The sequence below is a fragment of the Pelomonas sp. KK5 genome, from assembly GCF_001984095.1.
GTDB lineage: Bacteria > Pseudomonadota > Gammaproteobacteria > Burkholderiales > Burkholderiaceae_C > KK5.
The window spans coordinates 1-43752 of sequence record NZ_LYVQ01000024.1; the positions used below are offsets into that span (position 1 = coordinate 1).

The window sequence follows — 43752 nt, forward strand, 5'->3', positions numbered from 1 at the left end:
GCCCAGAGCGCCTTCGGGGACGGCGCGCTGATGCTGGAACGCCTGGTCGAACGCGGGCGGCACATCGAGATTCAGGTCTTCGCCGATGCCCACGGCAACGCGATCCATCTCGGCGAGCGCGACTGCTCGACCCAGCGGCGCCGCCAGAAGCTGATCGAGGAAGCGCCGGTGCTCGACGCGGCGCGCCGCACCTCGATGGGCGCCGATGCGGTGGCGGCGGCGCGGGCGGTGGGCTACCGCGGTGCGGGCACCGTGGAGTTCATCGTCGACCAGGCCAGCGGCGAGCACTTCTTCCTGGAGATGAACACGCGGCTGCAGGTCGAGCATCCGGTGACCGAGCTGCTTACCGGGCAGGACCTGGTCGAGTGGCAGCTGCGCATCGCCGCGGGCGAGCCGCTGCCGCTGAGGCAGGAACAGATCGCCTTCACCGGCCATGCGATCGAGGCGCGGCTGTGCACCGAGGATGCCTACGATGGCTTCAGGCCGCAGGCCGGCCGCGTGCAGCAGTGGCGGCCAGGGCGCGCCGGCTGCCGCGTCGACCATGGCCTGACCGAGGGTGACGAGATCGGCAGTTGGTACGACTCGATGGTGGCCAAGATCATCGTGCTCGGGCGGGACCGCGAGGACGCGATCCGGCGCCTCATGGCCGCGCTGGAAGCCGCGCCGCTGCTGGGCGTGATGCATAACGGCGGCTACCTGCGCGAGCTGCTGGCCCATCCCGAGTTTCGGCAAGGACGGCTGCACACCGCGCGGCTCGACGAACTGGCGCTGCCCCGACCGCTTCCGGCCGACGAGGACTGGCTGGTCGCCGCCGCGATGCGGGTGCTGGGCGAGGGCGAATCGGCGGGCCCGCGGCCCGTCGGCCTGGCGCGTTATGGCCTGACGCTGCGCCACGGCGGCGAGCAGCGCCGCTGGCTGGCCGGCGCGCAAGGGCGGCGCGTGATGCTGGACGATCACGTCGTGGAATTCCTCGATGGCGAGGGAGACGCTCGCGTCAGCGTCGACGGCGTGCAGCAGCAGCTCATCGCGCTGCGCATCGGCCGCAGCGTGCATCTGGCCCGTCGCGGCCATCCCTTCGTCTTCGAGGAGCCGTCGCCGCTGCCGGCCGCCGTCACGCAGGCTGACCCGGGCGTCGCCCGCGCCCCGGTTTCCGGCCTGGTGGCCCAGGTGCTGGTGCAGCCGGGCGACGCGGTGGCCGAGGGCCAGCCGCTGCTGAGCGTGGAGGCGATGAAGATGGAGATGTGGCTCAGCGCCGGCGCGGCCGGCCGCGTCAGGGCCGTGCATGCGCAGGCGCGCCAGGCGGTGGCGGCCGGCGCCGTGCTGGTGGAACTGGAGATTCTTCGATGATGAGCGACAACAAGGCCATCCTCACCTGCGCGCTGACCGGCGTGCTGACCGACCCGCAGCAGCACCCGGTGCCGGTCACGCCCGCGCAGATGGCGGCCGAGGCGCGCGACGCCTTCAATGCCGGCGCGTCCATCATGCATGTGCACCTGCGCCGCCAGGAGGCCGGGCGCGGCCACCTGCCCAGCTGGGATCCCGAGGTGGCGGCCGAGGTGGTCGACGCGATCCGCGCCGCCTGCCCCGGCGTCATCATCAACCTCACTACCGGCGTCGTCGGCCCGGACATCGAGGGGCCGCTGGCCTGCATCCGTCGGGTGCGGCCCGAGATCGCCGCCTGCAACGCCGGCAGCCTGAACTACCTGAAGATCCGCGAGGACGGCCGCTGGGCCTGGCCGCCGATGGTCTTCGACAACCCGGTGGCCAAGGTGCAGGGCTTCCTGGACGTGATGCGCGAATGCGGCACGCATCCGGAGTTCGAATGCTTCGACGTGGGCATCGTGCGCTCGGTCGGCATGTACCTGAAGGCCGGCCTGTTCGACGGCATTGCGGAATACAACCTGGTGATGGGCGTCGCCTCCGGCATGCCCTGCGACGGCGAGCTGCTGAAGCTGCTGCCGCGCTACATGGCGCCGGGCGCCGTCTGGCAGGCCACGCTGATCGGCCGCGCGGAGATCTGGCCGGTGCACCAGCTGACGGCCGAGCTCGGCGGCATGCTGCGCACCGGGCTGGAGGACACCTTCTACCTGCCGGGCGGCGAGCGTGCGAGCGGCAACGGCGCGCTGATCGAGGCGCTGGCGCGCTGCGCCGCCAACGCCGGCCGCGCTGTCGCGAGCCCGGCCGAGGCGCGTGAGCTGCTGGGCCTTACTTCGATCCCGCGGCCTTGACCTGCGGCGTGCCCGCCTTGGCCTCTTCTTCCTTGATCACTTCCAGCGTCTTCCAGTCGTCGCAGACGAAGTAGGCGTCTGCGAACACCAGGTCGTGCAGCGAGCCGTCGCCGTGGCTCATGTGGCCGCCCTGGCAGACCAGGGTGCTGCGCTGCTGCTTGGCCTCGGCGATGGCCGCACCGGCGGCCATGCTGTCGTGCATCAGGAAGCCCATCGCGTACAGCGCGACGGCGCCCAGCAGGCCGCCGCTCATCCAGCCGACGGCCTTGAAGAAGTAGACGAGGTCGGATTCCGGCGGCGGCGCGCGGCGCAGCGCCGGCCCGGACGGCAGGCGGGGCGGTTCCTCGATGCGCGGCGCAGATCCCGCGGCATTGCGCAAGGCCGAGCGGTTGATGCCGCCGGTGGGTCGGTTGGGGGTTTGCGTGGCCATGTCCTGAGAGGAGGGCGACCCCTCGGGACGGGCGCTTAAATCGGCGCGGCGCGTCTGTTCGCTATGCGAACGGCTTCGCCATCAGCCGGCCTCGTTGTCGTCGCCGTCATCGTCGCCGTTGTCGGCCTGGCTCTCCGCCGCAGGGCGAACCTTGCCCCGCCGCGCCGCCTTCTGCGCCGCCTTGCGTTCGATCCGCTCCGCCTCGGCCTGCTTGCCGGCGGCGACCCAGCCGAGGAACTCCTCGGGCGTCTCCAGCGTCATGCGCCCCAGCACGCCCTGGCGGAATTCGTAGACCAGCACCTCGGCCGCCTTCTGCATGTTCACGCGTCCGCCGCTCTGCACCGCGCCGCGCCTGCGGCCGATGGCGGCGAGCAGTTCGCCGTCGCTGGTGCCCTTGGTGTCGGCGATCAGCGCCTCGCCGAGCTTGTAGCGGGCCTCCAGTTGCGCCGGATAGCTGCCGCGCAGGTAACCCAGCAGTTCGACGGCGACTTCCTCCTCGTCGAAGGCATTGCGGCCGATCGCGCCGCTGGACGCCAGGTTGTAGCCGCTCTGCTCCACGCTGATGCGCGGCCACAGCATGCCGGGCGTGTCGTAGAGGTAGACGTCGTTGTCCAGCACGATCTTCTGCTCGATCTTGGTGATGCCGGGCTCGTCGCCGGTCTTGGCGGCGCGCCGGCCCGAGATCGTGTTGATCAGCGTGGACTTGCCGACGTTCGGGATGCCGCAGATCAGCACCCGCACCGGCTTGGCCATGCCGCCGCGCAGCGGCACCAGCTCGCGGCAGGCCTGCACCAGCGCCTTGGCCGGCGCCGTCACGCTCGCATCCAGGCCGATGGCGCGCGTGTCCGGCTGCGCGTTGTAGTGGGCCAGCCAGGCGGCGGTGCGCGCGGGGTCCGCCAGGTCCTGCTTGTTCAGCAGCTTCAGCTTGGCCTTGCCCTCGGTCAGCTGGGCCAGCAGCGGATTGGCGCTGGAGCCGGGCAGGCGGGCGTCCAGCAGCTCGATGACGACGTCCAGGCCCTGCTTCATGCGATCGTTGATCGCATTGCGGGTCGAGTTCATGTGGCCGGGAAACCAGTGGATCGCCATCGGGAAGGTGCAGGTGCAGGAGAGGGAAAGACGTGGATTGTCGCCGTTGCCGGTGCTTACAGGCTGTTGCGGCTTGCCGCGGGGGCTGGCTTCATCATTGCCCTCGGCGCCGCGCATGACGCGGGCCCACGAGAACATGGAGTCGTTGGCAATGAGATTCGAAGGCAGTCTGGCAGCGTGGAACCCCGAGCGCGGCTTTGGTGCGATAGCGCCGCGGCAGAGCGGCCTGGAGGTGTTCGTCCACATCTCGGCGTTCCCGCGCGACGGTGAACCGCCCCAGCTCGGCGAGCCGCTGAGCTTCGAAATTGCAAGCGGACGTGACGGCCGCAAGGAGGCCGCGCAGGTGCTGCGCTCGAAGCGTACGGCCGGTCCGGCGCCCGCCGGCTTCATGGCTCCGTCGCGCCAGCGGCAGCGGATGGCCGGTGCCCAGCGCCGCCGCCGCCTGGGCCTCGGCGGCCTGCTGCTGGCGCTGGTGGTCGGGGCCTTCGGGCTGGTGCACCTGTCGCAATCGAAGGCGAGCCTGCCCAACCTGCACGCCGACGCACGCTGAGCCACCAGCAATGAAAAAGCCCACCGGTCGGTGGGCTTTGTCTTGTCCGGAACGGTGCCGGATGGATCAGTCTTCGTTGCTGAACACCAGCTTGACTTCGTGCGTCTGCTTTTCGCCGCTGGCCTCGAAGCGCCAGTCCATCAGCGCCGACTTGACGGCGCGGTCGAAGACCTTGCGCGGCGTGGCTTCGACGATGTCCACCGCGCTGACCTTGCCGTCGGCTTCGATCGACAGCTTGGCCTTGACGGTGCCGCTGGTGACGGAGGCCTGCACGGCTTCGCGCGGGAACTCGGGCGGGACCTTCTTGATGACCTTGGGGTCGGCGTGGGCGGCGCCCATGGCGAGGGCGAAGGCGGCGAGGGCGGTGAGGGACTTGATGTTCATGTTGGATGCCTCGTATTGATGCGTTGAGGTAACGGGTTATTCGGTTGGATTGATCAGGCGGGCGCTCAGGCCGGAATCGCGCGGAAGAAGCCCACCGCATCGAGCAGGCGCGAGGAACTGGTCTTCAGCGCATCGGTGGCGACGCTGAGGTCGTCCACCAGCGTGGTGTTGGCCTGGGTGGCGCGGTCCAGCTCGCTCATCGCGTTGTTGACGACGCCGACGCCGCTGGCCTGTTCCTGGGCCGAATGCGAGATTTCCTCGATCAGCTGGCCCATGTTGTTCACTTCGTCCACGACCGAGCGGATCGTGATGCCGGCGTTGTCCACCAGCTTGGTGCCGTTGTCGACCTTGGTGGAGGACTCGACGATCAGCGCCTTGATCTCCTTGGCGGCGGTGGCGCTGCGCTGGGCCAGCGAGCGCACCTCGGCGGCGACCACAGCGAAGCCGCGGCCGTGCTCGCCGGCGCGGGCGGCTTCCACCGCGGCGTTCAGGGCGAGGATGTTGGTCTGGAAGGCGATGCCGTCGATCACGCCGATGATGTCGCCGATCTTCTTGGAGCTGGCGCTGATCTCTTCCATCGTCGAGACCACGCGCGACACCACGTCGCCGCCGGCCGAGGCCGACTGGCGCGCCTTGGTGGCGATGCCGGCGGCGCGGCGGGTCAGGTCGCTGGCCTCGTTGAGGTTGGAGGCGATCTGCTCCACCGAGGCGGCGGTGTTCTGCAGGCTGGCGGCCGAGCGGGCGGTGCGGTCGCTGAGGTTCACGTTGCTGCCGGCGATGGCGCTGGAGCTGTGGGCCACCTCGTTGGCGGCGGTGCTGACGCTGGTCACCACGCCGGACAGGGCTGTCTGCATGTCCTGCATCGCGCGCAGCATCTGGCTCAGTTCGTCGCTGCCTTCCACGCGGATCGCCTGGGTCAGGTCGCCGGCACTGATGGCCTCGGCCGCGGCCTTGGCCTGGCGGGCCGGCACGACGATCGAGCGGGCGATGACGACGCCGCCGCCCACGCCGATGACCGCAGCCACGGCGATCAGCACGAAGGTCACCAGCACCGAGTTGCGGGCGATCTGGCCGCCGTTGACGGCCAGGTCATGGGCGTTGGCGAACTGCAGGTCCACGAGGCCCTTGAGGCCGTCCTGGTAGGCCTGCTGGGCCGGGCGCACGTCGGTGATCAGGCTCTCGCGGGCTTCGTCGGGGCTGCCGTCGGCCTGCACCTTCTGGAACTTGGCGACGGATTCGAAGAACTTGGCCTGGCGCTCGCGCACGTCGCGGATCAGGCCCTTCTCCTTGTCGCCGTCGAGCTTGGCGTCGAGGCTGGCGAGCTGCTTCTCGCTGTCGGCCAGCGCGCCGGCGATGGCGGCCTTCTGCTTCTTGATGCCGCCGGCGGTGTCCAGCAGCAGCAGGTCGCGCGAGGCGCGGGCGATGACGTTGACGCTGCCGTCCAGGTCGTTGGCGGCGGCGATCTTGACCAGGCTCGAGTTGGCGGTGCGGTCCAGGTCGCCGGCCAGGCGGCTGGCGTTGGAGGCGCCGTAGCTGCCGATGGCGATCAGCAGCAGGATCAGCAGGCCATAGCTGACCGCCAGGCGGTAGCTGATGCGCAACTGTGTCAGCAAATTCATGGGGTGGTTCCCTCGCGACTTGATGTTGTGGTGCGGCGGATCGATCGGTGTGTCGATCCGGCATGCAGACAGTGTCGCGGGGCTTGGCCCGATACCGCTCGAATCAGGCGTTAGGGCTCGTGAACAAGTTCGCAGCGGCCTCTCGGGATTACCCTTGGTGTTGCCGGGGGTGCGGGGTCAGGCCTTGCTACGCGTGCCAAATATTGCCGAACCGATGCGGACCATGGTCGAACCTTCGGCGATCGCGGCTTCGAGATCGGCGCTCATGCCGATGGACAGGGTGTCGAGTTGCGTGAGGCCGTTGCTGATCAGTCGCGCCTGCAGAGCGGCCAAAGCCCGATGCGGAATGCGCTGCGCCTCGAAGTCGCCTTCGGGCTCGGGCACGGCCATCAGCCCGCGCAGGGCGAGGCGCGGGAGCGCAGCCACTTCACGGGCCAGCGTCTCGACATCGGCCGGCGCCACGCCACTCTTGCTCGCCTCGCCGCTGATGTTGACCTGCAGGCAGACGTTCAACGGCGGCATCCCCGCGGGCCGCTGCTCCGACAGCCGCTGCGCGATCTTCAGCCGGTCCACGCTGTGCACCCAGTCGAAGGCCTCGGCCACCGGCTTGGTCTTGTTGCTCTGCAAGGGGCCGATCAGGTGCCATTCGACACCGCTGCGGATGTCCGTTAGGTCCTCAATCTTGTCTAAGGCTTCCTGGACGTAGTTCTCACCGAAGCGGCGCGCACCGGCGGCGTGCGCCTCGCGCACCGCCATGGAGGGAAATGTCTTCGAAACCACGAGCAGCGTGACGCTTTGCGCGCTGCGTCCGGCCTTGGCGCAGGCGGCTTCGATGCGGGCTTCGGTGCGGTGTAAGTTTTCGGGGATCGTCGCCATAATGGCTTGCATGGACATCACTCAACTGCTGGCATTCTCAGTCAAGAACAAGGCCTCGGACTTGCACCTCTCGGCCGGCCTGCCGCCGATGATCCGGGTCCATGGCGATGTGCGCCGCATCAACGTCGAGGCGCTGGACCACCGCGCCGTCCACGACATGGTGTACGACATCATGAACGACTCCCAGCGCAAGGTGTACGAGGAGACGCTGGAGGTCGACTTCTCCTTCGAGATCCAGGGCCTGGCGCGCTTCCGCGTCAATGCCTTCAACCAGAACCGCGGCGCGGGCGCGGTGTTCCGCACCATTCCGTCCAAGATCCTCTCGCTGGAGCAGCTGAGCGCGCCCAAGGTCTTTGCCGAGCTGGCGCTGAAGCCGCGCGGCATGGTGCTGGTGACCGGCCCGACCGGCTCCGGCAAGTCGACCACGCTGGCCGCGATGATCAACCACCTCAACGAGAGCGAGTACGGCCACATCCTCACGATCGAGGATCCGATCGAGTTCGTGCACGAGTCCAAGAAGAGCCTGATCAACCAGCGCGAGGTCGGCCCGCACACGATGAGCTTCTCCAACGCGCTGCGCTCGGCGCTGCGCGAGGACCCGGACTGCGTGCTGGTCGGTGAAATGCGCGATCTGGAAACCATCCGCCTGGCGCTGACCGCGGCCGAGACGGGTCACCTGGTCTTCGGCACGCTGCACACGTCTTCCGCCGCCAAGACGGTGGACCGCATCGTCGACGTGTTCCCCGCGGCCGAGAAGGAGATGGTCCGCGCGATGGTGTCCGAGTCGCTGGTGGCGGTGATCTCGCAGAGCCTGTGCAAGCTCAAGGACGGCTCGGGCCGTGTGGCGGCGCACGAGATCATGCTGGGCACCTCGGCCATCCGCAACCTGATCCGCGAGAACAAGGTGGCGCAGATGTATTCCGCCATCCAGACCGGCAACCAGATGGGCATGCAGACGCTGGACCAGAACCTGACGGACCTGGTGCGGCGCAATGTCATTTCGCCTGCCGAGGCACGGTCGAAAGCAAAGTTCCCCGAGAACTTCCCGGGCTGATCGCCGCATACCTAACGAGGACTCTCCATGGAACGCGACCAGGCCTCCAAGTTCATCAACGACCTCTTGCGCCTGATGGTCTCGCGCAAGGGCTCCGACCTGTTCCTCACCGCCGACTTCCCGCCCGCGGTGAAGGTGGACGGCAAGGTCACCAAGGTCTCGCCGCAGCCGCTCACCGGCCAGCACACGCTGCAGCTGGCCCGCTCGATCATGAACGACAAGCAGGCGGCCGAGTTCGAGCGCACGAAGGAATGCAACTTCGCGATCTCGCCGCAGGGCATCGGCCGCTTCCGGGCCAACGCCTTCCTTCAGCAGGGCCAGGTGGGCCTGGTGCTGCGGACCATTCCCGCCACGCTGCCGACGATCGCCTCGCTGGACCTGCCGCCGGTACTGCGCGAGGTGGTGCAGAACAAGCGTGGCCTCGTGATCGTCGTTGGCGCCACCGGCTCGGGCAAGAGCACCTCGCTGGCCGCGATGATCGACGAGCGCAACGAGACGACCTACGGCCACATCATCACGATCGAGGACCCGATCGAGTTCGTCCACCCGCACAAGAACTGCATCGTCACTCAGCGTGAGGTCGGCATCGACACCGACACCTGGGAGTCGGCGCTGAAGAACTCGCTGCGCCAGGCGCCCGACGTGATCCTGATGGGCGAGCTGCGCGACCGCGAGACGATGGAGCACGCGGTGGCCTTCGCCGAGACCGGCCACCTGTGCATGGCCACGCTGCACGCCAACAGCGCCAACCAGGCGCTGGACCGCATCATCAACTTCTTCCCCGAGGAACGCCGCAGCCAGCTGCTGATGGACCTCTCGCTGAACCTGCGGGCGCTGGTCTCGCAGCGCCTGCTGCCGCGCCGCGAGGGCAAGGGCCGCATCGCCGCGGTCGAGATCCTGCTGAACACGCCGCTGGTGTCCGACCTGATCTTCAAGGGCGAGGTCAGCGAGATCAAGGAGCTGATGAAGCGCTCGCGCGAGGTCGGCATGCAGACCTTCGACCAGGCACTGTTCGATCTCTACGAGATCGGCAAGGTGACCTACGAGGACGCGCTGCGCAATGCCGACTCGGTCAACGACCTGCGGCTGCAGATCAAGCTGAACAGCGAGCGGGCGCGCTCGGGCGACCTGTCATCCGGCACGGAGCACCTGAGCATCATGTAAGGTGGCGGGATGAGCACCCGCACCTACGATTCCTCCGTTCCTGCCGCCAAGGTCGCCTTCCTCGGCCTGGGCGTCATGGGCCATCCGATGGCCGGCCACCTGGCCCGCGCCGGCCACTCGGTCACCGTCTACAACCGCACGACCGCCAAGGCCGAGGCCTGGGTGGCGGAGTACGGCAACGCCTTTGCGACCACGCCCGAGGCCGCGGCCAAGGACGCCGACATCGTCTTCGCCTGCGTCGGCAATGACGACGACCTGCGCTCGGTCACGCTGGGCGAGCAGGGCGCCTTCCACGGCATGAAGCCCGGCGCCGTCTTCGTCGACCACACGACCGCCTCCGCCGGCATCGCCCGCGAGCTGCACCGCGCTGCCATCGGCCGCGGCCTGCACTTCGTCGACGCGCCGGTCTCCGGCGGCCAGGCCGGCGCGGTCAACGGCGCGCTGACGGTGATGTGCGGCGGCGATGAGGCGCCATTCGAGGCGATCAAGCCGGTGGCGCTCGCCATGGCCAAGGCAGTGACCCGCGTCGGCACGGCCGGTGCCGGCCAGCTCGCCAAGATGGTCAACCAGATCTGCATCGCCGGCCTGGTGCAGGGCCTGTCCGAGGCGATCGCCTTCGGCCAGACCGCGGGCCTGGACATGAAGCAGGTGCTGGACGTCATCGGCAAGGGCGCGGCGCAGAGCTGGCAGATGGACAACCGCGGCAAGACCATGGTGGACGACCAGTTCGACTTCGGCTTCGCCGTCGACTGGATGCGCAAGGACCTGGGCCTGGTGCTCGACGAGGCCCGCCGCAACGGCGCCCGCGTGCCGGTGACGGCGCTGGTGGACCAGTTCTATGCCGACGTGCAGGACATGGGCGGCCGGCGCTGGGACACGTCCAGCTTGATCAAGCGCCTGCGCTGAGTCCGGGCGTCACAGCTCCCTCAGCGCGGCCGTCACCGGCTGCGTCGCCGCCCGCACCGCCGGGAACAGCCCGCCGATGAAGCCGATGGCCAGGGCCCACTTGAGCCCTTCCCACAGCAGCTGCGGCGACACCCGCAGCTCGAAGCTCAGCTTGCCCACCGAGTTGGCGGCCATCGTCGAGGCCGAGAAGCCGTTGAAGATGGCCCAGGCCAGCGCGCCGCCGATCAGGCCGCCGATGGCCGCGAGCAGCATCGTCTCCAGCATCACCGCGACCACCACCGGCAGGCCGCGGAAGCCGATCGCGCGCAGCGTGGCGATCTCGCGGGCGCGCGTGGCGACGGCGGCGAACATCGTGTTCAGCGCGCCGAACACCGCGCCCACGGCCATGATCGAGCCGACCACGATGCCGATGATGCGCAGCAGCTTGGTCATCTGCTCGGACTGCTTGGCGAAGAAGTCCAGCGTGGTGCTGACGTCCACCTTCAGCTGCGGATTGGCCTCCAGCGCGGCCTTGAAGTCCTTGTAGGCGTCCTTGCTGGTCAGCCGCACGAAGACCGAGTTGCGGCCGCTGCCGCGCTTGTAGCTGTCGTTGACGACGTTGGCATCGGCCCAGAGCTCGGACTCCATCGCGTCGCCCGAGGCGAACACGCCGACGATGGTCCAGTTCTCGCTGCCCAGGCGCAGCGTGCGGCCCACCTGCATGCCGGCGAACTGGCGCAGCGTGCCCTTGCCGATGATCAGCTCGCGCAGGCCCGGCGTGAACTTGCGGCCCTCGATGATCTTCAGCTTGTCGCGCACGTCGAAGGCCGCATCGCCGACGCCGCGCACCTGCGCGCTGCCGTCCTCGTCCGGCGCCTCCAGGATGGGCAGGTTGGCGGCGACGACGGTCTCGGCCGAAGCCATCGGCTCGCCCTTGGCATTGCGCGCGATGCCCGGGGCCTGGGCGATCTGCACGACCTCCTCGCGCGACAGCACCGAGGCCACCTCGGCCGCCGAGGCGCCGCGCAGCACGATGGCGGTGTCCTCGCTGCCGGACTGGCGCAGCGTCTGCGCATAGCCCTCGGCCATCGCCAGCAGGGCCACCAGCACACCCACCACGCCCGCGATGCCGACGACGATCACCGCCGAGGCGCCGAGCCGCTGCGTCAGCGTGGCGATGCCCACCGCGGCCACCGAGCGCGCCTGCGTGCCCGGGCCGGGCAGCAGCAGCCACAGGGCCAGCAGCAGGGCCAGGGCCAGCGCGCCGAACCAGGGCAGCCAGACCCAGCCCACCAGCACCGCCACGGTCAGCAGCAGCAGGCCCAGACGAGAGAAGAAGGTCTTCATCATGATCGTCAGGCCCTCCCGGCCAGTGCGTCGGTGATGTTGAGCCGCATCGCATGCCGCGCCGGAATGGCGCCGACGATCAGCCCGAACAGCAGCATCAGCGCCCCGCCCAGCGCCCAGCTCTTGGCGCCGGCGGCGGTGAGGTTCAGCATGCCGCCGCTGCCGGCACTGATGATGGGGCCGATGATGCTGGACAGCAGCATGCCGATGGCGCCGCCGATCACCAGCAGCAGCACCGATTCGGCCAGCACCATCGCCATCACGCTGGTGCCGGAGAAGCCCAGCGTCTTCAGCACCGCGATCTCGCCGGTGCGCTCGCGCACCGCCTGCATCATCGTGTTGCCGGCCAGCAGCAGCAGCGTGAAGAACACGGCGCCCATGATCGACGTGGTGATCAGCCCGATGTCGGCGAACTGCTTCATCCACGAGGCGGTCGCCGCCTGCTCGGTCATCGTGCGGGTCTCGTGGTCGGAGTTGGCGGAGATGGCATCGATCGCCTTCAGCACGCGATCCGCCTGGTTGACGTCCTTGACGCTGGTGACGTACCAGCCGGCCTGGCCCTGGTTGTATGGCGTGGTGTCGTCGAAGTATTTCCAGTTGAGCAGGAACATCTGGTCGTACCAGCCGTCGGTCTTCATATTGCCGACGTGGACCAGGCCCACCAGCTGGAACTGCCAGTTCTTGCTGCCGCTGCGGTCCGGGAAGATGGTCGACTGCAGCGGGATCTTGTCGCCCACCTTCCAGCCGAAGCGCTTGGCCAGGCCCTCGCCGACCAGCGCGCCCATCGGCGTCTTGGCAAAGGCCTCTCGGGCCTCGGCGCTGACCTGCATCTCCGGATAGAGGTCCAGGTAGTTCGGCGCCACGGCGAAGCTGAAGACCTGGTTGTGCGGGTCCTGGTAGGCGCCGCCGAACCAGTTCGCGTAGGTGACCGCCTTGACGCCGTCCACCTGCGAGATGCGCTGGGCCAGCGACATCGGCAGCAGCTGGATGAAGGACAGCTTGGAGCCGGTCTGCAGGCGCGAGGCGCCGTTGGCGCTCTGGCCGGCCTCGTCGAAGGAGTGGCGCACGGCATCGAGCAGGCCGAACAGCAGGAAGGCCGTGACGACCGAGACCAGCGTCAGGAAGGTGCGGGTCTTGCGCCGGAACAGCGCGGCCCACACGAGGTGGAGGTATTTCATCGGTGGCCTCCCTTCCTCATCAAGCCGTGGCGGCTTCGACCAGCGTGCCCTTGTCCAGATGCAGCGTGTGCCGCGCGCGCTCGGCGGCCTTGGGGTCGTGGGTGACCATCACGATGGTCTTGCCGTGGTCGCGGTTGAGCACGCCCAGCAGGGCCAGCACCTCCTCGGCCGATTCGCGGTCCAGGTCGCCGGTGGGCTCGTCGCAGACCAGCAGCGTCGGGTCGGAGACGATGGCCCGCGCGATCGAGACCCGCTGCTGCTGGCCGCCGGAGAGCTCGGCGGGTCGGTGCGTGGCGCGGTCCGCCAGGCCCACCAGCTGCAGCGCGATGGCGGCGCGCTTCTTGCGCTCGCCAGCGGAGAGCTTGGTCAGCAGCAGCGGCAGTTCCACATTGCGCTGTGCCGACAGCGCCGGCATCAGGTTGTAGAACTGGAACACGAAGCCCACCTGCGCCGCGCGCCAGCGGGCCAGCGGGCCGGCGCCGAGCTGGTCGATGCGCTGGCCGGACACGGTGAGCGAGCCGCCGCTGGGCGCATCGAGCCCGCCGATCAGGTTCAGCAGCGTGGTCTTGCCGGAGCCCGACGGGCCCATCAGCGCGAGGAAATCACCCTGCTCGACGTCGAGGTCGATGTGGTGGAGGACCTCCACCTTCTGCTTGCCCCGCTGGTAGACCTTGGACAGGTCTCGGATCTCGATCAGCTTGCTTCCCATCGATCCACCTCCGCTGAGTGTCAGGTCTTGCCGCTTACTTCGTGTCCTTGTCCGCTTCCTTGGCCGCGGCGCCGTCCTGCAGCGCCGCATCGGGGGCCAGCACGACGCGCTCGCCCGCCTGCAGTCCGTCGAGGATGGGCGTTATCCCGCCGGCCTCGGCGCCGGCCTTCACATGGCGCCGGTGCACCCGGCCGCCGTCGAAGACGAACACCACCTTCTCGCCGTCGCGTTGTACCACCGCCGGGCCCGGCACGGTCACGCCGGCCGGCGGCGCGGCGCCGGTCTTGGCAAGGGCTGGCGCCTCACGCAGGAAGGTCACGCGCGCGCCCATGTCCGGCACCATGCGCGCGTCCTTGGCGCCGGTGAAGCCGATGCGCACCTTGATCGTCGCCTTGCCGCGGTCGGCGGTCGGGATGATGGCGATCACGCGGGCGGGGATCTTCCAGTCCGGGTAGGCGTCCAGCACGGCCTCGCAGGGCATGTCGGGCTTCACCTGGCCGATCGAGGCCTCGTTGACGTCGACCTCGATCTCCAGCGAGTCCATGTCCACGATGGTGCCGACGCCGGTGCGGGTGAAGCCGCCGCCGGCCGACAGCGGCGAGACGATCTCGCCCACCTGGGCGGCCTTGGCCGTGACCACGCCGGCAAAGGGCGCGCGCACGATGGTGTAGTCGAAGTTCACCTGCGCCTGGTTCAGCTGGGCCCGTGCGGCATCGGCCGAGCGTTGCCGCGTCAGCAGCCCTGCCTGGTTGACGGCCACCGCGTTGTCGGCCTGCTCGGCCGCCTGCTGCGAGACCATGCCCTGGGCGCGCAGCTCGGCCTGGCGGCGCGAATCGGCCTGCGACTGGGTCAGCGTGGCGCGGGCCTGCTCGACCTGTGCGTCGGCGGCGCGGGCGTTGGCGCGGGCCAGTTCCAGCGCGGCGCGCTGCGAGGCGTCTTCGAGGCGGGCGAGGACCTGATCCTTCTTCACGGTGTCGCCGGCGTCGATGTAGACGGCGGTCAGCGTGCCGGTGATCTGGGTGGAGACGGTGGCCTGGCGCCGTGCGACGAGGTAGCCGGTGGCCTGGAGCACGGCAGCGCCGGCGCTGCTGCCGTTCGCGGCGGTGGACTGCGCGGCCGCCAGCTTCACCGGCACCAGCCGGCTGTTCGCCCACCACCAGGCGCCGCCGCCGGCCAGCAGGGCCACCGCGACCACGCCGCCGACGACCGGCCACAGCCAGGACGGGAGACCGCTGCCGGCGTCACGCTCGGCATGGTCGATACGGAGTTCCTTCAGCAGGTTCGGATCGATGGCGGGCCTCCCTGGTGTGCCCGTCAGGGCGTCTTGGCCGCTGGCCGGGGCACGGTATTGGCCAGGTCTTCCTCGCTGATCACGTCGAAGCAGCGAACCACGCGCTTGACGCCCTGGATGCCGGCGACCAGGTCGCTGGCGCGCTTGGCTTCGCGCTCGGTGACGCGGCCCATCAGGAACACGTCCCCGCGCTCGACGACGACGTAGAAGGCGTTGGAGATCAGGTCCTTGGCGTCGACCAGGGTGGCCTTGATCTTGGTCTGGATCAGCGTGTCGTTGGCGCGGCTGGACAGCGAGCTCTGGAAGGTCACCGCGGTTTCGTCCAGCACCTTGGCCACGTTCTCGACGCCGCCGGCGATGCGCACGGCGGTGGCCTTGTCTTCCTCGGCGCGGACCTCGCCGGTCAGCAGCACGATGCGGTTGTAGCTGTTGACGCTGATGTGGACCCGGTCGCCCAGCTGCTCCTTGATGCGTTGGCCGGCCTTGAACTCGATGCCCTCGTCCTCAACCTGGGTGCCGGAGGTGCGGCGGTCGGTGGCGACCATCGTGCCGCCGATGGCGGCGCCGCCCAGCAGCAGCGGCGCGCAGCCGGTGTTCAGCAGCGTCGTGCCGGCGATGGCGGCCAGCAGCAGGAGGTGGCGGGGCTTGAAGAAGAAGTACGGCTTGGTGTTCATCTTGCGATCCATGGGGTCAGGTCTTGTCGGTCGTCGTGGCGCTCATTCGCCGGTGCCCAGCAACTGCATGTCGACGGCGTCGCACAGGCAGTGGGCCAGCAGACGCTGCGCCTCGGACACGCGGGGCTGGCGGCTGTGGGGCACGCGGATCTGCACGTCGGTGTCGCGCAGCAGGCCGCGCAGTTCCTCGTCCTGGCTGCCGCTGAGCGCGATCACGCTCATGTCCTGGCCGTGCGCGGCGGCGAGCACCTCGGCCCACGGCGCGCGCTGGGTGTCGAACACCAGCAGCAGGTCGCCGGGATGGCCCAGGGTCTGCACCTGGCGGGCCAGCGAGGCGTCCTCGCTGCCGCTGGCATGGGCCCGCGCATCGAGCGACCAGGCGGCCAGGCCGGGGCGGTCCTGCTCGAAGCGGCCCACCAGCAGCGCCGCCATATAGCTGGCATCCAGCGCCGACAGGCCCTGGCCGACGCACAGCACGCGGCCGCCGCCGGTGATGCCGTCCACCAGCATCTGCGCCGCCACGGCGACCGGGCGGGAGAGCTGCTCGGCGACCTGGTAGAGCAGGTCGGCGCTCTCGAAGAATTGGGTTTGGATCCGTTGTTCCAGCATGTCGGGCGGGATCATATGTCAGCATCAAATGCCGCCTGTAGCCATTCGATACCGTCGCCATCGAGGGCCACGACGTCGAAGCGGCAGGGCGGCGGGCTGGCCAGGCGCAGCAGGTAGTGCTGCGCCGCGTAGATCAGGCGGCGCTGCTTGGTCGAGGTGACGCTGGCGGCCGCCCCGCCGTGCGCGCGGCCGGCGCGGGCGCGCACTTCCACGAAGGCCAGCGTGCCGTCGCGCGGGTCGCGCATGATCAGGTCCACCTCGCCGGCCCGCGCACCGGGGCCGCGGGCCACCCGATAATTGCGCTCCACCAGGACGAGGCCATGCCGCTGCAGGTGCTGCAGCGCGCGGTCCTCGGCAGCCTGGCCGGTCTGCATTCGACGCGAGCCCCACTTGAACATCACCGATGCCTCTTTGCTGATGCAGGCCGCCGCGGCCGCGGCCGGCGCCCAGCAGTATCCCGCAGCGACGCTGTACGTCGTCGCCACCCCGATCGGCAACCTCGCCGACCTCAGCCTGCGCGCGATCCACGTGCTGGGCCTGGTCGACGCCGTCGCCTGCGAGGACACGCGGGTCAGCGCCGGCCTGCTGCGCCACCTGGGCCTGCACCGGCCGCTGATCACGCTGCACCAGCACAACGAGCGCGAGGCCAGCGCCGCGCTGGTCGAGCGGCTGAAGCAGGGCGAGCGCATGGCCTATGTGTCCGATGCCGGCACGCCGGCGATCTCGGATCCCGGTGCGGTGCTGGTGGCCGCGGTGGCGGCGGCGGGGCTGCGCGTCTTCCCGGTGCCCGGGGCGAGCAGCACGGTCACGGCGCTGAGCGTGGCCGGCGATGCCGCGGCCGACGGTTTCGCCTTCGCCGGCTTCCTGCCGACCAAGGCGCAGGAGCGGCGCAATGCACTGCAGGCGCTGTGTGGCAGTTCGATCAGCCAGGTGCTGTTCGAGGCGCCGCATCGGATCAAGGCCTTGCTGGACCTGCTGGCGGAACTCTGTCCGGAGCAGACGGTGACCGTGTGCCGCGAGTTGACCAAGCAGTTCGAGACCGTTCATACGGCGCCTGCGGCGACGCTGCCGGGCTGGCTGGCCGCCGACGCGCAACGCGAGCGCGGCGAGTTCGTGCTGGTGCTGCATGCGGTGGCGGCCACGGCCGGTGCCCGTGAGGACGAACTGCCGGCCGAGGCGCTGCGCATGCTCAAGATCCTGCTGGCGGAGCTGCCGCTGAAGCAGGCCGTGTCGCTGACGACCGAGTTGAGCGGAGCGCCGCGCAAGCGTCTGTACGACACCGCGCTGGCGCTGAAGAACGAAGCTGAGTCAGACGATTGATCGATCAGCCGGCCGTACGGTCGTTGGTCTTGGCCTTCTCGATCGAGTGGCTGGCCTTGTTCTGCATCTTGGCCAGGCGGGCGCGTTCGGCGGGGCTCACGTAGCCATCGGCCTTGGCGTGCACCTCGGCGCGGTGGATCTTGGCCTGCTGCTTCTCCAGATGGCGCGTTTCCTTGTGCGTCAGCTCGCCGCTGGCGACGCCCTGGTCGATGCGGGCCTGCTGGTTCGCTTCGCGCTGGTCGACGCGCGGCGTGGCGGTCTGGGCCTGGCTGAGAGCGGCGAAGCCGGCCAGGGACAGCAGGGCGATCAGTTGGGTGGTGCGCTTCATGGTCAGGGTTCCTTTTCGCTGGTCGCCCGATGGGGTCACCGGGCTTGAGTTGAGAACGACTCCTCTCGGCAAATGGTGGACCCCGGCTGTGTAATGTTGTGTGTAGCAGCCGCCGCGGGATCGAGCTGGCCCAGCTCGATCAGGTTCGTGCGCAGCGCCGGCACCAGCGGCGTCAGCGGCACGGTGCCGATCAGGGCGCGCAGGCTCGTGTCGTCCAGCCGGTGCGGCCGTTGCCACAGGTAGTTCATCTCCAGGTAGGCGCGCAGGTCGGCCCGGAAGGGCGCGGCCAGGCGCATCGCCCACCAGGGGATCGAGGCCGCCTTCAGCGCATGGCCGCAGGCCTCCTCCAGCGCCTCATGCAAGACCTGACCCTCGATCCAGTAGCCGCCGAAGTGGAAGCGGTGGTGGCCGCCCAGTTCGGCGCGCCTGTCCGCGACGGCGACGAAGGTCCGGGCCAGGTCGGGCAGGTAGGCCCAGGCGTGGATGCTGTCGAGCCGCCCCGGGTGCGTGACGGTCCGGTGGGAGCGCAGCTTCGCGACGATGGCCTGGTCGAACCAGTTGCCGGTGCCCGGTCCGCCGAAGAAATCGCCGGCACGCAGCACGACGGAATCGAGCCTCGGCGCTGCCGCGGCCATGCGCCGCTCGATCTCGATGCGGATGCGGGCCTTGCTCGTGCTGCCGACCTCCGGCGTGTCCGGCTTCAGCAGATAGGGCAGCTCGCGGCCGAAGTTGTAGACGTTGCCGGGCAGCATGAGCAGGGCGCCGAGGCGCTCCGCCGTCTGCTGGGCGGCTTCCGCCAGCGGCAGGGCCAGGCGCTCCCATTCGGTGTACTGCGGGTTCAGGGCGTGGATGACGACGCCGGCGCCCTGGCCGGCGACGACCAGCGTGTCGACGTCGCGTGCATCGCACTGCAGCACCTGCACGCCGGCGGGTGCGGCGAAGGGCTTGCGCGCCTGGGCGATCACCTGCCAGCCAGCGGCGGCGAAGGCCTGGGTCAGGCACAGGCCGATGCGGCCGGCGGCGCCGAGGATCAGGACGGTCTTGCTGTTGTTCATCGAAGGTCTCCAGCAGGGTTGCGATGGAGCGCAGTCTGCTGAAACTCGCAGTTATGCAGAAGCCGCTGTGCTGCATACTGGCCATGCACAAATGGATGGCCAACGATGAACCCCGATGCGCTGGACTGGTCGCTGCTGCAAGCCTTTCTCGTGCTGGCCGAGACCGGCTCGCTGAGCCGCGCCGCGCCGCTGCTGGGCAGCACCCAGCCGACGCTGAGCCGGCAGCTCGCGGCGCTGGAGGCGCAGTTGGGCCATGCGCTGTTCGAACGCAGCCCGCGGGGCCTGCGCCTCACCGCCGCCGGCGAGGCCCTGCTGCCGGCCGCCCGCCAGATGCGCGAGGGCGCGCAGGCCCTCAGCGTGGCGCTGGCCGGCCGCCAGCAGCAGAGCCTGGCCGGCACGGTGCGCATCACGGCCAGCGAGATCGTCGCCACCTACCTGCTGCCGCCGCTGCTGCTGGAGCTGCGGCGGCGCCACCCGGAGATCCAGATCGAGCTGGTCGCCAGCAATGCGGTGGAGAACCTGCTGGACCGCAGCGCCGACATCGCGCTGCGCATGGTGCGGCCGGCCGAGCCCACGCTGGTGGCGCGCAAGCTGGCGGACTGGCCGCTGGGCCTGTTTGCCCATCAGGACTACGTTCAGCGGCATGGCATGCCGACGCTGGCCACCTTCGCCGAATACGACTGGATCGGCTACGACCGCTCCGACCAGATGCTGCGCGGCTTCCACGAGGCGGGCTTCGAGCACATCACGCGCGAGTTCTTCGCGATCCGCTGCGACGACCAGGTCGCCTGCTGGGAGGCGATGCGCGCGGGCCTGGGCATCGGCGTGGGGCTGCAGCGGCTGGGCGCGCGCGACCCGGCGCTGGTGCAGCTGCTGCCGGAACTGCCGCTGCCGCGCTTGCCGCTGTGGCTGACGGCGCACCGCGAGCTGCGCGACACGCCGCGGCTGCGCGTGGTCTTCGACGCCATTGCGGGCGCATGGTCGTCGGGTGCGACCTAGAATCGTCCGCATGATTGCACGCGAACCCACCATCGCCCGCCTGGCCACCGCACGCGCCCAATTGCTGGAGCCCTACGGCCTCAGCGAGGCGACGCTCGGCAAGGCCCTGCGCCTGATCACCGAGCATCGCGTCGACGACGCCGACCTCTACTTCCAGACCACCCGCGCCGAGGGCTGGAGCCTGGAAGAGGGCATTGTCAAGAGCGGCAGCTTCTCGATCGACCAGGGCGTCGGCGTGCGCGCGGTGGCGGGCGAGAAGACGGCTTTTGCCTACTCGGACGACATCTCCGAGGCGGCGCTGCTCGATGCCGCGCGCACGGTGCGCACGATCGCCGCGGCCGGCCAGAGCCGGCGCGTCAAGGTGCCGTCGGAATCGATCATCCCGGGCAGCCGCGCGCTGTACGGCGGCGAGGATCCGATCGCCAGCCTCGACAGCACGGCCAAGGTCCAGCTGCTGGAGCGCGCCGAGAAGATGGCCCGCGCCAAGGACCCGCGCATCGCCCAGGTGATGGCCGGCCTGGCGGCCGAGCACGAGGTGGTGCTGATCGCGCGCGCCGACGGCACCCTCGCGGCCGACGTGCGCCCGCTGGTGCGCCTGTCGATCACCGTGATCGCCGAGAGCAACGGCCGGCGCGAGGTGGGTAGCGGCGGCGGCGGTGGCCGCTTCGGCCTGGCCTACTTCACCGACGAGATGATCGCGAGCTATGTGGAGCAGGCCACCTCGGCCGCGCTGACCAACCTCGAATCGCGCCCGGCCCCGGCCGGCGAGATGACCGTGGTGCTGGGCCCCGGCTGGCCCGGCGTGCTGCTGCACGAGGCGGTGGGCCACGGGCTGGAAGGCGACTTCAACCGCAAGGGTTCGTCCACCTTCTCCGGCCAGATCGGCCAGCGCGTGGCGGCCAAGGGCGTCACGGTGCTGGACGACGGCACCATCCCCGACCGCCGCGGCTCGCTGAACGTCGACGACGAAGGCTGCGCCTCTCAGCGCAACGTGCTGATCGAGGACGGCATCCTCAAGGGCTACATCCAGGACGCGATGAACGCGCGCCTGATGAAGGTCGCCCCGACCGGCAACGGCCGCCGCGAGAGCTATGCCCACGTGCCGATGCCGCGCATGACCAACACCTACATGCTGGGCGGGGACAAGGACCCGCAGGAGGTCGTGGCCAGCATCAAGAAGGGCCTGTACGCCACCAACTTCGGCGGCGGCCAGGTGGACATCACCAGCGGCAAGTTCGTGTTCTCGGCCAGCGAGGCCTACTGGGTGGAGGACGGCAAGATCCAGTACCCGGTCAAGGGCGCGACCATCATCGGCAACGGGCCCGACGCGCTGACCCGCGTGAGCATGATCGGCAACGACATGAAGCTGGACACCGGCGTCGGCGTCTGCGGCAAGGAGGGCCAGAGCGTGCCGGTGGGCGTGGGCCAGCCGACGCTGCGCATCGACGGTCTGACCGTCGGCGGCACGGCTTGACGATCAAGGCTGGCTTGCCGATGCGCGAAGCGTGACGCCGAGATTCAGCGTGCTACATTCGACGCCATGCATTCCGCAGTGAAGTCCTTTTTCTTTGGCTACTTTTGGTTCTCGCACCGCACCGGCGGCCGAGAGGCGAATGCGTAGGCAAAAGAAACACGACGCAAACGAATCTCAGAAACCGCCGGGCAACCCCCGGCGGTTTTTTTATTGGTGCCATCGAAAGGTTGTGTGATCCGATGAACGCGAAGCTGAACCCCGCCGCCGAGCGCTGGTATGCGCCCGAAGACAAGACCAGCGAGACCGATGACGAGCGCATCGTCGACGTCACGCCGCTGCCGCCGCCGGAGCACCTGATCCGCTTCTTCCCGATCCGCGGCACGCCGATGGAGAAGCTGATCAGCGGCACCCGCTCGAAGATCCGCCAGATCATGCAGGGCAAGGACGACCGGCTGCTGGTCATCATCGGCCCCTGCTCGATCCACGACCCGGCCGCGGCGCTGGAATACGCCAAGCGCCTGATGCCGCAGCGCGAGAAGTACGCCGGCACGCTGGAGATCGTGATGCGGGTGTACTTCGAGAAGCCGCGCACGACGGTCGGCTGGAAGGGCCTGATCAACGACCCGTACCTGGACGAGAGCTACCGCATCGACGAGGGCCTGCGCATCGCCCGCCAGCTGCTGCTGGAGATCAACCGCCTGGGCATGCCGGCCGGCAGCGAGTTCCTCGACGTGATCAGCCCGCAGTACATCGGCGACCTGATCGCCTGGGGCGCGATCGGCGCACGCACGACCGAGAGCCAGGTGCACCGCGAGCTGTCCTCGGGTATCTCGGCGCCGATCGGTTTCAAGAACGGCACCGACGGCAATATCAAGATCGCCACCGATGCGATCCAGGCCGCGGCCCGGCCGCACCACTTCCTGTCGGTGCACAAGAACGGGCAGGTGGCCATCGTCGAGACCAAGGGCAACAAGGACTGCCACGTGATCCTGCGCGGCGGCAAGGCACCGAACTACGACGCGGCCAACGTGGCCGCGGCCTGCGCGGATCTGACGGCGGCCAAGCTCGATGCGCGGCTGATGGTGGACTGCTCGCACGCCAACAGCAGCAAGCAGCACCAGCGGCAGGTCGATGTGGCGAAGGACATCGGCCAGCAGATCGCCGGCGGCAGTCAGTCGATTTTCGGCGTCATGGTGGAAAGCCACCTGGTCGACGGCGCGCAGAAGTTCTCGCCGGGCAAGGACGATCCGGCCGCGCTGGAATACGGCAAGAGCATCACCGATGCCTGCCTGGGCTGGGACGATTCGCTGGCGGTGCTTGAGGTGCTGGACGCAGCGGTGAAGGCGCGCCGTCAGCGATAGAGCTCGGGCGCCGGCAGCTGCCAGTCGTAGCGGATGGCGGCCAGCCGGATGCCGGCCACGCAGACGATGCCGATGACGAAGGCGACGTCGCGCTTCAGGCCCGCTGCGCGCAGCAGCTGGTAGAGCGCGATGCCGGCGATCGCGGCCGTCGCATAGATGTCCTTGCGCAGCAGCAGCGGCACCTGGCCGCTGAGCAGGTCGCGGATCACGCCGCCGCCGACGGCCGTCAGCGTGCCCATCAGCAGCGCCTGGACGCGGCGGATGCCGCAGTCCTCGGCCAGCTCGGTGCCGGTCAGCGCGAACAGGGCCAGGCCCAGCGCGTCGGCGATGCGCAGGCCCTTCATCGCGCCCGCCGAGAGCTGGCCGTAGGTGGCGGTGGCGAGCGCCGCGATGGCGATCACGACGAGGTAGCGCCCATCGCGCATCCAGGTGATCGGGTGGCGATTCAGCAGCAGGTCGCGCAGCGTGCCGCCGCCGATCGCCGTGACGGCGGCCAGCACCAGCAGGCCGAACAGATCGAGGCCGGCCTGCATCGCGGCCAGCGCGCCGCTGACGGCGAAGACGGCGACGCCGAGCAGGTCGAACCAGTAGAGCAGCATGGGCGGCAGTTTAGGGGCCTCTTGAAGAGCCCCGCTCATGGCCCAAAATACGGGCCCCATGAGCAAGCAAACCCATTCCTTCCAGGCCGAGGTCAAGCAGATCCTGCACCTCGTGACCCACTCGCTGTACTCGAACAAGGAGATCTTCCTGCGCGAGCTGGTCTCCAACGCGTCGGACGCCTGCGACAAGCTGCGCTTCGAGGCGCTGGACCATCCGCAGCTGTTCGAGGATGCGCCGAACCTCGAGGTTAGGGTTTCCTTCGACGAGGAAGCCAAGACCGTCACCATCAGCGACAACGGCATCGGCATGAGCGCCGAGGAAGCCATCGCCCATCTCGGCACCATCGCCAAGAGCGGCACGCGCGAGTTCATGGCCAAGCTGGAAGGCGACCAGAAGAAGGACGCCAACCTGATCGGCCAGTTCGGCGTCGGCTTCTATTCGGGCTTCATCGTCGCCGACCGCATCACCGTCGAGACCCGTCGTGCGGGCCTGCCCGCCGACCAGGCCGTGCGCTGGACCAGCGAAGGCACCGGCGACTACGAGGTCGAGACCATTACCAAGACCGGCCGCGGCACCGACGTGATCCTGCACCTGCGCGAGGGCGAGGACGAGTTCCTGAAGACCTGGCGCCTGAAGTCCATCATCAGCAAGTACAGCGACCACATCTCGCTGCCCATCCTGATGCGCAAGGAAGAGTGGGTCGCCGAGGAAGCCAAGTCGGTCATCAAGGACGAGTGGGAGCCGGTCAACAAGGCCTCGGCGCTGTGGGCGCGCGCCAAGAGCGAGGTGACCCAGGAACAGTACGAAGAGTTCTACAAGCAGATCAGCTACGACACCGAAGCGCCGCTGGCCTTCACGCACAACCGCGTGGAAGGCCGCAGCGAGTACACGCAGCTGCTCTACATCCCGAAGAAGGCGCCCTTCGACCTGTGGAACCGCGACAAGCGCGGCGGCGTGAAGCTCTACGTCAAGCGCGTCTTCATCATGGACGACGCCGAGGCGCTGATGCCGGTCTACCTGCGCTTCGTCAAGGGCGTGATCGACTCGGCCGACCTGCCGCTGAACGTCTCGCGCGAGCTGCTGCAGGAAAGCCGCGACGTGAAGGCGATCCGCGAAGGTTCGACCAAGCGCGTGCTTTCGATGCTGGAAGCGCTGGCCGACAGCGAGGACGCCGCCGAGAAGCAGAAGTACGCCGATTTCTGGAAGGACTTCGGCTCGGTGCTGAAGGAAGGCATCGGCGAGGACCACACGAACCAGGAGCGCCTGGCCAAGCTGTTCCGTTTTGCCTCCACGCATGCTGACGAAGGCGTCTCGCTGGCCGACTACGCCGGCCGCGCCAAGGAAGGCCAGGAGACGATCTACTACATCACCGCCGATTCGCTGGCGGCCGCCAAGAACAGCCCGCAGCTCGAGATCTTCCGCAAGAAGGGCATCGAGGTGCTGCTGCTGACCGACCGCGTGGACGAGTGGATGCTCTCGCACCTGTACGAGTTCGAGGGCAAGCCGCTGCAGTCGGTGGCCAAGGGCGCGCTGGACCTGGACAAGCTGCAGGATGAGGACGAGAAGAAGGCCGCCGAGGCCGCCGCCGAGGCGAACAAGCCGCTGCTGGACCGTCTGAAGGCCTCGCTGAAGGATCGTGCGAAGGATGTGCGCGTGTCCACGCGCCTGGTCGATTCGCCGGCCTGCATCGTCGTGGACGACGGCGATATGAGCGGCCATCTGGCGCGTCTGCTGAAGCAGGCGGGCCAGAGCGCGCCGGCTTCGCTGCCGACGCTGGAGATCAACGCGGAACACGCGCTGGTCAAGAAGCTGGACAGCTCGGCCCACTTCGACGACCTGGCCAATGTGCTGTTCGACCAGGCGGTGCTGGCCGAGGGCGGCACGCTGGAAGATCCGGCGGCCTATGTGAAGCGCGTCAACGCGATGCTGCTGGCCTGATCACATATCCCAGAACTTGTACTCCTCGTCCTCCGGTGCCTGCGGCGCGGGAGGCGAGGTGTCCATCGAGGCGAGCTGTTCCTTCAGCTTCGCCACCTGGTCGCTCCAGTAGTTCGGCGTCCCGAACCAGGGGAAGGCCAGCGGGAAGGCCGGGTCGCTCCAGCGTTTGGCCAGCCAGGCGCTGTGGTGGATCATCCGCAGCGTGCGCAGCGGCTCGATCAGGGCCAGTTCGCGGCGGTCGAACTCGCGCACCGTCTCGTAGCCTTCCAGCACGCAGGCGAGCTGCTGGCGGATGCTCAGCTCGTCGCCGGACAGCAGCATCCACAGGTCCTGGATCGCCGGGCCGCTGACGGCGTCGTCCAGGTCGACGAAGTGCGGGCCCTTGTCGGGCGTCCACAGGATGTTGCCGGGATGGCAGTCGCCGTGGAGTCTCAGCGTCAGCAAGCCGGGAATTGCATCGAAGGCCCGCTGGACAGCGTCGAGGCAGCGGTTCGCGGCATCGAGCCAGACCGGCTCGATCTCCAGCGGGATGCTCTTGTTCGCCAGCAGCCAGTCGCGTGCGGCGATGCCGGGTTGACTGCTGTCCCAGCGCAGCCGGTGCGCGAAAGGCCGGGCCGCGCCGACGTTGTGCAGCCGGCCCAGCAGGCGGCCGATCCAGGTCAGCACCTCGGGGTCTTCCAGCTCGGGCCCGCGGCCGCCCTGGCGCAGGGTCGCCGCGAAGCGCTGGCCGCCCTGGTGGCGCAAGGTCGAGTCGCCCAGCATCCAGGGCGCGGCCACCGGCACTTCGGCGGCGGCCAGCTCGGCTGCGAAGGCGTGTTCCTCGAGGATCTGCGCGTCGCTCCAGCGGCCGGGCCGGTAGAACTTGGCCACGGCCACGCGGCCGTCTTCCAGGTGCAGCTGCAGCACGCGGTTCTCGTAGGAATTCAGCTGCAGCATGCGGCCGTCGCCGTGCAGGCCAGCGGCATCCAGTGCATCGAGCATGAATTCCGGCGTCAGCGTGCCGAAGGCGGCGTTGATCTCGTGTTCGTCCATCGGCCCGCAGTATGGGGCCTCGGGCCTGGCTCAGCGGGGCGGATGCCCGTTGCCGTAGCGGGGCGAATCGACGACGACGCCGACGATGTCGTTGGGCGCTTCGTCCGGATAGTGGGACGAGGGGCCGCTGAGCGGTTCGGCCAGGCCGGAGTCGGAAAAGACGCGGCTGTTCTGGAAGCCGCTGCGGCTGCCGCCATCGAAGCCCGTGTTGCCGTTGTTGTCGAAGCGGCTGTCCGGCCCGAAGAAGGAGTCGTTGAACATCGCCGAGTCCTGCCACAGGCTGCCGCGCACGGCATCCTGCGAGGCGCGGCGCGGCGGGCCGGAGCGGGCGCGGTCCGGGCTCGGCGCCGCCTGCGGGCCGCGCGAATGGCCACTGCCGTAAGGCACCAGCAGTTGCAGCTCGGCGGCGGTCGGCAGCTTGTCCAGCGGGCAGCGCAGGTAGCGCACGCGGCAGGCCGCCAGCACCGACTGCTTGATCCTCAGGCTGCGGCTGGCGCTGGCGCTGTTTCTCTCGCTGGTGTCGATGTCCACGGCCGCCAGCACGCGGCCGTTGGGGCTGCAGATCGCGAAGGTGACGTGGATCGCGCCCAGCAGCTCAAACCAGTAGCGGACCTCGGTGGCCTCCACCGGCTGGCAGAAGCGCACCAGCGGCAGCTTGGCCAGGATCACATGGTGGGGCAGGGCCTCGCGCAGCAGGCGGTAGACGCGGCGCTCGTCGGTACTGAAGACCGGGCGCGGCGTCAGCGACCACTCGACCGGCAGCGACTTGGCGTTCGTCGCCGGCCGACGCAGCAGCGCCCAGGCCAGCACCATGGCCATCAGCACGAAGCCGAGGGCGATGGTGACGATCCAGGCGATGCTGCTGCTGACGGGCATGGGCAGGTGATTGAGGAAAAAAGCAGGGAATTCCGGCGTAATTGAATGACTTTATCCCATGGATCCAATGCAGGGCTCCGTGTCTGCCCAGGGGTTGATCCCCCCGAGTCGGGCGGGTTCCGTCGAGTTTTAGCGTTATGTGTGTACAAATTCGCGGCAAATCGCAAAAAGATCGCGCAGCCTCATTGCGCCTTGCGCTTGTCGCCGGTCAGGCGGGCCTTGAGGCTGGACATGCCCTTGAAAACGCTGTTCACGGTCCGGGCATGGCGCTTGTACTGGAAGTCCAGCTCGGCCATGTGGCGCTCGATCGCCTCGCCGACGTGCGAGGACACGGTGTCTTCCGGCAGCCGCAGCCAGGCCTCGGATTCCGAGCCCTCGCGCTCCACCCTGGCACCGGCATTGCGGGCGATCTTCAGCATCGGCGCGTTCTCGCTCAGCGCGTGGATGAACAGGGTCTCCACGCCGCGGTTGCGGGCCTGCAGAGCGGCCCGCTCGAACAGGCGCGCGCCGAAGCCGCGCCCGCGCGCCTCGCGGGAGACCGAGACGCCGAACTCCGCCATCGCCGGCTTGCCGGCCCGCTGCGGCATCGGCGCATAGGCCAGGTGGGCCATCGCGACCAGCTGGAGCCGGCGGTTGAAGATGCCCAGCACCTCGTCATGGTCGAAGTCCAGGCCGACGACGTAGCGGGAGATCTGCTCGTCGGTGGCCGGGTAGCCGAAGCGCAGGTAGCGGTCGCGCTCGTTCAAGGCCAGCAGGTGCTGTGCGATGCGTCCGCGATGGCGGCTCGCGAGCGAGCGGATCGGCACCCAGGACGCCAGCTGGCGCAGCCAGGCCGGAGGCTTGGCGGCCAGGGAGGTGGCGTCGTCGGCGGGTTTCTGCATATCGATCCGTGTAAACCCCTAGTTTACCTGGCAAAGTCGCTGCTGCTGGCGGCTCTCGACCCCCAAGACTAGCGGAAAAGGCTCACCTGGTGATACACTCGCGGGCTTTCCCCGATCTGGCTTTGAGGGGAGAGCGGTGGGTGAGAGGCTGTGGACTCAAATAAACAGCACCGAACGCGCCGAATCGACAAAGCTTTTACTCGAAAGAATCTCATGAAGACCTTCAGCGCCAAGCCGGCCGAAGTGACGCACGAGTGGTTTGTGATTGACGCCACCGACAAGGTGCTCGGACGTGTTGCCAGCGAAGTGGCACTCCGTTTGCGCGGCAAGCACAAGGCCATCTACACGCCTCACGTCGACACCGGTGACTTCATCGTCATCATCAACGCAGACAAGCTGCGTGTCACGGGCAACAAGGCCACCGACAAGGTGTACTACCGTCACTCGGGCTTCCCCGGCGGCATCTACGCCACGAAGTTCAAGGACATGCAAGCCAAGCATCCGGGCCGCGCCCTGGAGAAGGCCGTCAAGGGCATGCTGCCCAAGGGCCCGCTCGGCTACGCCATGGTGAAGAAGCTGAAGGTCTACGCCGGTGACACCCACCCGCACGCCGCTCAGCAGCCCAAGGCTCTGGAAATCTAAGGAACGACGATGATCGGAAACTGGAACTACGGAACCGGCCGCCGCAAGTCGTCGGTCGCTCGCGTCTTCATCAAGAAGGGCACCGGCCTGATCACCATCAATGGCAAGACCATTGCTGAGTACTTCGGCCGTCAGACCTCGATCATGATCGCCAAGCAGCCCCTGCTGCTGACGAACAACGGCGAGGCCTTCGACGTCAAGATCAACGTCCACGGCGGTGGCGAGTCCGGCCAGGCTGGCGCCTGCCGTCACGGCATCACCCGCGCGCTGATCGACTACGACGCGACCCTGAAGCCCGAACTGAGCCGCGCCGGCTTCGTCACGCGTGACGCGCGTGAAGTCGAGCGTAAGAAGGTCGGCCTGCACGGCGCCCGTCGCCGGAAGCAGTTCAGCAAGCGCTGATCGATCGCACTGCCTGCTCCGGCAGGCAGTACAAAGAGGCCGCAGACAATGCGGCCTTTTTATTTGTGTTGGACAATAGCGCCAACACAGGAATCCAAGGAATCCATCATGAGCGCAGTCCTCGAATCCACTCCCGTCACTGGCGAGGTCCCCGGCCCGCTGGTCTTCACCGACAGCGCCGCCGCCAAGGTGGCCGACCTGGTCGCCGAGGAAGGCAACCCCGAGCTGAAGCTGCGCGTGTTCGTCCAGGGCGGCGGCTGCTCGGGCTTCCAGTACGGCTTCACCTTCGACGAGGTCGTCAACGAAGACGACACGCAGATGAACAAGAACGGCGTCACGCTGCTGATCGACGCGATGAGCCTGCAGTACCTGATGGGCGCCGAGATCGACTACAAGGAAGACCTGCAGGGCGCGCAGTTCGTGATCAAGAACCCGAACGCGACGACGACCTGCGGTTGCGGTTCGAGCTTCTCGGTCTGAGCCGTCTTTCTCGCTGCCTGGCAAAGCAAAGCCGCCCTCGGGCGGCTTTGTGCTTTTCAGGCCGGCTCAGGCTGGGTAGAGCGCCCCGAGTGGCCGCGGCCCGGCGGCGCGGTGACCCGCGCCAGATTGCCGGCCAGGCCGCGCATGAAGCGCATCGCCAGCCAGGCGAAGGCGGCGCCCTCGACCTGCATCACCGGCAGGCCGCGTGCGTCGCTGGGCAGGACCTGTGCGGTGGGCAACAGCGCCTGCAGCCGCGCCATCAGCGTGCCGTTCAGCGCGCCGCCGCCGCAGACGAGCAACTCGGTCGTGCCGGCCGGCAGCGTGTCGACGATGCTGCGCGCAGTCAGTTCCAGCAGCGTGGCCTGCACATCCTCGGCCTTTTCGCTGCCGCTCAGGTAACGCGTTAGCCAGACGCGGTTGAACAGGTCGCGGCCGGTGCTGCGCGGCGGCGGCATCGAGAAATAGGGCTCGGCCAGCATGTCGGCCAGCAGCGTGGGGATGACCTTGCCGGTGGCGGCCCAGGCGCCGCCCGCGTCATAGCGACTGCCGGGCTGGTGCTCGGCGATCCACAGGTCCATCAGGCAGTTGCCGGGGCCGCAGTCGAAGCCGGTGGTCGTGCCATCGGCGGCGAGCAGGCTGACATTGCTGATGCCGCCGATGTTCAGCGCCGCCACGTCGCGCTCGGCGCTGCCGAACTGTGCGCGGTGGAAGGCTGGCACCAGCGGCGCGCCCTGGCCGCCGGCGGCCACGTCGCGGCTGCGCAGGTCGCAGATGGTGGCGATGCCGCTCTGCTCGGCCAGCAGCGCGCCGTTGAGCAATTGGGTGGTGTAGCCGCAGCCGTCGAACTCGCCGGGGCGGTGGCGCACGGTCTGGCCGTGGGCGCCCAGCGCGGTCACCTCGGCCGGCACCACGCTGCAGGCTTCGAGCAACTGGGCGGCCGTGTCCGCATAGCTGCGCGCGACGGCGTTGCCGGCCAGGGCGGCGCGATGCAGTTCGTCCACGCCGCCGGGGGCGTTCAGTGCCAGCAGTTCCTCGCGCAGCGCGGAAGGAAAGGGGCTGTACTGGTGGCCCAGCACCTGCATGTCGCCGCCCGCGGCGGGGAAGCGGGCCAGCACGGCGTCGACCCCGTCCAGCGAGGTGCCGGACATCAGGCCGATAAAGAGTTCCCCGGTGCTGCTGATGCGGACGCTCATTCGGCGCCGCTGATGCCGTCGCTCGCCTGCATCGAGCGCGCCACCTGCAGCTGCGTCGTCACGCTCGCCACGGTCTGGGCGAACTTGGCGCGGGCATAGCCCGGCAGCGTGGCGGCGTCGGACGCCTTGGCGATCGCGCGCGGATCCTGCTGCGTGCCGTTGACCTGGAACTCGAAGTGCAGGTGCGGGCCGGTGGCCCAGCCGGTCATGCCGACGGCGCCGATCGTCTGGCCCTGGCCGATCTTCTGGCCCTTCTTGACCTCGATGCGGCTCAGGTGGGCGTAGACCGTCTCGCGGCTGCCGCTGTGCTGGATCTTGATGACGTTGCCGTAGCCGTTCTGCCAGCCGGCGAAGTCGACCGTGCCGTCGCCGACGCTGCGCACCGCGGTGCCGGTCGGGGCGCCGAAATCGACGCCCTTGTGCTGGCGCCAGCTTTGCAGGATCGGGTGGAAGCGCATCGCGAAACCGGAGGTGATGCGCGAGAACTCGACCGGGTTGGCCAGGAAGCTGTGGCGCTTGCTCTGGCCGTCGAAGGCGTAGAAGTTGCCCTTGCCGGTGACGCCGTCCTTGAACCAGACCGACTGGTAGCTCTTGCCCTTGTTGACGAACTCGCCGGCGATCAGGTGGCCGTTGGAGGCGTCCCAGCTGATCGGCTCGCCGTCGGCGGTCATGGCCTCGTAGACGACCGAGAAGCGGTCGCCCTTCTGCAGCTCGCGGTGGAAGTCCACGTCGCCCGAGAACATGTCGGCCATCTGCGAGGCGATGCCGTCGGGGATGTTGGACTCGTCGGTGGCGGCGAACAGCGAGGTGCGGATCGTGCCGCTGCCCAGGCGGACCTGGGTTTCCAGCGGGGCGGTCTCGACCTTGCTCGTGAACTTGCCGTCGGCCTGGCGTTCGATCGTCAGCCGCGTGAAGTGGGTGGCCTGCTGCTCCGCGTTCTCGGCGGGATAGCGGGCGACGATGGACTGGACCGTGCCCGAGGCATCGGCAGCCAGTTCGACCATCTTGCCGGCGCGGCCCTGCAGCAGGCGGCGGGCCGTGGTGTCGCTGCGCAGGAACTGCGAGGCGGCGGGGTCCAGCGCGCCCAGGCGGCGGAGCAGGGCGTCGGCGGTGTCAGTGGCGCGGGTTTGCTCGCTGCGGCGCAGGACGAGTTCGTGGGCGGCCAGTTCGGCCAGCTGGGCATCGAAATTGCCCTGCGGTTGGACGGTCTCGGTGACGAGGCGTTGCGGCAGGTCGCCCGCATCCGGCGCCAGCGGTGCGATGCCGAAGGCGGTCACGGCGAAGCCGCTCAGCAGGCCCACCACGGTCGCGGTCAGGGCTCGCGGATGCTTTGCGGCAAAAGCCTCTACACGCGTCAAGCTGGCCTTGACGCTCTCAATCCGATCACTCACTACAGGAATCCCGCCGTATCTTGTCGTTCCGGGCCGGCACCCTGTGAGGCGGGCCGTGGAACTGAAGGTGGACATGAGCCTGTCCACTAGAATCCGCTGCCTGGCACCGCATGGTGCATCGCAGCAAATGAGGCCGAAGTATACCGGCCGCAGCGCGGCGCCAAGGCCAAGAAAACCCGATGAATCAAGGCTTTACAAAGCCCAGAGCCCCGCCATGTCCGACCCGCGCACAGCCGTAAAAACCAGTTACCCGGTGACCGACAAAGTCCTGGAAGCCATGGAAGTTTCCAAGCGGGGCGTCGAGGAGCTGCTGCCCGAGGCCGACTGGCTGCAGAAGCTCGCGAAGTCCGAGGCGACCGGTGTGCCGTTGCGGATCAAGCTGGGCCTGGACCCGACCGCGCCGGACATCCACATCGGCCACACGGTGGTGCTCAACAAGATGCGCCAGCTGCAGGACCTGGGCCACCAGGTGATCTTCCTGATCGGCGACTTCACCTCGATGATCGGCGACCCGTCCGGCCGCAACAGCACCCGCCCGCCGCTGACCGCCGAGCAGATCAAGGCCAACGCCGAGACCTACTACGCCCAGGCCAAGCTGGTGCTGGACCCGGCCCGCACCGAGATCCGCTACAACTCCGAGTGGAGCGACCCGCTGGGCGCCCGCGGCATGATCCAGCTGGCCGCCAAGTACACAGTGGCGCGGATGATGGAGCGCGACGACTTCACCAAGCGCTTCGCCGCCCAGACGCCGATCTCGGTCCACGAGTTCCTCTACCCGCTGATGCAGGGCTACGACTCGGTGGCGCTGAAGAGCGACCTCGAGCTCGGCGGCACCGACCAGAAATTCAACCTGCTGATGGGCCGCCACCTGCAGCAGGAGTACGGCCAGGAGCCGCAGTGCATCCTGACGATGCCGCTGCTGGAGGGGCTGGACGGCGTCGAGAAGATGTCCAAGTCCAAGAACAACTACGTGGGCATCAGCGAGCCGGCCAAGGACATGTTCGCCAAGATCCTGTCGATCAGTGACGAGCAGATGTGGAAGTGGTTCAAGCTGCTGAGCTTCAAGTCGCTGGCGGAGATCGCAGCGCTGAAGGCCGAGGTGGACGGCGGGCGCAACCCGAAGGACGCCAAGGTCATGCTCGCCAAGGAGATCACCGCGCGCTTCCACAATGCTGCCGCGGCCGATGCCGCCGAGGACGACTTCAACAAGCGCGCCCAGGGCGGCATCCCGGACGACATTCCCGAGGTGACGCTCACCGGCGCCCCGCTGCTGATCGGCAAGGTGCTGCTGGGCGCCGGCCTGGTCGCTTCCGGCGGCGAGGCCACGCGGATGATCGAGCAGGGCGGCGTGCGCATCGACGGCGCGGTGATCAGCGACAAGGGGCTGAAGCTGGAGCCCGGCGCGACCTTCGTCGCGCAGGTGGGCAAGCGCAAGTTCGCGCGGGTTACTCTGTCCTGAGCTTCGGGTAGGCGCTCGGCTTCGGCATCACCATCGGCTTCTCGGCCATCTGCTGCTTCAGCAGCTCGATCGCCTTTTCCAGCTGCGCGTCGCGCCCCTCGAAGGTGGCACGCGGCGGGTTGTCCACGTCGACATCCGGCGTCACGCCCTTGGCCTCGATGATGAAGGTCCCGTCCGGCAGCATCTGCCCGCTCTCGGCGGCGCGGGCCAGGCCGTTGTCCACCAGCCGGTTCTGGTCGGACAGCCAGACGCCCGCGCCCGCCGTCGTCTTGCCCACCAGCACGCCCAGCCCCAGCCGCTTGATGCCCTCGGCGAAGGTCTCGCCGTCGGAGTAGGTGTCCTCGTTGGCCAGCACGACCACGTGGCCCCGGAAGGCCTGCTGCATGTTCGGGCCCGGCTTGCCGCCGTCCGGAGAGCGGCTCTGCCAGAAGGCCCAGGCGCGGCGCATCAGCTTCTCGAGGATGCGGCTCTCGATGCTGCCGCCGTTGTTGTAGCGGACGTCGATGATCAGGCCTTCGCGGTCGATCTGCGCATAGAACTCGCGGGCGAAGTCCTCCATGTCGGGCTGGGTCATCGCGCGCAGGTGCAGGTAGCCGATGCGGCCGCCGCCGGCCTGCTCCACCGCCAGGCCGCGGCTGTAGCGCCAGTCGCCGTAGCGCAGCGCCTGCTCCTTGGCCAGCGGCACCGGCAGCACGATGCGCGGCTTCTCGGCGCCGTCGATGCCCTTGATCGTCAGCAGCACCTGCTTGTCCGCCTGGCCGCGCAGCAGCTCGGCGATGTTCGCGACGGACGAAGCCGGCCGGCCGTTGACGGCGGTGATCAGGTCGCCGTTGGCGAGGCCGAGGCCCGGCGCGGCCAGCGGCGACAGGCCGTCGACCAGCTCCGGATCGCTGCGGTAGATCCGCTCGATGCGGAAGGCGCCGTCGGGCTGACGCGTTACTTGAGCGCCAAGCCCGGCGAGGGCCGGATCGGCCGGGCCGTTGCGCAGGTCGGGCATGCCGATCTGGCTGTGCAGCGCGCCCAGCTCCGAACTCATCATCGCGAAGATCTCGCCCAGCTCGGCCCGGTCGGTGACCCGCTCGACCAGCGGCGCGTACTTGGCGCGCACCGCGTTCCAGTCGACGCCGTGCATGGCCTTGTCGTAGAAGTGGTCGCGGTGCATGCGCCAGGCGTCGGCGAACATCTCGCGCCATTCGGCCTTCGGGTCGGTGGCGACCTGCCAGTCGCTCCACTTCACGCGCACCTTGTCCAGCTCGCCCGGCAGCTTGGGCGCGGCGTCGACGATCAGCACCTCCGGCGTGCCGGTGCCGCGCTCGACCATCAGCTTGGCTCCGTCGGCGCTCAGCGCGAAGCTGCGCATGTCGCCCGAGACGACCGTGTCGGGCTTGCTGCCCTTGTCGTCGATCGCCAGCGTCAGCAGGCTCTTCTTGCGCTCGGTGGTGACGGCGGTGTCCATGAACCACAGGGCCTTGGCCGTGGCGCGCAGCGCGGTGTAGTTGCCCGGCGCCAGGGGCACTTCGTACAGGCGCTGGGCCAGGCCGGTGCCGACGATGGCGGGCAGCTCGGGCCTGGCGTCCTTCTTGTCGTCCTTCTTCGGATCCTTCCTGTCGGCCGGCTTGTCCGCCTGCTGCAACTCGTCCGGCGGCGCGAACGGGAAGCGCAGCCCCGGCTGCAGCGCCAGCGCGAAGATCTTCCAGCCGCGGTCGAAGTACGGGCCCATATTGCGATCGCCCCAGGGCGAGGCCTCGCCGGTGATCGCGAAGTCGCGGCGCGAGAGGAAGTACAGCCACTTGCCGTCCGGCGAGAAGGCCGGCGCGGCGTTGTCGTAGCGATCGCTGTTCAGCGACTGCAGCTTGCCGTCGGCCAGCGTGTAGAGCTGCAGCTGCTGGCGGTTGGCCTCGCGGGTGGACATCACCCAGGCCAGCGCCTTGCCGTCAGGGGACCAGCGGAAGTCGGCGGGCTCGGCGTTCAGGCGGTCCTGCGCGATCTCGCGCGTGGCAGGCATCTCGCCGGCCTTGGCCTGCAGGTCGGTCAGCCAGATGCGGCCTTCCTTGTCGGTGTGGGCCAGCCAGCGGCCGTCCGGCGACGGGAACAGGGCCACGCGCTGCGTCTTCGCACCCTGCGTGATCTGCTGCGGCTTGTCGTTCAGGCCGTTGGCGGCGAAGCGCCAGATCTCGACCTCGCCGCTGAAGTCGCACAGCGCGAACACCGACTTGCTGTCGGCGCTGAACTCGCCGGTGCGGCAGCGGCCGTCATCCGGTTGCGGCAGCTCCGCGCGGCGCAGCGTGGCCACGCCCTGCGTCGCCAGGTGCCCGCGCACCGACAGCATCACCCGCTGCCCGTCCGGCGCCAGCGTGACCTGCTTGAAGAAGTCCTGAGGCTTCGCGATGAAGCGTTCGCGCTGCTGGTCGAAGTCGCTGCCCAGCGTGATCTTCAGCGTGCTGTCCGTCTTGGCGCCGATGTCCAGCAGATGCAGGTCCGCGCCGGCCGCATAGGCGATGCGGGTGCCGTCGATCGAGGCGCTGCGGATGTCCCAGCCCTTCAGTTGCGTGTGCTGGCGCAAGTCCTGACCCCGGGCGTTGACGGACCAGACGTTGATCGTGCCGTCACGGTCGGACAGGAAGGCCACGCGCTGCTCGCCGTACACGCTCTTGTAGGGCATCGGGCGGCGGTCGTTGTTGCCTTCCGCGAGCAGCGGGCGTGCCTCGTCCTTGCCGTCCAGGTCCATCACCCACAGCCGGGCGATGCCGCCACCGCGGTACTGCTTGGCGTTGTCGTTGTGGGCGACCAGGCCGCCGCGGGTGAAGTAGAGCTGTTTGCCGTCGGGGCTCAGCGCGCCATCGGTGGCCTGGGCCACGCCGAGTGCGCGGCGCTCGCCGGTCTCGGGCTTGATCGCGTAGAGCGTGCCGCCCGGCTGGCCGCTGACGGTAGGCGCGGTGATGATGATCTCGCCCTGGGCGCTGAAGCCCCAGACGCGCACGCCGGCACCGTCCCAGGTGAGGCGCTTCGGCTGGCCGCCGGCGGCCGGCATCAGGTAGGCGTCGCCGCCGTCGCGGGCCGTGGTGCCGTCGTACTGCGCGACGAAGGCGATCCAGCGGCCGTCCCTCGACACGGCCGGCGTGGTCTCGTAGCCGGGATGGGTGGTCAGGCGCTGGGCGGGGCCGCCCTGGATGCCGACGCGCCAGAGGTCGCCCTCGGCCACGAAGACGATCTGTTCGCCCTGCAGAGCGGGCTGGCGGTAGAAGCCGGTCTGCTGGGCCTGGGCGGCGGTGCCGAAGGCGAGCAGGGCGGCAGCGGCGGCGAGATGGCTGAGGCGGAGCGACATGGGCACGGCGGGTTCGAACTGCGAAGCCGCGCATTCTCGGCCAGGCCGGCGCGCCGGCCGGAGGTCACGGTGGGCCGTTGGAGATGCCCGCCGCCACATGGCCGGCCGGCACGTGGGCGCTCGCGCTGGCGATGTGGCCGACCTGGTCGTCGAAGAAGAAATCCGGCTCGAACTCGCGCAGGAACTCGCCCTTGGCCAGGCCGCCGAGGAACATCGCCTCGTCCACTTCCACCTGCCAGTCCATCAGCGTGCGGATCGCGCGCTCGTGCGCCGGGGCGCTGCGGGCGGTGACGAGGGCGGTGCGCACCCGCATCGGGCCATCCTTGTCCTGCTGCTGCAGCCGCTGCAAGGCCTGCAGCACCGGCTTGAACGGGCCGGCTGCCATCGGCCGCAGCGCATGCTCGGACTCGTGGCTCTGGAAGGCATCGAGGCCGTCGCGCTGGAAGACCTGCTCGGCCTCGTCGGAGAACAGCACCGCGTCGCCATCGAAGGCGATGCGCACCTCGTCCGGATGCGCCTCCGAGGCGCGCGCCGAGAGCGGATAGACGCGCGCCGCCGCCACGCCGGCGGCCAGCGCCGAGCGCACGTCGGCCTCATTCGTGGACAGGAACAGGTGCGCCTTCAGCGGACGCAGATAGCGCCATGGCGAGGCGCCGCGGGTGAAGACGCCGCGCTGGATGTTGAGCCCGTCATGGGCGGCCGAGCGGAACACGCGCATGCCGGAGATCGGGTCGTTGCGCGACAGCACGACCACCTCGACGCGCGGAAACGCCAGCAGCTTCTTCACCAGCGAATAGGCGGCACCGGGCTTGGCCGGCACGTCCATGCGCCGCTGCTGCAGGGCCATGTAGGCATGGTCGTCGCTGGCCTCGAACAGCTCGTTCTCTTCCTCGAAATCGAACAGCGCGCGGGAGGAGATGGCGACGACGAGATGGTGGGCGTCCAGCGTGGCAGGCATGGAACTCATCTTAGACTGCGGCCCTGCAACGCACAGGGAAGTCATGTTGGATTTCATCGAGGTCTACGAAGGCGTGCTGGCGCCCGAGGCCTGCGCCCAGTTGATCGGGCGCTTCGACGCCGCCGGCCAGGCGCAACGCGGCAGCACCGGCGGCGGTGTGGACGTGAGCCTGAAGGACAGCTGGGACATCTCGCTGGACACGGCATCCGGCTGGGCCGACGTGCGCCAGCAGCTCAACGACGCGATGCTCAAGGGCTTCACGCACTACCTGCGCCGCTATGCCCATGTGGCGCTGGCGCCGCTGCAGCTGAAGATGCAGAAGCCCGACGGGCAGATGGCCCTCGTCGATGCCGACCTGGTGGCCTCGATGAACGACGAACTGCTCGCCGGCCTGATCGCCAAGGTCTTCCGCCCCGGCGGCATCAACATCCAGAAGTACCTCGCCGACCAGGGCGGCTATCCCTACTGGCACAGCGAGCAGTACCCCAAGCGCGGGGACAACGGCGATGCGCTGCACCGTGCGCTGCTGTGGACGATCTATCTCAACGACGAGTTCGAAGAGGGCGAGACCGAATTCCTCTACCAGCAGCGCAGGATCGTGCCGCGCACAGGCAGCCTGCTGATCGCGCCGGGCGGCTTCACCCACACGCACCGCGGCAACCGGCCCAAGGGCGGCAACAAGTACATCGCCACCAGCTGGGTGCTCTACCAGCGCGCCGAGAGCCTGTTCGCTACTTGACGAAGGTGTTCAGCTGGATGATCGGCAGCAGCACGGCCAGCACGATCAGCATCACCACCGCGCCCATGCCGACGATCAGCAGGGGCTCCAGCAGCGAGGCTGCCGTCATCGCGCGGCGCTGCACCTCGGTGCCCAGCTGGCGCGCGGCGCGGCCCAGCATCTCGGGCAGCGCGCCGGTCTGCTCGCCCAGGCGCGCGAACATGGCCAGCAGCCCCGGGAAACGCTTCTTCGCGGCCAGCGCCGAGCCCAGCGGTGCGCCCTCGCGCACCTGCACCAGCGCGTCCATCGCATCGGCCTGCATGGCGGTGTTGGACAAGGTCTCCGCCGCCGCCTGCAGCGCCTTCAGGATCGGCACGCCGGCGCCGGCCAGCATGGCCAGCGTGGCGGCGAAGCGGGCGCCGTTGTAGCCGCGTGCCAGCCGGCCCACCAGCGGCAGGTTCAGCAGGCCTGCATCGAAGCGCTCGCGGAAGGCGCGGCCGCGCAGCGCCATGCGCAGCGCCACGGCGCCGCCCACCAGGCCCAGCAGCAGCAGCCAGCCCCACTGGCGCACGAAGTCGCTCAAGCCCAGCATCGCCACCGTCAGGAAGGGTAGGGCGCGCTTGGAACTGGTGAACACGGTGGCGATCTGCGGCACCACATAGGTCAGCAGGAAGATCACGATCATCAGCGAGATCACCGAGACGATCAGCGGATAGGCCATTGCGCCGATCAGCTTGCTGCGCAGCTCCTGGCGCTCTTCGAGATCATCGGCCAGGCGTTCGAGCACCAGGCCCAGCGCGCCGCTCTGCTCGCCGGCGGCGACCACGCCCCGGTAGACATCGTCGAACTCGCGCGGCGCGGTGGCCAGCGCGCGGGCGAAGGTGGCCCCAGCGTTGACCTCGGCCTTCAGCTGGGCCAGCAGTTCGCGCTGGCGGGGCTGCTCGCTCTCGTCGGCCAGGGCGGTGAGCGCCCGCTCGATCGGCAGGCCCGCGCCGACCAGGCCGGCCAGCTGGCGGGTCCAGACGGACAGCGCGGTCGGGCTGAACACGCGCCGCGCGAACAGCACGCGCCCGCCGCCCGTCTGCTGCTGCGTCACCGGCTCCACCGCCAGCGGTACCAGCGCGCGGGTGCGCAGCAGGGCGCGGGCGGCACGCGGGTTGTCGGCCTCGACCAGGCCACTGCTGGCGCGGCCGGCGGCATCGAGAGCGTCGTACTTGTAGGCGGGCATGAACGGGGAGGAGGGGTCAGGACTTGCGTCGCCGGGGCGACCCCTGCATGAGGGGCGGCCCCTAGGGCGCAGGAGGCGGGCTGTGCGGATGCGACCAGATGATAGCGGCCCGCGATGGCGCTTCGCCCACGCGCCTCCGACCTCGAGTCCAGAAGGGTATGCAGTCAAATTCTGGTTCCGGCTCCCCCGGTGCGATCCTGTTCGTGCTGCCCTGGGCGCCCGCCCATGCCGGTGGTGTCACCGGCGTGGTCCTCAACCTGATGCGTCACTGGGACGGCGGGCTGCGCCCGCGGCTGCTGGTGAGCGACTGGGCCTGCCGCCGGCCCGCCGACATCGACGGCGTCACGCACTTCCGTGCCACGCCGCTGGGCCAGGCCAGCCCGCTGGGCCTGGCGAAGGCGCTGCTGGCGGGGCCGCCGCAGCTGTGGCGGCTGGCGCGGCTGCTGCAGCGGAGCAAGGTGCGGGCGGTGAACTTCCACTATCCGGGCGGCAATGTGCTTGGGGTGGCCCTGCTGAAGAGGCTGGGCATCTATCGCGGCCGGTTGATCCTCTCCTACCACGGCACCGACGTGCGGCGCCTGGAGGGGCGCCTTGACGGCTGGGTGCAGCGCCTGTGCCTGGCCAGCGCCGATGCGGTCGTCGTCTGCTCGCCTTCGCTCGGCGAGCGGCTGAGCCGCACGCTGGACGGCATCCTGCCCGCGCACCGCCTCGTCACGATCCGCAACGGCGTCGATGCGAGCCTGTTCACGCCGCAGGCCGGCCATGGGCGCGCGCAGCAGCCCTACCTGCTCTCGGTCGGGAGCTACATGCCCGTCAAGGCCCACGAGCTGACGATCCGGGCCTTCGCTCGCCTGGCGGTGCAGTTCCCGATGCTGCGCCTGGTGATCGCCGGCCCCCAGGGGCCCGAGCTGCCGGCTCTGCAGGCGCTTGTCGAAGAGCTGGCCCTGGCCGGCCGGGTGGAGCTGCGCGTGAACCTGCGGCCGCTAGAGGTGGCCGGCCTGATGGCGAGCGCAAGGCTGATGGTGCAGAGCTCGCGCTCCGAATCCTTTCCGCTGGCGCTGCTGGAGGCGGCCGCGGCCGGCACCCCGATCGTGGCCTCGCGCATCCCCGGGCATCAGGAGCTGGTCAAGGAGGGGCGCACCGGCACGTTGTTCGAGGGCGGCAGCGTGGTGGCCTGCGCGCTGGCCATCTCGGCCGCGCTCGGGGCGCCCGCCCGGGTCCAGGCGATGGCGCGGGCGCTGCGCCAGACGGTGACCCGGGAGCTGAGCTGGGAAGCCAGCGTCGCCGGCTACGCCGCGCTGGCGGACTGAGGCCCGGCGCCTGCTACTCGCGCGTGACCCGCAGCACCTCTTCGGCCGAGGTAATGCCCTGGGCCACCAGGCGTGCCCCGTCCTCGCGCATCGAGCGAAGGCCCGCCAGTTGCGCGGCGGCGAGCAGCTCGCTCTCCGCCGCCTTCTGGTGGATCAGGCCGCGCACCTTCTCGTCGGCCTGCATCAGTTCGTAGACGCCGGTGCGGCCCTTGTAGCCGGTCATGCCGCAGGCTTCGCAGCCCACCGGGTGGTAGCGCCCGTCGCCGTCCACCCGCTTGCAGACCTCGCACAGCCGCCGCACCAGCCGCTGCGCCAGCACGCCCAGCAGGCTGGAGCTGAGCAGGAAGGGCTCGACGCCCATATCGGTCAGCCGGGTGACGGCGCTGGGCGCATCGTTGGTGTGCAGCGTGGCCAGCACCAGGTGGCCGGTCAGCGAGGCCTGGATGGCGATCTGCGCCGTCTCGTAGTCGCGGATCTCGCCGATCATGATCACGTCCGGATCCTGGCGCAGGATTGCGCGCAGCGCCTTGGCGAAGCTCAGGTCGATCTTGCCGTTGACCTGGGTCTGGCCGATGCCGGGCAGCTCGTACTCGACCGGGTCTTCCACCGTCAGCACATTGGTCGTGGCCGTGTCCACCGTCTGCAGCGAGGCATACAGCGTGGTGGTCTTGCCGGAGCCGGTCGGGCCGGTCACCAGCACGATGCCGTGCGGCTGCTGCACCAGGCGCTTGAAGGCGCCCAGCACGTCGCCGCTCATGCCCAGGCCTTCCAGCGTGAACTTCGATTCGGTCTTGTCCAGCAGGCGCAGCACCGCGCGCTCGCCATGGGCCGAGGGCAGCGTGGAGACGCGCACGTCGATCGCGCGGCCGCCGATGCGCAGCGAGATGCGGCCGTCCTGCGGCAGGCGCTTCTCGGCGATGTCCAGCTCGGCCATGATCTTCAGCCGCGAGATCAGCGCCGCGTGCAGGCCGCGGTTGGGCTGCACCACCTCGCGCAGCGTGCCGTCCACGCGGAAGCGCACGCTGCTGGCGCGCTCGTAGGGCTCGATGTGGATGTCGCTGGCGCCGTCCTTCGCAGCCTGCGTAAGTAATGCGTTAAGCATGCGGATGATCGGCGCGTCGTTGGCCGCTTCCAGCAGGTCTTCCACGGCGGGCAGGTCCTGCATCATCCGCGACAGGTCGATCGCGCTCTCGACCTCGCCGACCACGGTGGCCGCGCTCGACTCGCTGCCCGCGTAGGCCACGGCGATGCGCTCGGCCAGCGTGGCGCGTGCCTCGTGCTCGAGCCGGTCGACCGGATGCAGGCGCTGCACCTCGGACAGCGTGGCCAGGCCCACGTCCAGCGGCGCCCACAGGACCAGCGAGCTGCCGTCGTCCTCCAGCAGCACCGAATGGGACTTGGCCCAGGCGTAGGGCAGGGGATGCTTGGTGGCCATCGTCAGGGGCTCCGCCTCAGCGGTCCTTGGCCGGTTCGGTCGGCGAGCCGGCGTTCTGTTCCTTGATGCTCAAGGGGCTGCTGTTCGGGTTGGCAGGCACGACCGGCGCGCCGGTGTCGGGCAGCACGGCGGTCTTGGCCGGCACCGTGGCCTGCTGCACCGCGCGGATCGAGTCGTAGCGGTCCAGCGTCAGCTGGTCGGCGGTGGCCTGGTCGCGCAGCACGACCGGGCGCAGGAAGACCATCAGGTTGGTCTTGATGCGCTTGCGGTTGTTGCTCTTGAACAGGTTGCCCACCAGCGGCAGGCTGGCCAGGCCGGGCACGCCGTCCTCGCCGTCGCTGTACTCGTCCTTCAGCAGGCCGCCCAGCACGATGATGGAGCCGTCGTCGACGGTGACGGTGGTCTCGATCGCGCTCTTGTCGGTGGTCGGTCCATTGGTCGAGGAGCTGGTGCCCGCCACCACCGAGGAATTCTCCTGGTAGACCGTCATGCGGATCGTGCCGTTCTCGCCGATCTGGCTGCGGATGCGCAGCGTCAGGCCCACGTCCTTGCGGTCGACGGTCTGGAAGGGCGAGCTGGTGCCGGTGGTCGAGGTCGTGTAGGTGCCGGTCACGAAGGGCACGTTCTGGCCGATCACGATCTTGGCCTCCTCGTTGTCCAGCGCCACCAGGTTGGGCGTGGACAGCACGTTGGCGCCGGTCTGGCTCTCCAGGAAGTTGGCCAGCGCGCCGAGCGTGTAGACGCCGGCGATCTTCTTGAACACGGCGAAGTTCAGGCCTTGCTGCGCAGACTGCAGCGCCGTGCCGATCGTTGTTGAGTTGTTGCTGGCCGTGGCCACCGAGTCCGTGATGATGTTGGCCGAGCCGGTGCCGAAGTTCGTGCCGAGACCCACGGTCTTGCCGAACAGGTTCTGCCACTGGAAGCCGAAGTTGCCGCTCTTGGAGACGTCGACCTTGACGATCATCGACTCCACGTAGACCTGCGCGCGGCGGCCGTCCAGCTGGTCGATCACGTTGCGGATCTGGCGGTACAGCGGATCGGGGGCGGTGATGATCAGCGAGTTGGTGGCCGGGTCGGCCTGCACGAAGCCGCCGGTGGACGGGCTGGGCGAGGCGGATACCGGCGTGGTCGACTGGCTCGAGGCATTGCTGCCGCTGGCGCCGCCGAGGCTGTTGTTGTTGCTGGTGGCGTTGAGCTGGTTGCCGAAGCTGCTGCTGTTGTTGCCGCTCGTCCCGGTGCCGGCGCCGGCCCCACCGCCCCCGC

41 protein-coding genes and 1 pseudogene are annotated in these 43752 nt (G+C 69.1%); 17 read left to right on the plus strand and 25 right to left on the minus strand.

Annotation, left to right across the window (positions count from 1 at the left end):
* Both B0W88_RS05435 and B0W88_RS05440 read left to right on the plus strand, forming a co-directional pair.
* The coding region (locus tag B0W88_RS05435; RefSeq protein ID WP_077033644.1) for a biotin/lipoyl-containing protein at positions 1–1347 on the plus strand (1347 nt) is incomplete at its 5' end.
* The gene (locus B0W88_RS05440; RefSeq protein WP_077033679.1) at positions 1347–2228 is read left to right on the plus strand and encodes a 3-keto-5-aminohexanoate cleavage protein; all 882 of its coding nucleotides are present in this window, start codon (positions 1347–1349) and stop codon (positions 2226–2228) included. The genes B0W88_RS05435 and B0W88_RS05440, both read left to right, overlap by 1 nt.
* On the opposite strand, the gene B0W88_RS05445 is transcribed toward B0W88_RS05440, so the two are convergent.
* Positions 2206–2658: a hypothetical protein gene (locus B0W88_RS05445; protein WP_077033645.1), complete on the minus strand. Its 453-nt coding sequence runs from the start codon at positions 2656–2658 to the stop codon at positions 2206–2208. The two genes, B0W88_RS05440 and B0W88_RS05445, sit on opposite strands and share 23 nt — an antisense overlap.
* 81 nt (positions 2659–2739) lie before the next feature.
* Positions 2740–3744: a ribosome biogenesis GTPase YlqF gene (gene ylqF / locus B0W88_RS05450; RefSeq protein ID WP_077033680.1), complete on the minus strand. Its 1005-nt coding sequence runs from the start codon at positions 3742–3744 to the stop codon at positions 2740–2742.
* Positions 3745–3895: 151 nt separating this feature from the next.
* Here ylqF and B0W88_RS34635 point away from each other — a divergent pair, with 151 nt between their 5' ends.
* Complete coding sequence (locus tag B0W88_RS34635) at positions 3896–4294, plus strand: cold-shock protein (RefSeq protein WP_077033646.1); 399 nt, start codon at positions 3896–3898, stop codon at positions 4292–4294.
* Between the two features lie 66 nt (positions 4295–4360).
* Here B0W88_RS34635 and B0W88_RS05460 read toward each other — a convergent pair whose 3' ends face one another.
* The 3 genes from B0W88_RS05460 to B0W88_RS05470 form a co-directional block, all read right to left on the minus strand.
* Positions 4361–4678 carry a TonB family protein gene (locus B0W88_RS05460; RefSeq protein ID WP_077033647.1) on the minus strand — a complete coding sequence of 106 codons (318 nt, stop codon included), beginning with the start codon at positions 4676–4678 and terminating at the stop codon, positions 4361–4363.
* Positions 4679–4743: 65 nt separating this feature from the next.
* Positions 4744–6297 (minus strand): methyl-accepting chemotaxis protein, encoded by a 1554-nt coding sequence (locus B0W88_RS05465; RefSeq protein ID WP_083748601.1) that lies wholly within the window; start codon positions 6295–6297, stop codon positions 4744–4746.
* Positions 6298–6474: 177 nt separating this feature from the next.
* A complete protein-coding gene (locus B0W88_RS05470; protein WP_077033649.1) occupies positions 6475–7173 on the minus strand; it encodes a YggS family pyridoxal phosphate-dependent enzyme in 699 nt (232 codons plus the stop codon).
* A 10-nt stretch (positions 7174–7183) separates the two neighbouring features.
* Here B0W88_RS05470 and B0W88_RS05475 point away from each other — a divergent pair, with 10 nt between their 5' ends.
* The 3 genes from B0W88_RS05475 to B0W88_RS05485 are packed head-to-tail and all read left to right on the plus strand — an operon-like array spanning position 7184 to position 10297.
* On the plus strand, positions 7184–8227 hold the full coding sequence (locus B0W88_RS05475; protein ID WP_077033650.1) for a type IV pilus twitching motility protein PilT: 1044 nt from the start codon (positions 7184–7186) through the stop codon (positions 8225–8227).
* A gap of 27 nt (positions 8228–8254) precedes the next feature.
* Positions 8255–9391, plus strand: coding sequence for a PilT/PilU family type 4a pilus ATPase (locus B0W88_RS05480; protein WP_077033651.1), 1137 nt, complete (start codon positions 8255–8257; stop codon positions 9389–9391).
* 9 nt (positions 9392–9400) lie between these two features.
* Complete coding sequence (locus B0W88_RS05485; protein WP_077033652.1) at positions 9401–10297, plus strand: NAD(P)-dependent oxidoreductase; 897 nt, start codon at positions 9401–9403, stop codon at positions 10295–10297.
* 9 nt (positions 10298–10306) lie between these two features.
* Here the strand turns inward: B0W88_RS05485 and B0W88_RS05490 are convergent, their stop codons facing one another.
* The 7 genes from B0W88_RS05490 to B0W88_RS05520 all read right to left on the minus strand — a co-directional run bounded on the left by B0W88_RS05490 (position 10307) and on the right by B0W88_RS05520 (position 16482).
* A complete protein-coding gene (locus B0W88_RS05490) occupies positions 10307–11626 on the minus strand; it encodes an ABC transporter permease (RefSeq protein ID WP_198937780.1) in 1320 nt (439 codons plus the stop codon).
* 5 nt (positions 11627–11631) lie between these two features.
* The gene (locus tag B0W88_RS05495) at positions 11632–12801 is read right to left on the minus strand and encodes an ABC transporter permease (protein WP_077033653.1); all 1170 of its coding nucleotides are present in this window, start codon (positions 12799–12801) and stop codon (positions 11632–11634) included.
* Between the two features lie 19 nt (positions 12802–12820).
* Positions 12821–13510 (minus strand): ABC transporter ATP-binding protein, encoded by a 690-nt coding sequence (locus B0W88_RS05500; protein ID WP_077033654.1) that lies wholly within the window; start codon positions 13508–13510, stop codon positions 12821–12823.
* 34 nt (positions 13511–13544) lie between these two features.
* On the minus strand, positions 13545–14696 hold the full coding sequence (locus B0W88_RS05505; protein ID WP_198937781.1) for an efflux RND transporter periplasmic adaptor subunit: 1152 nt from the start codon (positions 14694–14696) through the stop codon (positions 13545–13547).
* A gap of 128 nt (positions 14697–14824) precedes the next feature.
* Complete coding sequence (locus B0W88_RS05510) at positions 14825–15487, minus strand: BON domain-containing protein (protein ID WP_233151630.1); 663 nt, start codon at positions 15485–15487, stop codon at positions 14825–14827.
* 30 nt (positions 15488–15517) lie between these two features.
* Positions 15518–16099 carry an SIS domain-containing protein gene (locus B0W88_RS05515; protein WP_369973844.1) on the minus strand — a complete coding sequence of 194 codons (582 nt, stop codon included), beginning with the start codon at positions 16097–16099 and terminating at the stop codon, positions 15518–15520.
* Entirely contained in the window at positions 16096–16482 is a 387-nt protein-coding gene (locus tag B0W88_RS05520) for a YraN family protein (RefSeq protein WP_077033656.1), read from the minus strand. Before B0W88_RS05520 ends, B0W88_RS05515 begins: the two co-directional genes overlap by 4 nt.
* A 19-nt stretch (positions 16483–16501) precedes the next feature.
* On the opposite strand from B0W88_RS05520, the gene rsmI reads away from it, so the two are divergent.
* A complete protein-coding gene (rsmI, locus tag B0W88_RS05525) occupies positions 16502–17404 on the plus strand; it encodes a 16S rRNA (cytidine(1402)-2'-O)-methyltransferase (RefSeq protein ID WP_077033657.1) in 903 nt (300 codons plus the stop codon).
* A 4-nt stretch (positions 17405–17408) separates the two neighbouring features.
* Here the strand turns inward: rsmI and B0W88_RS05530 are convergent, their stop codons facing one another.
* Both B0W88_RS05530 and B0W88_RS05535 read right to left on the minus strand, forming a co-directional pair.
* Positions 17409–17732 carry a hypothetical protein gene (locus B0W88_RS05530; protein WP_077033658.1) on the minus strand — a complete coding sequence of 108 codons (324 nt, stop codon included), beginning with the start codon at positions 17730–17732 and terminating at the stop codon, positions 17409–17411.
* A gap of 35 nt (positions 17733–17767) precedes the next feature.
* Complete coding sequence (locus B0W88_RS05535) at positions 17768–18787, minus strand: NAD(P)H-binding protein (RefSeq protein ID WP_077033659.1); 1020 nt, start codon at positions 18785–18787, stop codon at positions 17768–17770.
* 105 nt (positions 18788–18892) lie between these two features.
* Between B0W88_RS05535 and B0W88_RS05540 the strand changes: the two genes are divergently transcribed.
* The 3 genes from B0W88_RS05540 (at position 18893) to B0W88_RS05550 (ending at position 22621) form a co-directional block, all read left to right on the plus strand.
* Positions 18893–19786 (plus strand): LysR family transcriptional regulator, encoded by an 894-nt coding sequence (locus tag B0W88_RS05540; RefSeq protein ID WP_077033660.1) that lies wholly within the window; start codon positions 18893–18895, stop codon positions 19784–19786.
* 10 nt (positions 19787–19796) lie between these two features.
* Positions 19797–21260: a metalloprotease TldD gene (gene tldD, locus B0W88_RS05545; RefSeq protein WP_077033661.1), complete on the plus strand. Its 1464-nt coding sequence runs from the start codon at positions 19797–19799 to the stop codon at positions 21258–21260.
* Positions 21261–21499: 239 nt separating this feature from the next.
* Positions 21500–22621, plus strand: coding sequence for a 3-deoxy-7-phosphoheptulonate synthase (locus B0W88_RS05550; protein WP_077033662.1), 1122 nt, complete (start codon positions 21500–21502; stop codon positions 22619–22621).
* Here the strand turns inward: B0W88_RS05550 and B0W88_RS05555 are convergent.
* Positions 22612–23220 carry a trimeric intracellular cation channel family protein gene (locus tag B0W88_RS05555; protein ID WP_077033663.1) on the minus strand — a complete coding sequence of 203 codons (609 nt, stop codon included), beginning with the start codon at positions 23218–23220 and terminating at the stop codon, positions 22612–22614. The two genes, B0W88_RS05550 and B0W88_RS05555, sit on opposite strands and share 10 nt — an antisense overlap.
* A 58-nt stretch (positions 23221–23278) precedes the next feature.
* Here B0W88_RS05555 and htpG point away from each other — a divergent pair, with 58 nt between their 5' ends.
* Positions 23279–25159 (plus strand): molecular chaperone HtpG, encoded by a 1881-nt coding sequence (htpG, locus tag B0W88_RS05560; RefSeq protein ID WP_077033664.1) that lies wholly within the window; start codon positions 23279–23281, stop codon positions 25157–25159.
* Here htpG and B0W88_RS05565 read toward each other — a convergent pair whose 3' ends face one another.
* From B0W88_RS05565 to B0W88_RS05575, 3 genes are all read right to left on the minus strand, one after another.
* Positions 25160–26191 (minus strand): serine/threonine protein kinase, encoded by a 1032-nt coding sequence (locus B0W88_RS05565; protein ID WP_077033665.1) that lies wholly within the window; start codon positions 26189–26191, stop codon positions 25160–25162.
* 30 nt (positions 26192–26221) lie between these two features.
* Positions 26222–27067: a DUF2726 domain-containing protein gene (locus tag B0W88_RS05570; RefSeq protein ID WP_077033666.1), complete on the minus strand. Its 846-nt coding sequence runs from the start codon at positions 27065–27067 to the stop codon at positions 26222–26224.
* 182 nt (positions 27068–27249) lie between these two features.
* Complete coding sequence (locus B0W88_RS05575) at positions 27250–27948, minus strand: GNAT family N-acetyltransferase (RefSeq protein ID WP_077033667.1); 699 nt, start codon at positions 27946–27948, stop codon at positions 27250–27252.
* Between the two features lie 213 nt (positions 27949–28161).
* On the opposite strand from B0W88_RS05575, the gene rplM reads away from it, so the two are divergent.
* From rplM to erpA, 3 genes are all read left to right on the plus strand, one after another.
* Positions 28162–28590: a 50S ribosomal protein L13 gene (gene rplM, locus B0W88_RS05580; RefSeq protein ID WP_077033668.1), complete on the plus strand. Its 429-nt coding sequence runs from the start codon at positions 28162–28164 to the stop codon at positions 28588–28590.
* Between the two features lie 9 nt (positions 28591–28599).
* Positions 28600–28992: a 30S ribosomal protein S9 gene (gene rpsI, locus B0W88_RS05585; protein ID WP_077033669.1), complete on the plus strand. Its 393-nt coding sequence runs from the start codon at positions 28600–28602 to the stop codon at positions 28990–28992.
* Positions 28993–29100: 108 nt separating this feature from the next.
* On the plus strand, positions 29101–29472 hold the full coding sequence (erpA, locus tag B0W88_RS05590; RefSeq protein WP_077033670.1) for an iron-sulfur cluster insertion protein ErpA: 372 nt from the start codon (positions 29101–29103) through the stop codon (positions 29470–29472).
* Between the two features lie 66 nt (positions 29473–29538).
* On the opposite strand, the pseudogene B0W88_RS05595 reads toward erpA, so the two are convergent.
* Both B0W88_RS05595 and B0W88_RS05600 read right to left on the minus strand, forming a co-directional pair.
* A pseudogene (locus B0W88_RS05595) lies at positions 29539–30665 on the minus strand (anhydro-N-acetylmuramic acid kinase).
* Complete coding sequence (locus B0W88_RS05600) at positions 30662–31969, minus strand: M23 family metallopeptidase (protein WP_233151631.1); 1308 nt, start codon at positions 31967–31969, stop codon at positions 30662–30664. The pseudogene B0W88_RS05595 and the gene B0W88_RS05600 overlap by 4 nt, the downstream one beginning before the upstream one ends.
* A 301-nt stretch (positions 31970–32270) precedes the next feature.
* On the opposite strand from B0W88_RS05600, the gene tyrS reads away from it, so the two are divergent.
* Positions 32271–33515, plus strand: coding sequence for a tyrosine--tRNA ligase (gene tyrS, locus B0W88_RS05605; protein WP_077033672.1), 1245 nt, complete (start codon positions 32271–32273; stop codon positions 33513–33515).
* Here the strand turns inward: tyrS and B0W88_RS05610 are convergent.
* Together B0W88_RS05610 and B0W88_RS05615 are read right to left on the minus strand one after the other, a co-directional pair.
* Positions 33502–36840 carry a S41 family peptidase gene (locus B0W88_RS05610; RefSeq protein ID WP_077033673.1) on the minus strand — a complete coding sequence of 1113 codons (3339 nt, stop codon included), beginning with the start codon at positions 36838–36840 and terminating at the stop codon, positions 33502–33504. The genes tyrS and B0W88_RS05610 overlap by 14 nt on opposite strands.
* A 64-nt stretch (positions 36841–36904) precedes the next feature.
* Positions 36905–37798, minus strand: coding sequence for a 5'-nucleotidase (locus tag B0W88_RS05615; RefSeq protein ID WP_077033674.1), 894 nt, complete (start codon positions 37796–37798; stop codon positions 36905–36907).
* 46 nt (positions 37799–37844) lie between these two features.
* Here B0W88_RS05615 and B0W88_RS05620 point away from each other — a divergent pair, with 46 nt between their 5' ends.
* Positions 37845–38537, plus strand: a complete 693-nt coding sequence (locus B0W88_RS05620; protein WP_198937782.1) for a 2OG-Fe(II) oxygenase — start codon at positions 37845–37847, stop codon at positions 38535–38537.
* On the opposite strand, the gene gspF is transcribed toward B0W88_RS05620, so the two are convergent.
* Positions 38530–39744, minus strand: a complete 1215-nt coding sequence (gspF, locus tag B0W88_RS05625) for a type II secretion system inner membrane protein GspF (protein ID WP_077033676.1) — start codon at positions 39742–39744, stop codon at positions 38530–38532. The two genes, B0W88_RS05620 and gspF, sit on opposite strands and share 8 nt — an antisense overlap.
* A gap of 158 nt (positions 39745–39902) precedes the next feature.
* On the opposite strand from gspF, the gene B0W88_RS05630 reads away from it, so the two are divergent.
* Entirely contained in the window at positions 39903–41054 is a 1152-nt protein-coding gene (locus B0W88_RS05630) for a glycosyltransferase family 4 protein (protein ID WP_077033677.1), read from the plus strand.
* Between the two features lie 13 nt (positions 41055–41067).
* On the opposite strand, the gene gspE is transcribed toward B0W88_RS05630, so the two are convergent.
* A complete protein-coding gene (gene gspE / locus B0W88_RS05635) occupies positions 41068–42489 on the minus strand; it encodes a type II secretion system ATPase GspE (protein ID WP_077033678.1) in 1422 nt (473 codons plus the stop codon).
* A gap of 16 nt (positions 42490–42505) precedes the next feature.
* Positions 42506–43752, minus strand: a 1247-nt coding sequence (locus B0W88_RS05640) for a secretin N-terminal domain-containing protein (protein ID WP_304442571.1), incomplete at its 5' end; no start/stop codon positions are given.

Bases quoted from the DNA above. Each gene is read 5' to 3' on its own strand.
- B0W88_RS05440 (WP_077033679.1), top strand. From the start codon at position 1,347: ATGAGCGACAACAAGGCCATCCTCACCTGCGCGCTGACCGGCGTGCTG.
- B0W88_RS05445 (WP_077033645.1), bottom strand. From the start codon at position 2,658: ATGGCCACGCAAACCCCCAACCGACCCACCGGCGGCATCAACCGCTCG.
- ylqF (WP_077033680.1), bottom strand. From the start codon at position 3,744: ATGGCGATCCACTGGTTTCCCGGCCACATGAACTCGACCCGCAATGCG.
- B0W88_RS34635 (WP_077033646.1), top strand. From the start codon at position 3,896: ATGAGATTCGAAGGCAGTCTGGCAGCGTGGAACCCCGAGCGCGGCTTT.
- B0W88_RS05460 (WP_077033647.1), bottom strand. From the start codon at position 4,678: ATGAACATCAAGTCCCTCACCGCCCTCGCCGCCTTCGCCCTCGCCATG.
- B0W88_RS05465 (WP_083748601.1), bottom strand. From the start codon at position 6,297: ATGAATTTGCTGACACAGTTGCGCATCAGCTACCGCCTGGCGGTCAGC.
- B0W88_RS05470 (WP_077033649.1), bottom strand. From the start codon at position 7,173: ATGGCGACGATCCCCGAAAACTTACACCGCACCGAAGCCCGCATCGAA.
- B0W88_RS05475 (WP_077033650.1), top strand. From the start codon at position 7,184: ATGGACATCACTCAACTGCTGGCATTCTCAGTCAAGAACAAGGCCTCG.
- B0W88_RS05480 (WP_077033651.1), top strand. From the start codon at position 8,255: ATGGAACGCGACCAGGCCTCCAAGTTCATCAACGACCTCTTGCGCCTG.
- B0W88_RS05485 (WP_077033652.1), top strand. From the start codon at position 9,401: ATGAGCACCCGCACCTACGATTCCTCCGTTCCTGCCGCCAAGGTCGCC.
- B0W88_RS05490 (WP_198937780.1), bottom strand. From the start codon at position 11,626: ATGATGAAGACCTTCTTCTCTCGTCTGGGCCTGCTGCTGCTGACCGTG.
- B0W88_RS05495 (WP_077033653.1), bottom strand. From the start codon at position 12,801: ATGAAATACCTCCACCTCGTGTGGGCCGCGCTGTTCCGGCGCAAGACC.
- B0W88_RS05500 (WP_077033654.1), bottom strand. From the start codon at position 13,510: ATGGGAAGCAAGCTGATCGAGATCCGAGACCTGTCCAAGGTCTACCAG.
- B0W88_RS05510 (WP_233151630.1), bottom strand. From the start codon at position 15,487: ATGGATCGCAAGATGAACACCAAGCCGTACTTCTTCTTCAAGCCCCGC.
- B0W88_RS05515 (WP_369973844.1), bottom strand. From the start codon at position 16,099: ATGATCCCGCCCGACATGCTGGAACAACGGATCCAAACCCAATTCTTC.
- B0W88_RS05520 (WP_077033656.1), bottom strand. From the start codon at position 16,482: ATGTTCAAGTGGGGCTCGCGTCGAATGCAGACCGGCCAGGCTGCCGAG.
- rsmI (WP_077033657.1), top strand. From the start codon at position 16,502: ATGCAGGCCGCCGCGGCCGCGGCCGGCGCCCAGCAGTATCCCGCAGCG.
- B0W88_RS05530 (WP_077033658.1), bottom strand. From the start codon at position 17,732: ATGAAGCGCACCACCCAACTGATCGCCCTGCTGTCCCTGGCCGGCTTC.
- B0W88_RS05535 (WP_077033659.1), bottom strand. From the start codon at position 18,787: ATGAACAACAGCAAGACCGTCCTGATCCTCGGCGCCGCCGGCCGCATC.
- B0W88_RS05540 (WP_077033660.1), top strand. From the start codon at position 18,893: ATGAACCCCGATGCGCTGGACTGGTCGCTGCTGCAAGCCTTTCTCGTG.
- tldD (WP_077033661.1), top strand. From the start codon at position 19,797: ATGATTGCACGCGAACCCACCATCGCCCGCCTGGCCACCGCACGCGCC.
- B0W88_RS05550 (WP_077033662.1), top strand. From the start codon at position 21,500: ATGAACGCGAAGCTGAACCCCGCCGCCGAGCGCTGGTATGCGCCCGAA.
- B0W88_RS05555 (WP_077033663.1), bottom strand. From the start codon at position 23,220: ATGCTGCTCTACTGGTTCGACCTGCTCGGCGTCGCCGTCTTCGCCGTC.
- htpG (WP_077033664.1), top strand. From the start codon at position 23,279: ATGAGCAAGCAAACCCATTCCTTCCAGGCCGAGGTCAAGCAGATCCTG.
- B0W88_RS05565 (WP_077033665.1), bottom strand. From the start codon at position 26,191: ATGGACGAACACGAGATCAACGCCGCCTTCGGCACGCTGACGCCGGAA.
- B0W88_RS05570 (WP_077033666.1), bottom strand. From the start codon at position 27,067: ATGCCCGTCAGCAGCAGCATCGCCTGGATCGTCACCATCGCCCTCGGC.
- B0W88_RS05575 (WP_077033667.1), bottom strand. From the start codon at position 27,948: ATGCAGAAACCCGCCGACGACGCCACCTCCCTGGCCGCCAAGCCTCCG.
- rplM (WP_077033668.1), top strand. From the start codon at position 28,162: ATGAAGACCTTCAGCGCCAAGCCGGCCGAAGTGACGCACGAGTGGTTT.
- rpsI (WP_077033669.1), top strand. From the start codon at position 28,600: ATGATCGGAAACTGGAACTACGGAACCGGCCGCCGCAAGTCGTCGGTC.
- erpA (WP_077033670.1), top strand. From the start codon at position 29,101: ATGAGCGCAGTCCTCGAATCCACTCCCGTCACTGGCGAGGTCCCCGGC.
- tyrS (WP_077033672.1), top strand. From the start codon at position 32,271: ATGTCCGACCCGCGCACAGCCGTAAAAACCAGTTACCCGGTGACCGAC.
- B0W88_RS05610 (WP_077033673.1), bottom strand. From the start codon at position 36,840: ATGTCGCTCCGCCTCAGCCATCTCGCCGCCGCTGCCGCCCTGCTCGCC.
- B0W88_RS05615 (WP_077033674.1), bottom strand. From the start codon at position 37,798: ATGCCTGCCACGCTGGACGCCCACCATCTCGTCGTCGCCATCTCCTCC.
- gspF (WP_077033676.1), bottom strand. From the start codon at position 39,744: ATGCCCGCCTACAAGTACGACGCTCTCGATGCCGCCGGCCGCGCCAGC.
- B0W88_RS05630 (WP_077033677.1), top strand. From the start codon at position 39,903: ATGCAGTCAAATTCTGGTTCCGGCTCCCCCGGTGCGATCCTGTTCGTG.
- gspE (WP_077033678.1), bottom strand. From the start codon at position 42,489: ATGGCCACCAAGCATCCCCTGCCCTACGCCTGGGCCAAGTCCCATTCG.